The 56,957-nt window shown below is 72.7% G+C and carries 45 protein-coding genes and 2 pseudogenes (2 of these 47 cut by a window edge); 19 read left to right on the forward strand and 28 right to left on the reverse strand.

Going from position 1 to position 56,957, the window contains the following annotated elements:
* Positions 1–707, forward strand: partial view of a hypothetical protein gene (locus tag Aut01nite_RS22255; protein WP_043530595.1) — the 3' portion only. The gene continues 322 nt to the left of window position 1, outside the view; only the last 707 of its 1,029 coding nucleotides appear in the window; the start codon falls outside the window, past its left edge; it ends in the stop codon at positions 705–707.
* On the opposite strand, the gene Aut01nite_RS22260 is transcribed toward Aut01nite_RS22255, so the two are convergent.
* The gene (locus Aut01nite_RS22260) at positions 616–1,458 is read right to left on the reverse strand and encodes a hypothetical protein (RefSeq protein WP_052164361.1); all 843 of its coding nucleotides are present in this window, start codon (positions 1,456–1,458) and stop codon (positions 616–618) included. The genes Aut01nite_RS22255 and Aut01nite_RS22260 overlap by 92 nt on opposite strands.
* Before the next feature lie 245 nt (positions 1,459–1,703).
* Between Aut01nite_RS22260 and Aut01nite_RS22265 the strand changes: the two genes are divergently transcribed.
* Both Aut01nite_RS22265 and Aut01nite_RS22270 read left to right on the forward strand, forming a co-directional pair.
* Positions 1,704–2,063 (forward strand): hypothetical protein, encoded by a 360-nt coding sequence (locus Aut01nite_RS22265; RefSeq protein ID WP_161790729.1) that lies wholly within the window; start codon positions 1,704–1,706, stop codon positions 2,061–2,063.
* Between the two features lie 591 nt (positions 2,064–2,654).
* On the forward strand, positions 2,655–3,023 hold the full coding sequence (locus Aut01nite_RS22270; RefSeq protein WP_161790730.1) for an RNA polymerase sigma factor: 369 nt from the start codon (positions 2,655–2,657) through the stop codon (positions 3,021–3,023).
* Here the strand turns inward: Aut01nite_RS22270 and Aut01nite_RS22275 are convergent.
* Positions 3,020–3,499: pseudogene (locus Aut01nite_RS22275) on the reverse strand (IS256 family transposase); the annotation flags it as partial. The gene Aut01nite_RS22270 and the pseudogene Aut01nite_RS22275 overlap by 4 nt on opposite strands.
* Positions 3,500–3,971: 472 nt before the next feature.
* Positions 3,972–4,778: a DUF4259 domain-containing protein gene (locus Aut01nite_RS22280; protein ID WP_043530602.1), complete on the reverse strand. Its 807-nt coding sequence runs from the start codon at positions 4,776–4,778 to the stop codon at positions 3,972–3,974.
* 1,634 nt (positions 4,779–6,412) lie between these two features.
* Here Aut01nite_RS22280 and Aut01nite_RS22285 point away from each other — a divergent pair.
* A complete protein-coding gene (locus Aut01nite_RS22285; RefSeq protein ID WP_043530607.1) occupies positions 6,413–6,856 on the forward strand; it encodes an immunity protein CdiI family protein in 444 nt (147 codons plus the stop codon).
* Between the two features lie 24 nt (positions 6,857–6,880).
* Here Aut01nite_RS22285 and Aut01nite_RS22290 read toward each other — a convergent pair whose 3' ends face one another.
* Positions 6,881–7,345, reverse strand: coding sequence for a hypothetical protein (locus Aut01nite_RS22290; protein WP_152629007.1), 465 nt, complete (start codon positions 7,343–7,345; stop codon positions 6,881–6,883).
* A gap of 293 nt (positions 7,346–7,638) precedes the next feature.
* Between Aut01nite_RS22290 and ileS the strand changes: the two genes are divergently transcribed.
* Positions 7,639–10,776, forward strand: a complete 3,138-nt coding sequence (gene ileS, locus Aut01nite_RS22295; RefSeq protein WP_204037633.1) for an isoleucine--tRNA ligase — start codon at positions 7,639–7,641, stop codon at positions 10,774–10,776.
* 50 nt (positions 10,777–10,826) lie between these two features.
* Here ileS and Aut01nite_RS22300 read toward each other — a convergent pair whose 3' ends face one another.
* Positions 10,827–11,015 carry a hypothetical protein gene (locus Aut01nite_RS22300; RefSeq protein ID WP_043529072.1) on the reverse strand — a complete coding sequence of 63 codons (189 nt, stop codon included), beginning with the start codon at positions 11,013–11,015 and terminating at the stop codon, positions 10,827–10,829.
* A gap of 251 nt (positions 11,016–11,266) precedes the next feature.
* Here Aut01nite_RS22300 and fxsT (Aut01nite_RS22305) point away from each other — a divergent pair, with 251 nt between their 5' ends.
* The 4 genes from fxsT (Aut01nite_RS22305) (at position 11,267) to Aut01nite_RS22320 (ending at position 17,016) form a co-directional block, all read left to right on the forward strand.
* Positions 11,267–14,104, forward strand: a complete 2,838-nt coding sequence (fxsT, locus tag Aut01nite_RS22305) for an FxSxx-COOH system tetratricopeptide repeat protein (RefSeq protein ID WP_161790703.1) — start codon at positions 11,267–11,269, stop codon at positions 14,102–14,104.
* A gap of 216 nt (positions 14,105–14,320) precedes the next feature.
* Positions 14,321–14,515: an FxSxx-COOH-like cyclophane-containing RiPP peptide gene (locus Aut01nite_RS22310; protein ID WP_043529070.1), complete on the forward strand. Its 195-nt coding sequence runs from the start codon at positions 14,321–14,323 to the stop codon at positions 14,513–14,515.
* A gap of 6 nt (positions 14,516–14,521) precedes the next feature.
* On the forward strand, positions 14,522–15,760 hold the full coding sequence (locus tag Aut01nite_RS22315) for an FxsB family cyclophane-forming radical SAM/SPASM peptide maturase (RefSeq protein ID WP_236642953.1): 1,239 nt from the start codon (positions 14,522–14,524) through the stop codon (positions 15,758–15,760).
* A complete protein-coding gene (locus tag Aut01nite_RS22320) occupies positions 15,757–17,016 on the forward strand; it encodes an aKG-HExxH-type peptide beta-hydroxylase (RefSeq protein ID WP_052164208.1) in 1,260 nt (419 codons plus the stop codon). Before Aut01nite_RS22315 ends, Aut01nite_RS22320 begins: the two co-directional genes overlap by 4 nt.
* 21 nt (positions 17,017–17,037) lie before the next feature.
* Here Aut01nite_RS22320 and fxsT (Aut01nite_RS22325) read toward each other — a convergent pair whose 3' ends face one another.
* The 11 genes from fxsT (Aut01nite_RS22325) to Aut01nite_RS22375 form a co-directional block, all read right to left on the reverse strand.
* A complete protein-coding gene (fxsT, locus tag Aut01nite_RS22325; protein WP_152628933.1) occupies positions 17,038–19,941 on the reverse strand; it encodes an FxSxx-COOH system tetratricopeptide repeat protein in 2,904 nt (967 codons plus the stop codon).
* A 93-nt stretch (positions 19,942–20,034) separates the two neighbouring features.
* Positions 20,035–21,243: an O-antigen ligase family protein gene (locus Aut01nite_RS22330; RefSeq protein ID WP_043529068.1), complete on the reverse strand. Its 1,209-nt coding sequence runs from the start codon at positions 21,241–21,243 to the stop codon at positions 20,035–20,037.
* Positions 21,240–22,511 (reverse strand): lipopolysaccharide biosynthesis protein, encoded by a 1,272-nt coding sequence (locus Aut01nite_RS22335; protein ID WP_043529067.1) that lies wholly within the window; start codon positions 22,509–22,511, stop codon positions 21,240–21,242. Before Aut01nite_RS22335 ends, Aut01nite_RS22330 begins: the two co-directional genes overlap by 4 nt.
* Positions 22,498–23,805 (reverse strand): GNAT family N-acetyltransferase, encoded by a 1,308-nt coding sequence (locus Aut01nite_RS22340; protein WP_063958828.1) that lies wholly within the window; start codon positions 23,803–23,805, stop codon positions 22,498–22,500. The genes Aut01nite_RS22335 and Aut01nite_RS22340 overlap by 14 nt, the downstream gene beginning before the upstream one ends.
* Positions 23,798–24,838 (reverse strand): DegT/DnrJ/EryC1/StrS family aminotransferase, encoded by a 1,041-nt coding sequence (locus Aut01nite_RS22345; RefSeq protein WP_043529066.1) that lies wholly within the window; start codon positions 24,836–24,838, stop codon positions 23,798–23,800. The genes Aut01nite_RS22340 and Aut01nite_RS22345 overlap by 8 nt, the downstream gene beginning before the upstream one ends.
* Complete coding sequence (locus tag Aut01nite_RS22350) at positions 24,835–25,842, reverse strand: glycosyltransferase family 2 protein (RefSeq protein ID WP_043529065.1); 1,008 nt, start codon at positions 25,840–25,842, stop codon at positions 24,835–24,837. Before Aut01nite_RS22350 ends, Aut01nite_RS22345 begins: the two co-directional genes overlap by 4 nt.
* 9 nt (positions 25,843–25,851) lie before the next feature.
* A complete protein-coding gene (locus tag Aut01nite_RS22355) occupies positions 25,852–26,964 on the reverse strand; it encodes a DegT/DnrJ/EryC1/StrS family aminotransferase (protein ID WP_043529101.1) in 1,113 nt (370 codons plus the stop codon).
* Positions 26,939–27,886, reverse strand: a complete 948-nt coding sequence (locus Aut01nite_RS22360) for a transketolase family protein (RefSeq protein WP_204037635.1) — start codon at positions 27,884–27,886, stop codon at positions 26,939–26,941. The genes Aut01nite_RS22355 and Aut01nite_RS22360 overlap by 26 nt, the downstream gene beginning before the upstream one ends.
* Positions 27,883–28,701, reverse strand: coding sequence for a transketolase (locus Aut01nite_RS22365; protein ID WP_043529064.1), 819 nt, complete (start codon positions 28,699–28,701; stop codon positions 27,883–27,885). Before Aut01nite_RS22365 ends, Aut01nite_RS22360 begins: the two co-directional genes overlap by 4 nt.
* A gap of 1 nt (position 28,702) precedes the next feature.
* Positions 28,703–29,443 (reverse strand): TylF/MycF/NovP-related O-methyltransferase, encoded by a 741-nt coding sequence (locus Aut01nite_RS22370; protein ID WP_043529063.1) that lies wholly within the window; start codon positions 29,441–29,443, stop codon positions 28,703–28,705.
* Positions 29,440–30,834, reverse strand: a complete 1,395-nt coding sequence (locus Aut01nite_RS22375; protein WP_043529062.1) for a tyrosine-protein kinase domain-containing protein — start codon at positions 30,832–30,834, stop codon at positions 29,440–29,442. Before Aut01nite_RS22375 ends, Aut01nite_RS22370 begins: the two co-directional genes overlap by 4 nt.
* Before the next feature lie 129 nt (positions 30,835–30,963).
* Here Aut01nite_RS22375 and Aut01nite_RS22380 point away from each other — a divergent pair, with 129 nt between their 5' ends.
* Positions 30,964–32,790 (forward strand): polysaccharide biosynthesis protein, encoded by a 1,827-nt coding sequence (locus Aut01nite_RS22380; protein WP_236642951.1) that lies wholly within the window; start codon positions 30,964–30,966, stop codon positions 32,788–32,790.
* Between the two features lie 128 nt (positions 32,791–32,918).
* On the opposite strand, the gene Aut01nite_RS22385 is transcribed toward Aut01nite_RS22380, so the two are convergent.
* Together Aut01nite_RS22385 and Aut01nite_RS22390 are read right to left on the reverse strand one after the other, a co-directional pair.
* Positions 32,919–37,739 carry a PDDEXK-like endonuclease domain-containing protein gene (locus Aut01nite_RS22385; protein ID WP_052164207.1) on the reverse strand — a complete coding sequence of 1,607 codons (4,821 nt, stop codon included), beginning with the start codon at positions 37,737–37,739 and terminating at the stop codon, positions 32,919–32,921.
* Positions 37,740–37,846: 107 nt separating this feature from the next.
* Complete coding sequence (locus tag Aut01nite_RS22390) at positions 37,847–38,470, reverse strand: LysE family translocator (protein ID WP_043529094.1); 624 nt, start codon at positions 38,468–38,470, stop codon at positions 37,847–37,849.
* A 70-nt stretch (positions 38,471–38,540) separates the two neighbouring features.
* Between Aut01nite_RS22390 and Aut01nite_RS22395 the strand changes: the two genes are divergently transcribed.
* Positions 38,541–39,470: a LysR family transcriptional regulator gene (locus tag Aut01nite_RS22395; RefSeq protein WP_052164206.1), complete on the forward strand. Its 930-nt coding sequence runs from the start codon at positions 38,541–38,543 to the stop codon at positions 39,468–39,470.
* A gap of 112 nt (positions 39,471–39,582) precedes the next feature.
* Here Aut01nite_RS22395 and Aut01nite_RS22400 read toward each other — a convergent pair whose 3' ends face one another.
* The gene (locus tag Aut01nite_RS22400) at positions 39,583–39,984 is read right to left on the reverse strand and encodes an STAS domain-containing protein (RefSeq protein ID WP_043529061.1); all 402 of its coding nucleotides are present in this window, start codon (positions 39,982–39,984) and stop codon (positions 39,583–39,585) included.
* 338 nt (positions 39,985–40,322) lie between these two features.
* Between Aut01nite_RS22400 and mptB the strand changes: the two genes are divergently transcribed.
* Positions 40,323–41,729, forward strand: a complete 1,407-nt coding sequence (gene mptB, locus Aut01nite_RS22405; protein WP_052164205.1) for a polyprenol phosphomannose-dependent alpha 1,6 mannosyltransferase MptB — start codon at positions 40,323–40,325, stop codon at positions 41,727–41,729.
* Positions 41,730–41,748: 19 nt separating this feature from the next.
* Here mptB and Aut01nite_RS22410 read toward each other — a convergent pair whose 3' ends face one another.
* Entirely contained in the window at positions 41,749–42,015 is a 267-nt protein-coding gene (locus tag Aut01nite_RS22410) for a hypothetical protein (protein ID WP_043529059.1), read from the reverse strand.
* A 208-nt stretch (positions 42,016–42,223) separates the two neighbouring features.
* On the opposite strand from Aut01nite_RS22410, the gene Aut01nite_RS22415 reads away from it, so the two are divergent.
* Both Aut01nite_RS22415 and Aut01nite_RS44870 read left to right on the forward strand, forming a co-directional pair.
* The gene (locus tag Aut01nite_RS22415) at positions 42,224–42,982 is read left to right on the forward strand and encodes a class I SAM-dependent methyltransferase (protein ID WP_043529058.1); all 759 of its coding nucleotides are present in this window, start codon (positions 42,224–42,226) and stop codon (positions 42,980–42,982) included.
* A 67-nt stretch (positions 42,983–43,049) separates the two neighbouring features.
* Positions 43,050–43,910: pseudogene (locus tag Aut01nite_RS44870) on the forward strand (NAD(P)-dependent oxidoreductase); the annotation flags it as partial.
* Between the two features lie 412 nt (positions 43,911–44,322).
* Here Aut01nite_RS44870 and Aut01nite_RS22425 read toward each other — a convergent pair.
* Entirely contained in the window at positions 44,323–45,363 is a 1,041-nt protein-coding gene (locus Aut01nite_RS22425) for a DMT family transporter (RefSeq protein WP_236642949.1), read from the reverse strand.
* A 73-nt stretch (positions 45,364–45,436) separates the two neighbouring features.
* On the opposite strand from Aut01nite_RS22425, the gene Aut01nite_RS22430 reads away from it, so the two are divergent.
* A complete protein-coding gene (locus tag Aut01nite_RS22430; RefSeq protein ID WP_043529055.1) occupies positions 45,437–46,336 on the forward strand; it encodes a LysR family transcriptional regulator in 900 nt (299 codons plus the stop codon).
* Here Aut01nite_RS22430 and Aut01nite_RS22435 read toward each other — a convergent pair.
* Positions 46,316–46,786 (reverse strand): tail fiber domain-containing protein, encoded by a 471-nt coding sequence (locus Aut01nite_RS22435; protein WP_043529054.1) that lies wholly within the window; start codon positions 46,784–46,786, stop codon positions 46,316–46,318. The two genes, Aut01nite_RS22430 and Aut01nite_RS22435, sit on opposite strands and share 21 nt — an antisense overlap.
* Before the next feature lie 130 nt (positions 46,787–46,916).
* Between Aut01nite_RS22435 and Aut01nite_RS22440 the strand changes: the two genes are divergently transcribed.
* Positions 46,917–49,763 carry a tetratricopeptide repeat protein gene (locus tag Aut01nite_RS22440; RefSeq protein ID WP_052164204.1) on the forward strand — a complete coding sequence of 949 codons (2,847 nt, stop codon included), beginning with the start codon at positions 46,917–46,919 and terminating at the stop codon, positions 49,761–49,763.
* On the opposite strand, the gene Aut01nite_RS22445 is transcribed toward Aut01nite_RS22440, so the two are convergent.
* Positions 49,760–50,254, reverse strand: coding sequence for a MarR family winged helix-turn-helix transcriptional regulator (locus Aut01nite_RS22445; protein WP_043529053.1), 495 nt, complete (start codon positions 50,252–50,254; stop codon positions 49,760–49,762). The two genes, Aut01nite_RS22440 and Aut01nite_RS22445, sit on opposite strands and share 4 nt — an antisense overlap.
* 113 nt (positions 50,255–50,367) lie before the next feature.
* Between Aut01nite_RS22445 and Aut01nite_RS22450 the strand changes: the two genes are divergently transcribed.
* On the forward strand, positions 50,368–50,991 hold the full coding sequence (locus Aut01nite_RS22450; RefSeq protein WP_043529052.1) for an FMN-dependent NADH-azoreductase: 624 nt from the start codon (positions 50,368–50,370) through the stop codon (positions 50,989–50,991).
* Positions 50,992–51,107: 116 nt separating this feature from the next.
* On the opposite strand, the gene Aut01nite_RS22455 is transcribed toward Aut01nite_RS22450, so the two are convergent.
* Positions 51,108–52,004, reverse strand: a complete 897-nt coding sequence (locus Aut01nite_RS22455; RefSeq protein ID WP_043529051.1) for a LysR family transcriptional regulator — start codon at positions 52,002–52,004, stop codon at positions 51,108–51,110.
* A 70-nt stretch (positions 52,005–52,074) separates the two neighbouring features.
* Between Aut01nite_RS22455 and Aut01nite_RS22460 the strand changes: the two genes are divergently transcribed.
* A complete protein-coding gene (locus tag Aut01nite_RS22460) occupies positions 52,075–52,983 on the forward strand; it encodes a dihydrodipicolinate synthase family protein (RefSeq protein ID WP_083999569.1) in 909 nt (302 codons plus the stop codon).
* Here Aut01nite_RS22460 and Aut01nite_RS22465 read toward each other — a convergent pair.
* Together Aut01nite_RS22465 and Aut01nite_RS22470 are read right to left on the reverse strand one after the other, a co-directional pair.
* Positions 52,953–53,111: a hypothetical protein gene (locus Aut01nite_RS22465; RefSeq protein WP_161790702.1), complete on the reverse strand. Its 159-nt coding sequence runs from the start codon at positions 53,109–53,111 to the stop codon at positions 52,953–52,955. The genes Aut01nite_RS22460 and Aut01nite_RS22465 overlap by 31 nt on opposite strands.
* An 8-nt stretch (positions 53,112–53,119) precedes the next feature.
* Positions 53,120–54,037 carry a hypothetical protein gene (locus Aut01nite_RS22470; protein WP_152628932.1) on the reverse strand — a complete coding sequence of 306 codons (918 nt, stop codon included), beginning with the start codon at positions 54,035–54,037 and terminating at the stop codon, positions 53,120–53,122.
* Between the two features lie 185 nt (positions 54,038–54,222).
* Here Aut01nite_RS22470 and Aut01nite_RS22475 point away from each other — a divergent pair, with 185 nt between their 5' ends.
* Positions 54,223–55,140 (forward strand): hypothetical protein, encoded by a 918-nt coding sequence (locus tag Aut01nite_RS22475; RefSeq protein WP_152628931.1) that lies wholly within the window; start codon positions 54,223–54,225, stop codon positions 55,138–55,140.
* A gap of 235 nt (positions 55,141–55,375) precedes the next feature.
* Here Aut01nite_RS22475 and Aut01nite_RS22480 read toward each other — a convergent pair whose 3' ends face one another.
* Together Aut01nite_RS22480 and Aut01nite_RS22485 are read right to left on the reverse strand one after the other, a co-directional pair.
* A complete protein-coding gene (locus Aut01nite_RS22480; protein ID WP_236642947.1) occupies positions 55,376–56,551 on the reverse strand; it encodes a MinD/ParA family ATP-binding protein in 1,176 nt (391 codons plus the stop codon).
* A gap of 36 nt (positions 56,552–56,587) precedes the next feature.
* Positions 56,588–56,957 carry the 3' portion of a hypothetical protein gene (locus Aut01nite_RS22485; protein ID WP_152628930.1) on the reverse strand. The gene runs 80 nt beyond the window's last position, so 370 of the gene's 450 nt are visible here — the last part of the coding sequence; the start codon falls outside the window, past its right edge; its stop codon occupies positions 56,588–56,590.

Here is a 56,957-nt window from a genome sequence, read left to right on the forward strand (position 1 = left end):
CCCTGCACATGCTCCAGTCGCGGCTGTTCTACGACGGTCTCGCCCAGGACGTGTCGATCTTCAGCTCGCAGGGCTCCGTCGTCCTGCTGCTGGTCGTCGTCCTGATCATGGAGAACCGCAGGCGGGGCCTGGTCGCCGGCCGGCCCGCCCCGATCCCCGCCGTCGTGATCGACTTCGCCCGCCGCTATCACGGCTACCTGTTCTCCTGGGCGATCGTCTACACCTTCTGGTACCACCCGATGGTCACCACCAGCGGCCACCTGATCGGCTTCTTCTACATGTTCCTGCTGCTCCTGCAGAGCTGCCTGATCTTCACCACCGCGCACACCAACCGCTGGTGGACCCTCAGCCTGGAACTGATGGTCGCCGTCCACGGCACCCTGGTCGCGGTGATGAACTCCGGAGCCGACGGCGCCTGGCCGCGCTTCCTGTTCGGCTTCCTCGCCGTCTTCGTGATCACCCAGATGCACGGGCTGGGCCTGTCCGCCCGGACCCGCCGGCTGCTCCTCGCCGCCTGGCTGGCCGGCGCCGCCGCCGTCTACACCCGCCGCGACCTGGCCGACCTCCACGAGATCCTGCGCGTCCCGATGGCCGAGTACCTGGTCCTGGCGGTCCTCACCCTGCTGCTCTGGCCGGTGGCGCTGCTCGCCCGTCGTCTGCAGACCAGGACCACCACCCCCGCGGCCGTACGGGAGGACGCGCGCTGACCGTCACCCCGGCCCGGCCGGCCCCTGGCGGCACGATCCGGAAGCGCTCCAGGGCCTCCGCCGGGAACGCCCGCGCGATCCGCGCCAGCCCGGTCACCACCGCGGTGGACGGCGCGTCGGTCAGCAGCCGGCCGAGCCCCGGCGTGCTGACGTGGATCAGGTCGCCGCCGTGCAGCCGCCAGTGGATGATCCCGGCCCGCACCGACGCCTCGACGACCTCCGCCGTGACGAGCGCCTCGCCGAACCCCGGGACCTCGGTCTCCGCGATCAGCATCTCCCGCGGATCACCATCGCCCTCCGGCGCGTCGAACGCGACGGCCCGGACCACGAGGTCGTAGTTCCACGGCGGCTCCCGCGTCACCGCCGGCATCGGCCCGGACTCCTCCTCGCGCGGCAGCCGGGGCCGCAGCCGCAGATCCGGCAGCGCCACCGGCAGATGCACCAGGCAGACGGTCCGCATCGTGCCCGTCACCTTCCGCAGCCCGGCGGCGCTGTCGGTCATCGCGAACACGGTGAACGGCATGCCGTCGACCAGCCCCGTGGTGACACCCGACGGATTGAGCAGGTCCACCTCGGACCCGTAAGCCGACCAGCGCCGCAACGGGTCGGCCCGGAACACCTTGTCCGGAACCCTGTCCCGGACCGGTGGGCCGGCGCCGTCCGCGGCCGCCGCCCGCTCGGTGACCAGCTCACCGTCCGGTGACCCGACGACCTGCGCGATGGCGGGGCGCGGTACTCCCGGCTCGCCCATCCGAGGTAGGCGGCCAGCGCGATCCCGCCGACGGCGGCGAGCACCCAGACGGCGCTCCGGTGGCCGCCGGACCACAGCTCGATGCCGACGAGCACCAGGGAGATGACCGGGTACCAGAACCAGGCGCGCTGGACCGGCACGTTCTGTTGCGCATGCTCCAGGGTGACCTCACGGCCGCCCTCCGGTGTCCGCCGGGTGTTCAGCACCCGCCGGCCAGGACGTGCACCGGCACCCCGATCACGACGTTGAGCACCGGCCATCAGCGCGCCGGATCGGATGTGCACGCCGACCGACTGGTGCTTGCGCCGCCCGTAGCCGCCGCCGATGGCCGTCGCGCTCATGCTGTTCTGGATCACGACCTGGGGTGCCGGCTGCGGCGGATACTGCGGCGGGTACGGCTGCTGGTACTGCTGTTGCTGGTACTGCTGCGGCGGGTACGGCTGACCCTGCGGCGCCCCGTACTGCGGCGGGTACTGCTGCACCTGGTATCCGGGCGGCGGCGGGTAGGCGGGCTGGCCCGGCGCGGGCGGGTACCCGGGCTGTGCGGGTGGATATTCGCCGTGCGGCGGGTAGCCACCGAAGGACGGCTGTTCGGCAGGGTGTGACACGGTGGCGCTCCAGTGGATCTTGAGTTGAAGCAGCAGGCTAGTTGATCTTTAAGGTGCCTTACGGTCGGCCCGACGGACACTTCGCCTCGGTCGAACAGCCGGGAACCGTGGCCCTACCGGCCGCCTTCCCCGGCGGTGTGCCGGCCGGGGCCCGCGATGTCCGCCGGATCGACGCCGCGCGGGCCGGCCCGTCCGGCCGCCCCACCGCCACGGCGCCGACTCCATCGACGGTCGCCGCTGGGGCTGGCCCGGCCTCGTCGCGCCCCTCCGGCACCTGACGCTGCGGCAACGATCCGGCGACCTCCGCCCGGCTCACCCGAGCCGCAGTGCGTCGTACCGCTCCGGCGACAGCCGTGACGTGTGACTGTCCCGCGCGTACACCACCATCAACGCCGCCACCAGCGCTCCCACCAGGACCGGCGGCACGGTCACGGCGATCGCCAGCCCACGCCGGGCCCGCCCCGCGAGCGCGCCGGAACCCGGTGGCCGCGCCCGGCGAGGCGCCTCCCGGCACGTCCGGATCGAACCCCTCCCGCGGTACGGCGAACGGGCCGTCCCCCGCCTCCACCCCTTCAGGACGCGATGGTCGTGACGTTCAACGCCTGGCAGACCGCCAGCATCCGCCCGCATGCCTATGTGCGGACCGTCGCACGCCGGATGTACTGGCAACACGTCAAGGAGGGCAACCGTCGAAGCGAGGCGCTCCAGCGGGCCGCCGTGAGTGACGCTGGCGAGTTGGACGTCTACGACTCCGATGCCCGGCACCTGATCGAGATGCTGCGCAGGTTGCCACCAGCGCAGAGGGAAGTGATGGCATGGGCCATCGACGGTTTCGCTGCCGATGAAATCGCCGAGCACACCGGTTCCTCTGCCAGCACAGTTCGATCGAATCTGCGGCACGCGGGTCAAGCCCCTGGAAGTGGTGTAACAGCTGATCTTTCGAGTCGTGCTGGTTAGAGGTTGTTTGCGGTCTCTAGTTCGGGCAGGCCGGCCGCCTCGGCGGTGGCTGCGGCAGGTGTCTTGCGGGCGCGTTCGAGGACGTCGAGGGCGAAGTAGCGGCGGCCTTCGGTCCATTCGTCGTGTTGTTCGGCCAGGACGGCGCCGACGAGGCGGATGACGGCGTCGCGGTCGGGGAAGATCCCGACGACGTCGGTGCGGCGGCGGATCTCCTTGTTCAGCCGCTCGTTCGGGTTGTTGGACCAGATCTGCCGCCAGATCTGCTGCGGAAAGCCGGTGAAGGCGAGCAGGTCAGCACGGGCGTCGTCGAGGTATGCGGCCACTTTCGGCAACGATGCGCCGACCGAGTCGAGCAGCTTGTCGAACTGGGCGTGGACCGAGGCCGGGTCGGGCTGGTCGTAGACCGAATGCAGCATGGTCTTGACCGCCGGCCACGCTGATTTCGGGCAAACCCCCATCAAGTTCGCGGCGAAATGAAGCTGTATCGAAATAAGCCGTGGAGATGAAAAAGATCCATCGTTGGTCTTGTATGGCAGTAGATGCAGAGGTGCTGGGACCAGACTGTTGATGACAGTGGACAGCAGGTGACGCATCAGATCCGGTGACGCGTCACCGAGGGCTTGGCCGAGCAGGCCGGCAGGGTCGATGATGTGAGGTGCGGCCATCGTGATGATCCCTTTCGAGAGTTCCGTGAGACGTTCGCTCGAAAGATCACGCGATGGCCGCGCTCTATGCCGGACGGGATGTCCGACGGAGACGATCACGCCAACCGCGTTACACCACTATCAGGGACCCCACTCTCCACACATGTTGGACGGTGTGCAGGTTGGATGCACATTGCCGCCGTAGAATCGATCTTCGCGCCCGGTCGGAGCTGCCTGCTCGCCATCGACGGCATCTGTCGCAGGGCCGGGAGCATCGGCTATCGCTGCGCTGACCGGACCCCGGTCAGTCACGGCCGAAGTCGGCCGGAACCTTCATCGCTTTCGCTTGGAAAGCGCCGTCCAACACATCGCCATCAATCAGGCCATCAAGGTCGTCGCCGGCTGGCCACGAATCGGAGTCCTCGCTCTTCAAACTGCGCCCGAGCGTGTCCTCCAGAAGCTCGGCGGCCGCAGTCAACCCGAAGTAGTGCAGAGCTTCGACTGCGCGCCTGACACGAAAAGGCTCGTTGACCTCCAGGGCGAAGGCCAGGCCTCCACCCATCACGGAACCATGGATGCGCAGCAAGGAAGCAAGGTGCTGGATGCCGAGCGGAGTGCCTTCGGGGACGTCCCCATCCGCCCCATAGTCACAGGCGTCATTCCAGATCGCGTCGAGGTCATCCAGAACGCTGACATTGGCAAGTACCTGTGAGAGCGCGGCGATCGTCTGACCTGCCTCGACGGCGCCAGTGTCTTTCGACCGATCCTGGCGCCACCGGTCGGCGACAGAGCCGAGCGCCTCGAGTGCTGCACCGGCCAGGCCATCCGCCAGCGTCGGCAGCCGAGCATCGAAGGCGGGATCATCCGTGGCCAACGCTTGGAGACGCTCGTCGAACTGGTCGCCACCGAGAGCCGTCGCCGCAACGATGGCGGCCGCAGCGACTACTTGATCCGGAAGGAAGTCGTGCCCGACCAGCTCGGGTTGGTCTTTCACCGACTGGAACAGACGTTCCAACGTTGCGGCACGCCGCTCAGGAATTTTTTCGGCGATTTCCTTCAAGAACCTCAGGGCACCATCACTGGAGAAGGCGCCAGTTCCGAACGCTGCCATGCCGCGCTACCTCCTTCGCAGGACGATCACCGACGTGAACCTACAAGCTCAGACCGATCGGCTGCCGGCCTCCCCGAATCTGTTTCAGGGACCGTGCCCGCCGTCGAATCCGAAAAGTTGATCTAGACGATCGACACCAGAATCGTCCAGACCTACTTTTCGGAGCACTGGTCAGCGGTCTGCCGACCGAACTCCTCAGCTGGACCGGACAGTCGAGTAGGTGTTGGGCGCCAGGTAAATGTCCCGGAAGACGTCAGGCACCTGGTGTCGGTCACCGCGTTCTTCCCGGCAGAGGAGCGGGTTAGCGAGCCGCGTCGGGATCGAGGTCTTCGCCGACTCGGGTCTTCGGGGGATTTCACGGACGTGGAAGCGGCCCGTGTCGGCGTTGCTGATGTGGTAGCCGTAGCCGTGGAGCAGGAGCCAGCGGCGCAGGCCACGTACTACACCGGCGGCCTAGACCGACCCGCTCGCCGGCGAGCCGCTGGTCGGTGAAGTCGGCGAGCCTGCGGCCGACTACTTTCCATCGATATTCGTCTTTCGTTGACTGGCGAACTTTGCCCCCCTTAGGGTCGTGTCACTTGATTCAACCGCAGCCTGCGGCGTTCCCGAGGTCTCTGAAGGAGAGGATCGCGCGAAAATGAAGACGGTCGTTAAATTCTCAAGCGTAGTGGGAGTCGCTCTGGCTTTGGGTGCGGCCATGGCCTCGCCCGCATCCGCCGCGTCGGCGCCCTCGGCGGATCCGATCGTGTGCATCGGCGACAGCTTCATGTCCAACACGGGCTCCGTTGGCGTCGGTGTCATGCACTTCTGGGACGGCCGGTACGGAGCGGACGGCAGGCAGGCGTACGACGGCGTCCTGTATCCCGGCGAGGGCACCTGTAGCAAGTGGCGCTGGACCACGGTGCAGGGCATCTACGTCGGATCCGGTTACTGCGTCCAGGCCTGGCACGACGGAACGCGAACGCCGTCTGACCTCCCACCGGGCAGCCACCCTATCGGCAAAGGTAAATGGGATGTTAAGGCCTATCGGGGGACCTGTTAATCGGCCCCGGTCGCTCTCGTCTCGCTCCGTGCCTGATTCCTGCACCGCCGTGGCGTCTTAGGGGGTTTCCGGTGAGAACGTGTCACTAGCCGCAAACGGCGTTGATCATTGAGGAGGGCTGCCGAGCAGCCCTCCTCAGGTGTTTCAGTCGAGTTCGGCGTGCTCGCCGGTGGCCGCGGCGGCGGGCGCAGGTAGTGCGCGAGCCCGCCGGCAAGCGGCCCGGGCCCGGGCACCGTCGGCCTGCTGCTCTACAGCCTCCACTACCGCGATCAGCCAATCGGCTTCTGATTTTGACCTCGCCGCCGGACATTTACCCGGCGCACCGGTGGTCAGTTTGCTGGCGCTCAACAGGCGGACCGGTAGACGGGCCGTGACCTCGAACCCGCCGTCCGGCAGCGGCCCGGCCGACGGCACCCCGCCGGCCGGCCCGATCCGCCCCCGCAGTCCGGTGAGGCCCCGGCCGCCGCCCACCGTCCGGACCACCGCGCCCCGGCCGGGCGGCTCGGGACCGCACGGATCCCGGTGGAGAGTCCCCGCCCGTTCACCCTCGTCACCGCACCGCCCCCGCCGCTTCCTAGACTGACGGCCGATCATGGACGATCCACTGCTGCACGCGTCCGGCTGCCGCCACGGGCGCCCCGAGGACCGGCGCCGGCTCGACGTCATGCCGGATTACGGGGCGTTTCCGGTCTGGGGCTGGTTCACCCTGCCGGCGCGCGGCGATCAGCCGGCCCGCGAGGTGCACGGCAACCTGCCGGCCAGAGCGCTCGGGCTGAGCACGGATCTCGGCGCCGCGTTGCAGGACTGGGCCGACTGGCACGACCGGCACCAGCGCGGCCCCGACTTCGCCTCCCTGCACGACGACCGTCCCGATCCGACCAGGGACGAGCGGCGGCGGTGGTTCGAGCAGGGCCGGAGCCTGGCGGACCGGCTGGCGGCCGAGACCGGCATGCCGGTCGTCTACCTGTGGCCGTCGCAGGGCCGCGACCCGTCCTGCCCGGTCTGCGGGGAGCGCCGCCGGATCACCCCGCCCTGACCGGCGCGATCCACCGGCGGCCGGTCAGGCGTTGACGCCCAGCACCTTGAGCAGGTCGAGAAGCGTGTCCTCGGCGAACGCGCCGGTGGCGGTGAGCGCCGCCGCCACCGCCGCCGGGTCCACGGTGTGACCGGCTTCCGCCGCCCACGCCACGGCCTGGGCGACGATCTCCTCCGCCGACTGCTCCAGCGGCGGCGCGTTGAACTCCGCCGCGACGTCCGGGTGCAGATAGGTGTGCCAGCGGGCCCCGTGCGGGCCGGCGGCCCGCACGTCCGCGAGGTCGCTGTCGAGGACGTAGGCGCGCAGCGCCGGAGCTCCGGTGGCCGCCACCACCTCGTCCAGGCTTCCCGGCAGTTCGCCGTCGAGCCGGGCGCACCGCCACCCACCGGCGAAGGCCAGTTCGTCGAGCACGCCGACCCCGCCGACCAGGGCCGACCCGGCCAGCGGCCGATCCGTCCGCGCCACCACGATCATGCCCGAATATCCCACCGTGTCTCCCCACGCGTCGTCGATGGAGGCACTGTAGGCGGGCGCCGTCGGCCGGCGGTGGGCATGGGTGTGCGGCAGCTGGTCGCGATGCGGCTCTACCCGGCAACACGGCGGCGGACACCGTGGCGGCGGTTGCCGTGGCCGTGGCCGGCCCGGGAGATGCCGTTCCTCCCCGTCGAGCGGGAGCGGGAGCGGGACCGGGAGCGCGGCCGGATCGGGGCGTGGCCGCTCGCGTACCGCCGGATCGGGGAACCCGCCCGTCCCGACCACGACGGCCCCGGCACAATGGGCCGATGCACGCCACACCGTCCCGGTCGTACCGATCCGTGCCCGCGCAGGTCGACCTGCCCGCCCTCGATCATGAGGTGCTGCGTTTCTGGCAGGACGAGAACGTCTTCGCCCGCAGCCTCGAACGGACCGCCGGCCGGCCCGACTGGATCTTCTACGAGGGTCCGCCGACCGCGAACGGGATGCCCGGCACCCACCATATCGAGGCCCGGGTCTTCAAGGACGTCTTCCCGCGCTACCGCACGATGAAGGGCTACCACGTCCCGCGCAAGGCCGGCTGGGACTGTCACGGCCTGCCGGTGGAGCTGGCCGTGGAGAAGGAGCTCGGCTTCGCCGGCAAGCAGGACATCGAGGCGTACGGGATCGCCGAGTTCAACGAGCGGTGCCGCGCCTCGGTGACCCGCCACACGGACGCGTTCGCGCAGCTCACCGAGCGGATGGGCTACTGGGTCGACATGGCCGGCGCCTACCGCACGATGGACGCCGAGTACGTCGAGTCGGTGTGGTGGTCGCTGAAGCAGATCTTCGACAAGGGGCTGCTGGTCGAGGACTTCCGGGTGGCCCCGTGGTGCCCGCGGGACCAGACGGCGCTGTCGGATCACGAGCTGGCGCAGGGGTACGAGGACGTCGCCGACCCGTCGGTGTACGTGCGGCTGCCGCTGACCTCCGGGCCCCTCGCGGGCCGGGCGTCGCTGCTGGTGTGGACGACCACCCCCTGGACGCTGGTGTCGAACACGGCGGTGGCGGTTCACCCCGACGTCACCTACGTGGTCGCCTCCGACGGCAGCGAGCAGCTCGTCGTGGCCGAGGCGCTGGTGGAGCAGGCGCTCGGGGAGGGCTGGTCACCCACCGGGGTGACGTTCACCGGCAAGGAGCTGGAACGGTGGGCCTACCGGCGGCCGTTCGAGCTGGTCGACGTGCCGGACGCGCACATCGTCATCCTGGCGGCCTATGTGACCACCGACAGCGGCACCGGCCTGGTGCACCAGGCGCCCGCGTTCGGCGCGGACGACCTGACCAGCTGCCGGGCGTACGGGCTGCCGATGGTGAACCCGGTCCGCCCGGACGGCACGTTCGCGCCCGAGGTGGGCCTGGTCGGGGGGACGTTCTTCAAGGACGCCGACGCCACCCTGGTCGAGGACCTGCGCGAGCGGGGTCTGCTGTTCAAGGCCCGGCAGTACGAGCACAGCTACCCGCACTGCTGGCGCTGCCACACCCCGCTGATCTACTACGCGCAGCCGTCCTGGTACGTGCGGACCACCGAGATCCGTGACGACCTGCTGCGCGAGAACGAGAACACCAACTGGCAGCCGGCGACGATCAAACACGGGCGGTACGGCGACTGGCTGACCAACAACGTCGACTGGGCGCTGTCGCGGTCCCGTTACTGGGGCACCCCGCTGCCGATCTGGCGCTGCCCCGACGGCCACCTGACCTGTGTCGGATCCTTGGCGGAGCTGGGTGAGCTGGCCGGGCGGGATCTGTCCGCGCTGGACCCGCACCGCCCGTTCGTCGACGACGTCACCGTCACCTGCGAGTGCGGGGCGACCGCGAACCGCGTGCCGGAGGTCATCGACGCCTGGTACGACTCCGGGGCCATGCCGTTCGCCCAGTTCGGTTACCCGCACCGCAACAAGGAGCTGTTCGAGCGCAGCTATCCCGCCCAGTTCATCTGCGAGGCGATCGACCAGACCCGGGGCTGGTTCTACACCCTGATGACCGTCGGCACGCTGGTGTTCGGGAGGTCGGCGTACGAGAACGTGGTCTGTCTCGGGCACATCCTGGCCGAGGACGGCCGCAAGATGTCCAAGCACCTCGGCAACATCCTGGAGCCGATCCCGCTGCTGGAGCAGCACGGCGCCGACGCGGTCCGCTGGTACATGGCGGCGGCCGGCTCGCCCTGGTCGGCGCGGCGGGTCGGGCACGCCACCCTGCAGGAGGTGGTCCGCAAGACGCTGTTGACGTACTGGAACACCGTGGCGTTCCAGGCGCTGTACGGGCGGACCGCCGGGTGGGCGCCGTCCGCGGCGGACCCGCAGCCGGCGGACCGGCCGATCCTCGACCGCTGGGTGCTGTCCGAGGCGAACATCCTGATCGGCCGGGTCGACGCGGCGATGGCGGCGTTCGACACCCAGGAGGCCGGGAAGCTGCTGGCCGCCTTCGTCGACGATCTCTCCAACTGGTACGTGCGCCGCAGCCGCCGCCGGTTCTGGCGCGGCGACCCGGCCGCCCTCGCCACCCTGCACGAGGCGCTGCGCACGGTGACCCTGCTGCTCGCCCCGATCGTCCCGTTCATCACCGAGAAGGTGTGGCAGGACCTGGTCGTCGCCGTCGACCCGCAGGCCGCCCCGTCGGTGCACCTCACCGACTACCCGGTCCCGGACGAGAGCCTGATCGACGCTCGGCTGGGCACGCAGGTCGAGTCGACCCGCCGCCTGGTCGAACTGGGGCGGACGGCCCGCGCCGAGTCCGGCGTCAAGATCCGTCAGCCGTTGTCGCGGTCGCTGGCGTCGGCGCCCGGCTTCGCGGCCCTGGACCCGGAACTGATCGCCGAGATCGCCGCCGAGCTGAACGTGGCGGCGGTGCTGCCGGTCAGCGCGTCGGAGGAGTCGCTGGTCGACACCACGGCCAAGGCCAACTTCCGTACGCTCGGCAGGCGGTTCGGCAAGCAGGTGCAGGCGGTGGCGAAGGCGATCGCCGCCGCGGACGCCGCCGCCCTGAAACGGGACCTGGCCGCCGGCGCCGCCACGGTGACCGTCGACGGTGAACCGGTCGCCCTCACCGGCGACGAGGTGATCATCACGGAGACGCCGCGGGAGGGCTGGGCGGTGGCCTCCGAGGCGGGCGCCAGCCTGGCGCTGGACCTGCACCTGACGCCGGAGCTGGTCCGGGCCGGCCTGGCCCGGGAGGCGATCCGGCTGATCCAGGAGGCCCGCAAGTCCACCGGCCTGGAGGTCTCCGACCGGATCGAGCTGCGCTACGAGGCGGCCGGTGACCTCGCCGCCGCCCTCGCCGAGCACGGCGACCTGGTCGCCGACGAGGTCCTGGCGACGTCGTTCGGTCCCGGTGAGCCGGCGTGGGAGACACCGGCCCACCGGGACGCGGGTCTGGAGCTGACCTTCTGGCTGCGCCGGGCCGGCTGACGCGACCGGGCGCGGGGCGGGGCGTGCCGGCCCCACCCCGCGCCGGACGGTCAGCTGCCCTGGCCGTCCTGGTCCTGGCCGGGCTGGATCATTCGCATGATCCGCTCGGCGGCCTTCTTGCGTTCCGCCCGGCGCGACCACATGCTGATCGCCGCGGCGCTGACGAAGACGATGGATTTGGTGGCGGGCCAGAGCAGGAACGCGACGGCGAACAGTGCGGGATGGAATTGTTCGATCATCTTTCTCCTCGATCCGGTGTCCCGGTTCGGGACTTCCTCCCAGCGTCACCGGGAAGAACGGTCCGCCGCACTTCACCTGACTGTCCGCCGACCGGCCCTGACGACAGTTTTCAAACGCTCACCGCGGGCTGACAGATTCTGCTGCCGAGGGCGCGTTCAGTTGTTCGGCCCATACCGGCATGCCATCCTTGGTGATCTGCCATCTCCATCGACGTGCGACATGGCTCGGAGCGTGCGAAGTGGCCATCGCGATGCCAGACCCCGACCGGGTGCCGGCGGGCAGTCACCGCGAGCTGCTTCTCCGGCTGCACCAGCTCTACGAGGGGGCGGGTCTTCCCTCGACCAGGACGATCAGTCAGCGGATCCGCAAGAGCCCGCTGCCGGAGACGGTCTCGCACGAGACCGTGAGCGCGCTGCTGCGCGGAGCGCCGCTGCCCGCCTGGTCCAAGATCCGCGCGGTGATCATCGTGCTGTGCGGAATGTCCGATCAGCGCGTCGACGTCGAGGAGGAGCTGTCCATCGGCGTCGAACTGTGCAGCGCCGCGCAGCGCGGCACGGCCGAACCGGTGGTGGAGCCGGCCCTGCCGGTGATCCCGGTGGCCGCGCCCGCGCCGGCGCCGTCGCCGCCCGCCGCCGTCGAGGTGCTCGCCACGGCGGTGCTGCACGGTCCGCTGCCCGATCGAGATCCATTCTTCGTCGGCCGGGAAACACTTCTGGACCGGATCCGGAAACGTCTCGTCCGTGATCCGCACGCCCCTCTGGTGGTCTTCGGGCCGATCGGCGCCGGCAAATCCCAGCTGGTCCGGGAATTCGTCGCCGAGCACGCCGGGGAATACGCGATCATCTGGTGGGTCGACGCCGGGGACGTGGAACGGGCGACCACCTCGCTGCTGACCCTCGCGGAAAAGCTGCAAATCGATTTCTCGCTCGATCGCCGGCAGACGCTCGAGCGGCTGTTCGCCTTTCTCGCCGGATCCCGCAATTACCTACTGATCTTCGACGGGGTCCGTGACGGCGACATCCGCACCCTGATCCGTACGGTCGGCGGCAGCGTGATCGTGACGACCCGCAACGCGGGGTGGGCCCGCGACAGCACCCACACCGACGTGGAGATCCCTGACCTGGACCTCAGCGAGGTGACGCAGCACCTGCGCAAACGCGACCCGCACATGCCGCCGTGGCTGATCCGGCGGCTGGTCGCGGTGGTGGGCCGGATGCCGCTGGCCCTCGCCGAGGCGTACCACGTCTACCGGCATCGGCCGGTCGCCTCCTGGGAGGATCTGCCCGTCCGGCTGGACGATCCGGCGGCGGCGCCGCTGTCCCGCGGCGGACCGCCGTGCCGGGTCGTCGCCGAGGTGCGGGACGCGTTGCGGCTGATCGAGGGCGACCCGGCCGCGGTCCGGCTGCTGACGCTGCTGGCCGGGTTCGGCCCCGGCCCGGTCTGGGTGCCGATGCTCGCCGCGGGCGCCCGCGGCGAGGTCTCGGCCGGGCTGCGGGCGATGCTCAGCGACCAGGTGCTGCTCCGCAGCCGGATCCCGGTGCTGGTCCGGGTGGGGCTGGCCCGCCTCGCGCCGGACGAGAGCGTCGAGCTCCCGGCGCTGCTGCGGCTCGCGGTGCGCGAGCTGATGCCGGAGACGACCGCCGGGCGCAATCGCGACGACGTACGCGAGATCCTGGTCACCGCCGACGACGGTCACCCCGACGATCCGCACACCTGGCCGATGCACCGGGCCATCGCGCCGCACGTGCGCGCGACGGGCCTGCTGCGCTGGCGCCGGCCGGCGGCCTACCGGACGGCGCACCACCAGATCCGCTATCTGTTCCGCAGCGGCGACCCGCACGAGGCCCGGCGGCTGGGCGAGGAGGCGGAGGCGGCCCTCGCCGGGGATCCGGCCGTCGCCCGCAACGACACGCTGGCGCTGCAGATCCGGCGGGACTACGCCAACGCGCTGCGCGCCTGCGGCGAGTACCCGGCGGCGGAGGCGCTGACCGCGGAGGCGATGGCGCGGCTCGGCTCGGACCCGGCGTACGCCGACCATCAGCTCGCTCTCGACCTCGCCCGCAGCCGCGCCCACGACCTGCGTATCGCCGGCGACTACCGGCGGGCCTTCGAGCTCGACGACCAGACGCTCCAGCGTCACCGGCGGGCCTTCCCGGAGGGCGACCTCCGGCTGGCCGCCAGCCGGTACAACCGGTCGGTGAGCCTGCGGATCCTCGGCCGGTTCACGGAGGCCCTGGCCGCCGACGAGGCCGAGCTGATCCGGATGCGCAACGGGGTCGGTGACGGGCGGGCCCCGCACCGGCTGCTCAACGCGATCGCCGAGGACCTGTACGGACTGGGCCGCTACGGCGAGATCATGGAACGGCTGCAGCCGGTGCTGGCCCACGGCGCCGGACGGGACCTGCTGCGGGCCCGCCGGATGGCCGGTGTCGCGGTCCGCCGGATGGGTGGCGCCGGGGCAGCCGCCGAGCATCTGGGCGCCTGTCATCAGGCCTGTGTCGCGCAGGTCGGCGCGGTCCGGGAGCTGACCATCGCGGTGGCGATGAGTTTCGCCAACGCCCTGCGCGAGGGCGGCCAGCTGCCGTCGGCGCTCCGGTTCGCCGAGCAGGCGGTGACGCTCTACCAGCAGGCGCTGGGACCGGCGAACCCGCTGGTCCAGGCCGCCCGGGTGAACCTGGCCGCGACCCTGATCGCGATGGGCCGGGGCGGCCCGGCGGAGGAGACGGCGCAGGACGCGTACGACGCGCTGCTCGACGGTCCGGGCCCGGAGCATCCGTTCACCGTCGCGGCCGCCGCGAACCTGGCGTCCGCGATCGCGGTGACCGATCCGGCCTCCGCGCGGGGTGTCTCCGAGGCCGCCTACCGGACGGCCCGGTCGGTGTACGGCGATCAGCACCCGGAGACGCTGCTGATCGCCGCGAACTTCGCCGCCGACCGGGGGCTGCGGCACGAGCCGGACGGCGATCACCCGTCGCTGGACGCGGCTCTCGGTGGTCTGCGCCGTGTCCTGGGGGCGCGACACCCGGCCGTGCTGAGCGTCGCCGAGGGCACCCGGGCGCTCGCGAGCATCGAGCCACCGAGCGCCTGACCTGACACGTCAGCGGTTGTCAGGGTTCGTCAGACACGGGCCGGGCACCGATGTCAGATGTCGTCAGAGAGCGTCCGAGGGAGCGGCGCGATGAACGCCGCGTACGCGCGCACCGTAGCTTGAGATCGTCGGTTGTTCCCCTGTGCAGCGTCGCGAAACCGCACACATTGGCAAACCTTTTGGCGAATGATGCCAGAAGTCATCAAGGAGGTCGAAATGGAAACCGCATCGGTGGACACGCCCAGCGAGGATCAGTGGATCCCCCTGCCCGATGTGTCCGGCCTCCCGATCCAGGCCCTCGCCGCCGACGACTCCGGTGTGCTCGGCCGGTCCCTGCGGCAGGTGCTCGGCACCCTCGCCGACCGCGACGGGGTGATCAGCGCCTTCGCGTCGTTCGTGTCCACGGACTGAGCGCCGGTGTCCGCGCCGGTCCTGCTCGGCGATCCCACGTCGCGGCACCCCGCGCCGTGGCCGTACGACGAACTCGATCTCGCCGGGCTCCGGGCGGCCGGGCACCGTCCGGTCCCCTTCCGGGAGCTGATCCTCAAGATCCACCAGCGGTGCAACCTGGCCTGCGACTACTGCTACGTCTACGAACTGGCCGACCAGTCGTGGCGGGAACGCCCGCGGACGATGGCCGACGAGGTACGCGACGCCGCGCTGACCGGGTTCGCCGCGCACGCCCGGCGGCACCGGCTCGACCGGGTCCGGATCGTCCTGCACGGCGGGGAGCCGCTGCTGTACGGCAGGGACCGGATCGCCGAGCTGGCCGGCCGGGCACGTGCCGCGTTCCCGGACGGGTGCCGGGTCGACATCGGCATGCAGACCAACGGGGTGCTGCTCGACGAACGTACCGCCGGCATGCTCGTGGAGCACCGCATCCAGGCGGGCGTCAGCGTCGACGGGGTCGCCGCCGACCACGACCGGCACCGGCGGACACCCGGCGGGCGGGGCACCTTCGCCGCCGTCGAACGGGCCGTGCGGCTGCTGCGGCGGCCCGAGTTCCGGCCCGCGTACGCCGGGCTGCTCTGCACCGTCGCCGCCGACACCGACCCCGTCGCGTGCTACGAGCAGTTGCGCGCGTTCGACCCGCCGGCCATCGACCTGCTGCTGCCGCACGCCAACTGGGAGACGCCGCCGCCGCTCGCCGTCGCCGGGACCACCCCGTACGCCGACTGGCTGATCGCCGTCTTCGACCGCTGGTACGCCGAGGCCGCCCCGCCCCCGATCCGGATCTTCGAGGACGCCCTCACCCTGGTCCTCGGCGGGGCGAGCCGCGGCGAACAGCTCGGCCTCAGCCCCTCCGGCGTCGTCGTGGTCGAGTCCGACGGGGCGATCGAGCAGGTCGACGCACTCAAGAGCGCCTACCCGGGCGCGTGCGCCACCGGCCTGGACGTGTTCCGCAACGACTTCGACCAGGCTCTCGACCACCCCGGCATCGTGGCCCGCCAGATCGGCCGGGCCGCCCTGTCCGAGCAGTGCCGGGCCTGCCCCGCCGTGGCGTTCTGCGGCGGCGGGCACTACGCGCACCGCTACCGGCGGGACGTCGGCTTCCGGGCGCCGTCGGTCTACTGCCACGACCTGCGGGTCCTCATCCGTCACATCTACGACAGCGTCGCCGCCGACCTGCGGCGGCGCACCAGGAGGCCGGCATGACCGTCGTCCACGAACTATCGGGCGAGCTGCTCGGCCGGCTCGCCGGCGGTCTCGGCGGCGCCGAGGCGGTCGCCGGGTTGCGCCGCGCCCAGTACAGCAAGCACCTGCTGCTGATCCGGTACCTGCTCGACCACGCCGGCCCGTCCGGCGACCCCGCCCGGGAGCTGCTGGAACGCGCCCGCGACGCCGACCCCGACGGGTTCCGGGCGGTGATCGGCGCACCCCTGGTCGGCGGCTGGACCGCCATCGCCGCCCGGGCCGCCGAACAGGGCGGGGTGGCGCCGGCCGACCTGGCCCACCTGTCGGCCGTCGCGCTGGTCGCCGCGGCCCGGGCCGGCATCGACGGCTCGGCGGACGTCCCGGCGCACCACGGGCTCGCGGTCCTGCCGGGGCTGGGCGCGTTCGACGCCGGCGGGGCCGCGTCGATGCGGGTGACCACCAGCGGCGGGCGGCTCGTCGGGCTCGGCGCGGACGGGGTGGTGGCCGCCGGCGGCGACGGCGGATGGCTGCCGGTGTGGCGGCTCACCGCGGAGGCGGCCGGGCAGCGGATCGAGCTGGACCTCGACGACCTGCACCCGTACCGGCACGGGCACCACGTGCCGCCGGCGAACCGGCTCCCGGCCGCCGAGGCCGGCCGGTGGCGGGAGCCGTTCGCGCAGGCGTGGACGATGCTCGCCGGCCACCTGCCGGAACGCGCCGCCGAACTGCGGGCCGGGCTGGAGACCCTGGTGCCGCTCGTACAGACCGACCCGCGGTCGGCCCGCAGCGCCACCATCCGGCACGCCTTCGGCGTCTTCGGCCTGACCCGCCCCACCGGCGCCGCGGACTTCGCGGTCACCCTGGTGCACGAGTTCCAGCACTCCAAGCTCAGCGCGGTGCTGGACCTGGTCCGCCTCACCGACCCGGACGACGAGCGGCGGTACTTCGCGCCCTGGCGTACCGATCCGCGCCCGCTGCCCGGCCTGCTGCAGGGCGTCTACGCCTTCGCCGGCGTCGCCGACACCTGGCGGGCGCTGCGCGACGAGGTGCCCGCGGCCACCGCCCGGTTCGCCGAGACCCGTCTGCAGGTGGACCGCGGCCTCACCGCGATCGAGGAGTCGGCGGCGCTGACCGCCGCCGGCGCCGCGTTCGTGGCCGCACTGCGCCGCACCGCGGACCGGTTGCTGGCCGAGCCGGTGCCGGCCGCCGAGGCGCGCGCCGCGGAGGACACCCTGGCACGGCTGCACACCGCCTGGCGGGACCGCAACGGCGGCTGACCGGCCGCCGGCCGGGGCGGATCAGGTGGGCGGCGGCTCGATGTCGCCGTCCAGCCGCTGCCCCGCCGTGGCCGCCACCACCTCGGGGTGCTCGGGGCCGAGCATCGACGACAGGCGCTCGACGGCGTCGCGCAGCATCCGGCCGGCCCGTTCCTCGTCGCCGGTGGCGCGCAGGTCGTGCGCCAGGTTGACGGTCCGCATCAGGTGGTACGGATGCTCCCGGCCGTCGCGTTCCGGCAGGCCCGTGACATCGACCGCCCGGCTGCGCTCGTGCATGCGCACCGACAGCGACAGCGCCTCCTGCCGGCGCCCGGCCAGGGCGTGGTCGGTGGCCAGCGAAACCCCGGCGCAGATCGTGTACGGGTGATCCTCGCCGAGTTTCTCCCGCAGCCTGCCGAACGCGTGCTGGTTGAGCACGAAGGCCCGGTCGAACTCGCCGGTGGCGCGCAGCAGGATCGCCCGGTTGACCTCGGCCGCCAGCGTGAGCGGGTGGTCGTCGTTGTCGTTGAAGTTCTCCCGGTAACGGCGCAGGGCGTCGTCGGCGAGATGGGACGCCTCCTCCAGCGCGCCGGCCTGGCGCAGCACGTTCGCCAGGCTGACCGTCGCCGCCACCGAGTACTCGTGGCTGCGGTTGAACTGCTGGTTGAAGCGGGCCTCGGTGCGCTCGTGGTTGACCCGCATCACCTCGAGCGCCTCGGTGACCCGGCCCAGCTTGCGCAGCGTGATGGCGAGCGTGCGTTCGGACAGCAGCACGAAGCCGTGCCGGGCGCCCAGCCGCCGCTCCTGCTCGGGCAGCCAGGTGCGCAGCCGCTCCAGGGCGGCGTGATAGTTGCCGATGCCGTAGTAGTCGCGGGCGACGTTGATCCGGTACCGGATCACGTTGGCGTCGATGGTGCCCTGATCGTCGTAATAGGAGACGATCTCCTGATCCAGCCGCAGGGCCTGGGCGAAGTCACCGATCAGCCGGTAGTCGACGGCGAGATTGTTCTTCACCCGCAGGGTGTAGGTGTCGTCGTCGCCGAAGACCTCCCGGTGCAGCCGGTAGCTCTCCTCGTCGAAGCGCAGCGCCTCCCGGTACAGGCCCTGGATGCGCATGTCGTGCCCACGCTGATTGCCGGTGATCAGCGTGTAGTCGTGCGACGGCCCGAGATGCGGGCTCTCCCGGAACCGCTGGTAGGTGTCCTCCAGCAGGTCCGCGGCGCCCTTGCTGTCCCCGAGCGCCCGCAGCGCGTTGGCGACCTGCGCCCAGGCCAGCAGCGTGGACTGGCCGTTCGGGCCGACCAGTTCCGGGTCGGAGTCGTCCTTCGCCCACTCGGTGGCGGCCCGGTCGGCGAGGATCCGGCTGTTCTCGTAGTCGCCGACCACGTACAGGTAGCGGGCGTGGTCCAGCACCGTCTGCCGTCCGTCGGCGGTCCCCGAGTGCACCATGTCGGCGGGCACCAGGTGCGGGCCCATCTCGCTCTGCAGCTCCAGTTCGCCCTCGTCGTCCGGGTCGCCGGGTTTCGCCACGGCCAGCAGCCGCTGCACGTTGCGCTGGGTCTCGGCGCGCTGGGCCGGCTCCAGGGTGTCGCGCAGCACCCGCTGCACCAGACGGTGCACCTGCAGCCGGGGGGTTCGGTCGCCGGAGCCGGTGCCCGTCGATGACGGCCGCCCGACCGTCTTGGCCAGGCCGTACCGCCGCAGCTCGCGGACGATGCGCCCGGTCCGGATCTGGTCGCCGAGCGCCTCGCGCAGCGGGCTGGTGATGTCCGCGTTGGCGCCGCGGCGCAGCAGCGACTGCCGGATCGGCTCCCCGCCCAGGAACGCGAACAGCGCGAAGAACTGGGCGGTCGCCTCGTCGATGGCGCGCAGTTTCTCCACGGCGACCGCCACGAACGCGGCGACGGTCAGCGGATAGTCGGCGGGCTTGCCCTCGTTGAGCAGCTCGATGCGCTCGTCGAGGAGGTCGATGTACTCCCGGACCGGCATGCCGGTGGCCAGGTACCAGGCGGCGGCCTGCTCCAGCGCCAGCGGCAGGTCGCCGAGCTTGTCGGCCAGCTCGTCGGCCTCGTCGGCGGAGATCGGCGGCACCGTGACCGCGTCGCTGGTGCGGTTGGTGAGCATCTGCACGCTCTCGTCGCGGCGGAACACGTCCACCTCGATCGGCACGCCGATGGTGCTCCAGTCCTCGATCCGGGTGGTGACGATGACGTGCCCGCCGGTCGACGGCAGCAGGGGCCGCAGCGCGGACGGCTCGTCGGCGTTGTCGTAGACCAGCAGCCAGTCCCGGTCGTCGCCGCCGGCGGCCAGCCAGTTCAGCACGGTGCGGGCGGTCTCCTGCTGGTCGTCGGCGATCGGCAGGTCGGCGCGCAGGGCCAGCTGGGTCAGCGCCGCCAGCACGGTGGTGGTCTGCTCGGCCGGGATCCACCAGATCAGGTCGTACCTGTCGAGGTTGCGGTGCACGTACTCGATGACGAGCTGGGTCTTGCCGACACCGCCGAGGCCCTTGAGGGTGGGCGGCAGCACCGACGTGGACGAGGTCTTGGACAGGGTGGCGCCGAGACGCTCCAGCAACTCGATGCGTCCGGTGAAGTTGCGGTTACGGATCGGGATGTCCCCGGCGATGCGCTCCTCCGGCCGGTACGCCCGGGACCGTGGCGTGCGGCTGCCGGCCGCCAGCGCGCCGAACCGGGTGGACGCCTCACCCGGATGCCAGCGGATGACCGCCTCGGCGAAGAGCCGGAGACCGCCGGGGACGGCGCTGACCGCGTCGATGATGGCGGCGAGATCCTCGGCCGCGTCGTCCGAGCGGCGGACGGTGAGCGGGACGGTGAGCGTGTCGCTGACGTCCTCGAGCCGGGCGTCCCGCGCCGGCCGCTCGGTGAGGCCCTGCACCCGCAGCAACGCCTCGACGAGTCTCTCCCGGGAAAAGGCCAAGTCCGACACGGCTACTCATCTCCGAGCGCAGGAGGAACTCCGACCTCGAAGGATATCGGAAACACCCACCCGACGGGTATCAGCGCAAAACCTCACATTCCGTCAGGGCGCCGACGCCGGCCCGGCCCGCGGCGACGCCGTCCGGATCGCGGCCAGGACCAGCAGGATCCACATCAGCCGGGCGTCGAAGTAGTCGCCGGAGAACAGGGACGTCGCGCCGATGAAGATGCCGCAGTAGGCGGCCGTGCGAGCCGACAGGCACGGCCGCCGGCGCTGGGCGCGCAGGTAGGCGTGCCACAGCGTGAACCAGGCCAGCCCGAGGAGGAACATACCGACGAAACCGCCCTCGGCCGCGACCGACAGCGGCAGGTTGTGCACGTACCGCTCGCCCTCGCCCAGGTCGGCGATGGCGTGGAAACCGTTGATGCCGGTGCCGAGCAGGGGATGCTGCCAGAACAGCCGCAGCGCCCAGGCGAACAGCACGTCGCGGTCGGAGGTGTAGCCCTGCCCGACGGTGGCCTCGATGAACCGGGACTGCACGAAACCGGCGATCATCGGCCCGGCGGTCACGATCACCATCAGGGACAGCAGCACCAGCAGCCCGGCGGGTCTGGCGATCCGCTCCCAGCGCGGCCGGGGCCGGATCGCGATCAGGGCGATGACACCGGTGATCGCCAGGGCGGCCATGCCGCCGCGGGAGCCGGAGGCGACCGCGCCGAACAGGAACGCCGGGATGCCGATCAGCCAGCGGAGCTTGTCGCCGCTGCGGACGTACAGGTACAGCGAGGTGATGACGCCGAGGATCATGACGCGGACGAACACGTTGGGGCCGCCGCCGAGCGCCGCCCACCGGCCGCCCGGCGCGTGCCCGCGGCCGGTCGAGGCGGCCAGGAAGTACACCCAGGCGGCGATGTGGCAGCACTCCAGGGTCACCCGGGTGACGTGATCGCTGTCCCAGCGGGCGAGGACGTAGTAGACGAAGACCAGGAACGCGACCGCGACGATGTCGGCGGACATCGGGCCGGTCACCGCGTGCGACGGCGCCCAGACCGCGGACAGCAGCTGGTACCCGAACAGGCCCATGATCGGCAGCAGGCAGTAGCCCCCGGTGGCGGCGCGCGGGCCGATCCGGTGCGACTCGAGCAGGATGCACAGCATCAGGCCGATGTAGAGCGGGACACGGACGTCGTTGAGCAGCGGCACCTCCAGGCCGACCCGGGTCAGCACGAAACGGCCCGCCAGCGCGGCGAAGAACGCCAGGTAGATGACCACGCCCGGGCGGGCCGGCGGGACGAGGGCGGGCGCGGTCATGCCGGGACGGGCGCGAGGGAGCGCTTGACCAGACGGGTGGTGGCGAGGCCCAGCACGGTCGCGGCGACGGTCAGCGCGGTCAGCGCGGCCTGCGCGGCCGGCATGATCCCGGTGGCGGCCCAGCCGAGAACCACCTCCAGACCCAGGCAGCCCAGCAGCAGCCGGTTGATGCGCGGAGGCTGGGGCAGCGCGTCCAGGGTGGGCCGGGCGGCGTAGAACATCGCCAGCGGTACGGCGGCGAAGATCCCCACGCCGAGCACGGCGGCCGCTTCGTGGAACTCCGGGCCCAGATAGAGGCGGACCAGCACCGGGCCGAGCAGGGTGATCAGGCCCGCGGCGAGCGCGGCCACCCCGCCGGCGGCCACCGGCAGCCAGGTGAGCACGCGGCGGCCCGTCACCGGCTCGGCCCGCCAGTGGAACATCCGGCTCAGGCGGGGCAGCAGGACCGGCGACAGGGTGCCGAACAGTGAGCACACCATGATGACCGCCGAGGTGACGAACCCGACGTAGCCGGCCTGCGGGGCGCCGGGCAGCACGGCCGCCACGAGCAGCGTCGGATAGGTGAACAGCAGCGGCAGGGCCAGATCGGTGGGGAGACGGCGCACCCCGTACCGCAGCAGGCCGGTGATCCGTGGCTCGGGCCGGGAGTGCGGGGACGGGGCCGCGGAGCGGCGGCGGCGGACCGTGAGCAGGCCGCCGACCGCGACCAGCGCCGCGCCCGCGCCCTGCAGGACCAGAAAGTCGCCGGTGTCGCCGGAGAGGGCGAAGGCGGCCAGCGGGACCAGGCCGAGGGCGGTCCCGGACACCACGTTGGCGTGCGTGACCTGCTGGGCGCCGCGCAGCGCGGCCACCGCGACCGTGCACAGGCACACCCCGGCCAGCATGATCGAGGTGGCGGTCGCCGCCTCGGCGCCGGGCAGGCCCAGCAGGCGCCCGGTCCACGGGGCGGTGACGATCCCGGCGGTCACCGTGCCCGCCGCCAGCACCACCTGGACGGCGAACGCGCGGCGGGCCAGGCCGACCGTCGTCTCCCAGGTGCGCGGCAGGTAGCGGTGCAGGGCCTGGGCGAGCCCGGCGGTCACCACCGGTTGCAGGGTGCTGACCACGCCGCGGGCGATCTGGTAGTAGGCGAAGGCGGCGGGCCCGCCCCGGGCGGCGACCAGATGGAACAGGTACAGCCCGGAGGCCAGGACGAACCACTGCACCGCGACGGTGGCCAGGTAGTCCCGGACCAGCGACCGGAACAGGCTCCGGTCACCGCCGGACATGCGCCAGATCGAGCGGCACCGACCTCCGCAGCATCTCGCCGGTCCGCCGGTAGCCCACCAGCGTCAGCGCGGTGATCAGCAGGATCCGCAGGTCGGTGCCGAACCCGCGGTGGTCGACGTAGGCCAACCCGAGAGCGATCTTGCCGGGGCGGATCAGCTCGTCGTACGCCCGGTCCACGTCCTCGTGCCCGGCCAGGATCCGCCCCTCGTCGTGGAACACGATCGACGCCCAGTCGGTCACCCCGGGCCGCACGTCCAGCAGCCGCATCTCCGGCCCGGTGTAGCGCCGCACGTCCGAGGCGACCTGCGGGCGCGGCCCGACCAGGCTCATGTCGCCGATCAGCACGTTCACCAGCTGCGGCAGCTCGTCGAGTTTCCACCGGCGCAGGAACGCCCCGGCCCGGGTCAGGCGCGGGTCGTCGTCGGCGGTGGACGGGCCGCCGAGCCGGGCCGCGTCGACGACCATGCTGCGGAACTTGAGCATCGCGAACGGGCGCCCGTACCGGCCGATCCGGGTGCCGCGGTAGAGCACCGGGCCGCCGTCCTCGCGTTTCACCGCCCACGCGGCGGCCGCCGCGACCGGGGCGGTGGCCAGCAGCGCGCCGGCGGCCACGGTGATGTCGAGCGCCCGTTTCGCCGCCTCGTAGCCGGGCCGGCTCACCCGGACCGGGTCGCTGCCCTCGCGGATCCGGTGCACGTACACCCGCGAGGCGGTGCCGCGGTGCACCTCGGTGGTGCCCTGCAGGACGGCCCCGGCCTTCTCGTAGAAGCCGTGGGCGCGGCCCTGGTCCTGCCCGGTCACCATCTTGATCGTCGCCTGGCCCTGCTGCTCGAACCAGGCGGTCAGGTGCTCGAACAGCCGGGTGGCGACGCCGTGGCCGCGCCGGGACGGCACCACCACGAAGTTGACCACCTCGGCGCGCGGCAGCGTGAGGTCCGCCGAGCCGGGATAGGCGATCGTCTCCAGCAGCCGGGCCAGCCGCCGCGGGCGCAGCAGCCGGGCCGCCACCAGCGGCACCGCGATCGGCCAGCGGCGCAGCACGAACTCCTGGAACAGCGCCGAGGTGTCCAGGGTGCCGCAGATGTAGCCGAGCGGTTCGCCGGTGACCACCGACTCGGCGAGGAACAGCGCGGCGTGCGGGCTGGTGGCCAGGTGGCGGTAGAGCAGCCGCAGCACCGGTTCGCCCAGCGACGACAGGAATCCGCCGGGCACCCCGGTCACGTGCAGCCGGGCGACCGCGGCGAGCTGTTCGGGGGTGAACGGGCCGCCGGTGATCCGGAACTGTTCAGGCATGGGAGACCACCGGTTCGAGACGGGCCAGGACGGCGGCGGCGCGGGCCACCGTCTCCGGGCGGGTGGAGGCGCGGACCGGGCAGGTGACCACGTGCGCGGCCGCCCACTCGGCCCGCGGGCAGGAGCCGGCGCGGTAGCCGGCGCCGGCCAGATCGGCGCCGGCGAGCGGGTGGACCGGGGTGGCGAACCAGTCGCCCAGTTCCAGACCGGCCGCGGCGGCGTCGCGCAGGGCCCGCTGCTTGTCGGCCACGGCGACCGGGAACCGGTGCGGGACGCCGGGAAGATCGACACCGAGAGCCTGCCGGTACGCGTTCGCGACCCGCCGCCGTCGCCCCAGTCCGGCCCGCCCGGCCGCGATCCGCGACGGCAGCCGCATCCGGGTGCCGCGGCTCATCCGCCAGCCGTACTCGGGGCCGCCCCACGGGTCGGTCGCGTACGAGCCGGTGACCACACCCATCCCGGCCAGCCGCCGGTACAGCGCCCGCATCCGCCACAGCACCCCGGCGCCGGACACCAGCCGGAACGCCGCGTACTCCGCCTCGGTGATCATCTCCCGCCGCGCCGGGGGAGTGGTGTACCTGCCGTACCCCTCGCTCATCGCCGCGGCCAGCCCCGGATCGTGCACCACCGCGGTCCCGCCCAGCCCGGCCACCACCGGCTTGCCCCACTCGAACGAGTAGAACGCGGCCGCGCTGCCGGAACTGTCGATCGTCCCGGGGACCGTGTGCGCGCAGTCCTCGATCACCGGCACGCCCACCGCGGGCACGGCGGCCCGGATCCCGAAGGTGTGCTGCACGATCACGGCCCGGGTACGCGGCCCGACCGCCGCCCGGACCGCGGCCGGATCCGGCCCGAACGTGGCCGGATCGATGTCGGCGTAGACCGGCCGCAGACCCATCCGCAGCAGCGGCTCCACCACCGCCGCGCAGGTGTACGCCTGGACCACGACCTCGTCACCCGGCCGGGCGTGCAGTCCTTCCAGGATCGCGTGCAGCGCCACCCGGCCCCGGTAGTAGTGCAGGACGGTGCTCATCGGGTGCCTCCGCCCGGTTCCAGGACCGCCCGGACCGACGCGGCCCCGTAGATGACATGGGTGGCGAGGAAGACCGCGGGCAGGGCGGCCGCCAGCGCGGGGTCACGGTGCCGGCGGGCCAGCCGGGCGGCGAACGTGCACGCCGCGGCGGCGTACCCGCCGAGGACGGTGCCGGTCACCCGGCGGGCGGTGCGGCTCACCGGCGACAGCGCGGCGCCCGCCGCCACGGTCAGCACGAACCCCATCGGCACGAGGTTGCGCCACGATCCGATCCACCGGCCCACCAGACGGCTCGCCTTGAACGGCCAGTACCCGGCCTCGTACGTCCAGGAGCAGAACTCCCGCAGATCGCTGCGCGCGTAGTAGGTGCAGGTGATGTCCGGCAGCAGCAGGATCGACCCGCCGGCGGCCCGCAACCGCTGGTTGAACTCGCGGTCCTGGGCCCGGGTGAGTTTCTCGTCGAACAGCCCGATCCGGTCGAACACGTCGCGCCGGTAGCAGCCGCCGAACACGGTGTCGACCCACTGCGGCCGGTCCGCCCCGGTCCGGTATCGCGAGTTCCCGGCGCCGAAGACACTCGTGGTGGACGCGGCGATGGCCCGCCCGAGCACGGTGTCGTCGCGGGCCCGGGAGATCCGGATCCCGCCGACGTTGTCGGCCTCGGGATGGTCGAGGAGCCCGCGCACGCACCGTTCCAGATAGTCCGGCGGATAGTCGGCGTGCACGTCGAGGCGCAGGATCACCTCGCCGCGGGCCCGGCGGACGGCCCGGTTCAGCCCGGCCGGTTTGCTGCGGCCGGGATTGTCGAGCAGCTGCACCCGCGCGTCCCGGGCGGCGTATCTCCGGAGGACCGCCCGGGTGCCGTCGTCGCTCATCCCGTCGGCGACCAGGATCTCCATCCGGTCCGGTGGGTACGTCCCGGCCAGCACCGAGTCCAGGAAGCCGGCGATGAACCGGGCCTCGTTCCAGCACGGCACGACCACGCTGAGGAAGGGCAGCTCCATGTCGGCCTCCTAGCCGGCGCCGAAGAACCGGCGGATGCTGCCGGTCACGTGGTCGATCTGCCAGTCCTCGAGCTCCGGGTGCAGCGGCAGGGACAGCACCCGGCGGCACAGCAGCTCGGTGTGCGGCAGGTTCCAGTGCGCCAGGCCCAGACCCTTCTGCCGGTGCATCGGGATGGGCCAGGAGATCAGCGTCTCGACGCCGTCGGCGCGCAGGTGCTCGGCGAGGCGGTCGCGGGCGTCGGTGGTGACCGGATAGTTCTGGAACACGTCGCGGCGGCGGGCGTCGGCGTCCGGCCCGATCGGGACGCCAAGGTCCGGCAGGTCGCGCAACCGCTCGTCGTAGAGCCGGGCCAGCTGCCGGCGGCGGTCGATCCAGCCCGGCAGCCTCGACAGCCGGTAGTCCAGGACGGCCGCCTGCAGGTTGTCGAGGCGGCAGTTGTAGCCCCAGCCGTCGATCTCCGCCTTCGCCACCCGGCCGTGGTCGCGCAGCCGCAGCAGCCGGCCGGCCAGCTCCTCGTCGTCGGTGAGCACCGCGCCGCCGTCACCGAGCGCGCCGAGCAGCTTCGCCGGATAGAACGAGTATGTGCTGGCCAGCCCGAACGTCCCGGCGGTCCGGCCGTCCAGGGTGGCGCCGAGCGCCTGCGCCGCGTCCTCCAGAACGGTCGCGCCGACCTGCGCGGCGATCTTCATGACCTCGACCATGTCGGCGGTCCGGCCGTTCAGATGCACCGGAATGATCACCTTGGTGCGGTCGGTGACCTTGTCGGCCAGGTCGGCGGTGTCCATCAGATGGTCCGGCCCGATGTCCACGAACACCGGGGTGGCGCCGCGCAGCACGAACGGCGAGACGGTCGCGATGAAGGTGTGCGCCACCGTCACCACCTCGTCGCCGGGACCGACGTCCAGGGCGTGCGCGAGCAGCCGCAGCCCGTCGGTGCAGTTGCTCACCCCGACCGCCCGGCGCGAGGAGTTGAAGGCGGCCAGATGGTCCTCGAAGTCGTGCAACTGCTGCCGCAGCATGAGGTCACCGGCGGCGATGGTGCCCTCGATGATCGGCAGCAGCTCGTCGCGCTGCCGCCGCCACTGCTCCGGGTAGTCAACGAACCTGACTCGCCAGTCCACGGTGCGCCTCCAGATGGTCACGGACCCGCCGCCGGATCGACTCCGGGTCCAGCTCGTACGCGGTACGCAGGTACTCCTGATCGCCGACGACCGACAGGGACCGGGCCGGCAGCGCGATGCGGATCAGCGGCACCGGGCCGGCGGCCTCGGCCAGCACCTCGGCGACCGCACTGCCCAGCCCGCCGACGATGGAGTGCTCCTCGACCGTGACGACGGCCGCGTAGGAGCGGGCCGCCTCCCTGATCGCCGCCGTGTCGAACGGGTCCAGCCACGGGAACGAGGTCACATCCGCGCGGATGCCGTCGCCGTCGAGCAGCTCCGCCGCCCGGCAGACCACCTCGAGGATCGCGCCGGTGCTGCACAACAGCACCTCACCGCCACGGGACAGGGCGATCGAGGCGCCGCGCGGGGCCTCGATCGGGCGGGTGTGGACCGTACCCTCACCGGTCTTGCCCAACCGCAGATAGGCCGGTCCGCCGCCGGCCAGCAGGTCGGTCAGGACCGCCCCCACCTCGGCCTCGTCCCCGGGCGCGGCCACCGCCATGCCCGGCAGCGCCCGCATGATCGCCAGGTCCTCGGTGGCGTGGTGGGACATGCCGAGAGCGCCGTATGCCATCCCGCCCCCCACCGCCACCACCGTCACGTCGGCGTGGTGGTAGCAGATGTCGTTGCGGATCTGCTCCAGGCACCGCAGCGTCGGGAAGTTCGCGATCGAGTAGGTGAACACCCGCCCGCCCGCGAGGGCGATCCCGGCCGCCAGCCCGGCCATGTTCTGCTCGGCCACCCCGGCGTTGATGAACTGGCCGGGCCGGGCCGTCGCGAACTCGTCCACCGCCCCGTACCCGAGGTCGGCGGTGATCAGCACCAGGTCCGGGTCGATCAGCGCGGCCGCGAGAAGCCCGGCGAAGAAGTGGTTCCTCATCCGCCCACCTCGGCCAGGGCCAGCTCCAGCTCCTCCGGCGACGGCGGCCGGTAGTGCCACAGCACCTGGTTCTCCATGAACGACACGCCCTTGCCCTTCACGGTGTGCGCGAGCACGCAGCGCGGCCGGGCCGGCGCCGGATCCCGCGGCACCCGCATCGCGTGCGCCAGGGCGGCATGGTCGTGGCCGTCCACCTCGGTCACCTCCCAGCCGAACGACGCCCACTTGGCCGCGAACGGCTCCAGCCGCAGCGTCTCCTCGGTGGTGCCGAGCGACTGCAGGCCGTTGTAGTCGACGACCGCGACCAGGGTGCCGAGCTCGTGGTGGCCGGCGAACATGGCCGCCTCCCACACGCTGCCCTCGTCGCACTCACCGTCACCGAGCAGCACATAGGTGCGCCACGGCCGGCCGGTCTGCCGGGCCCGCCAGGCCAGCCCGGCGCCGACCGGCAGGCCGTGCCCGAGCGATCCGGTGGAGAACTCGACACCCGGGATGCCGACGTGGCTGACATGCCCGGACAGGTAGGAGCCGTTCTGGTAGTGCCGGTGCAGTACGGCCGGGTCGAAGAAACCGCGTTCGGCGAGCACCGCGTAGAGGGCGGCCCCGGCGTGGCCCTTGCTCATGATGAACCGGTCCCGGTCCGGCCAGTCCGGGTGCGCCGGGTCCACCCGCAGCACGTCGGTGTAGAGCACGGCGAGCAGGTCCGCGCAGGACAGCGCCGACCCGACGTGCGAGCTGCGGCCGATGCTGGTCATCCGCAGCACGTGCGCCCGTACGGCCCGCGCGACCTCCGGCGATCCGGTTCCGGTGGTCATCTCAGAGGACCGCATATCCGATGTACGGGTCGAACTCGAACCGCCGCAGCTCCAGCCCGTTGATGCCGATCTCGTCCAGCACGGCCGCCGTCTCCCCGGGCCACAGCGGATTGTCCAGCTCGTCGAAGGCGAGCACCGCGCCCTTCGGCATCCGGGGCAGCAGGTGCCGCAGCGCCACCGCGGTCGGCTCGTACAGGTCCAGGTCGAGGAAGAGCAGGCTGATCACCAGGTGCGGGTGCTCGGCCACGAACGCCGGGATCGTCTCGGTGACGTCGCCGCGGATCAGCCGGGCCTTCGGCAGGTGACCGAGGAACCGGTCGGTGTCGTAGATCTCCAGCAGCCGGTTCAGCTCGTCGAAACTGTCCGCAGCCAGGTCGCCGGCTCGGGCCCCGGTGCTCTCCGGCCGGTCCGGCCCGGTCACCGCCGGGAAGCCGCCGAACGAGTCGAACCCGTACAGCCGCCGGGTCAGGTTGGTCGGTTCGAGGGCCGCGCTGAGCTGCGCGAACGTCATGAAGCTGGCGCCCCGGAAGACACCGCACTCGACGATCGAGCCCTTCACCGGCAGAACCAGCTTGAACAGTTCGTAGAGGGCCGCGAACCGGGTCACCTGCGCCCGGCGGGCGTACCGCGCCATGTTCGCCAGCCGGGTCGGCAGATCGTCGGCGCTGTTCCGGAACACCTCCGCGATCGCCCCCGGCACCTGCCGTTCGGCCGCATTCTGCAGTCCGCCCGGTCGCGTCATGAGGCCACCTCCAGCGACATCCGTCCCCACCAGCGCCGTCGTTCCTGGCGGGGCGCGGTGTACTCGTCGAAGCTCGGGGCGGCGTCCGGGTCGCGGCGCGGCACCATGTTGAGCACACAGCCGAGCAGTGTGGCGTTGACCGCGTGCAGCGCCCGGACGGCGCCCTCGACCTGCGCGTTCGTGGTCCGCCGGGACCGCACCACCAGCAGCGTGCCGTCGGCGCGGGCCGCCACCACCTCACCGTCGGTGACCGGCAGCAGCGGCGGGCAGTCGAAGAGCACCACGTCGAAGCGGCGGCGTACCTCGTCGACCACCTCGGTCATCCGCGGCGAGCTGAGCAGCTCGCTCGGATTGTGCGGCGGGTGCCCGCCGGCCAGCAGCCACAGCCCGACCCCCCAGGGCTGCACCGCCTGGTCCAAGGTGGCCGTACCGCCGAGCACACCGCTCAGCCCGACCTGGCCGTCCAGGCCGAGGAACCGGGCCAGGCGGGGCCGGCGCAACTCCGCGTCGACGACGAGCACCCGCTGCCCGGTCTCGGCGAACAGCAGGGCCAGGCTGCACACCGTCGCCGACCGGCCCTCCCGCGGCACCGCGCTGGTCACCGCCAGGGTCTTCAGCGAGGTGCCGGCCGCGACGGTCTGCAGCATGGTGCGGACCTGGCGCAGCGCCTCGGTCCGTGCCGACGCGCTCGCCGACACGAACGGCCCGGCCGAGGTGGGCGCGGTGTCGTCCTCCGGCACCCGGGCCAGCACCTGGGTGGCGGTCAGCGTCCGCAGCGACTCGGCGGACCGCACGGTGGTGTCGGAGACCTCACGCAGCACGGCCGAGCCGCCGCCGACGATCAGGCCGGCCATCACGGCGAGCGCGTAGTTGTTCAGTTCGCGCGGAGCGACCAGGTCCTTCTCCAGGCGGGGGCCGTCGACGATCTCCACCCGGACCGCGGAGCCCTTGCCGGGCTCCGCTTCCAGCTTCTCGACGGTGTCCTTGAACAGCACGCCCAGACGCTGCGCGAGCAGCAGCGCCCGCGGCCGGTCGGTGTCCTCCACGGTGACCTCCATCAGTACCGTGTCGGCGATGGTCTCGGCGGTGAGCCGTTCGCCGATCTCCTCGGGCGTCAGGGCGATCCCGGACCCGTTCGCCAACGGCACCGCGATCTCGTCGCTGGCCAGCAGTTCGGCGTACGTGGCGAGCCGTCCCGAGGAGAACATGCTGGCCGGGTAGAGTTCGGCGGCCTCGGCCATCGGCGCGGTGAAGAAGAACGTGACCCGGGCGGCGTACACCGGAGTGGTCCGGATGTTCACCACCAGCGCCACGCCCAGCGCGATCAGGAGCGAGCCCACCAGCAGCCACCAATGTCTCCGGGCGACACGGAGGTAATCGCGTAGGCCCATGCAGACCTCCCCGTTCCGTGGCTACCAGCCAGATTAGGGGCATACAGCACGTCACTGGGCAGTATCGAGCAATACCTCTTTAAGGTGGAAAAGGCTGATAATCTGGCGGCGAACCCTGCGGGAGGACAGTTGCGCTCGCGAGACGACCTGTTCCCAGCGGCCGGCGACGGCGCGGCCTGGGCGATCGGCATGGCGGCAGCGGTGCTCACCCGGCCCGGCGCCGATCCGGGGCGGATGGCCGGCACGGCGGTCACCGTTCTGCTCGCCGTCGCGTTGCAGGGCGCGATCGGGCATGCCGTGCACCTCTATCGCGGGCGGTACCCGTACGCCAGCCTGGAAGAGGTCCGCGCCCTCGCCGTGACCGTCGCGCTGACCGCGACCGCCGTCCTGGCCGCCGCGGCGGCCCTGCCGCGGCACCCGGTGCCGCTCGGCGCCCCGATCGAGGGCGGGGCGTTCGCACTGATGCTGATGCTCGCCGCCCGGTACGCGCACACCCTGCGGCACCGTCGCCGGCAGCGCCCGGACGAGCGGGTCGCCGCCCCGGTCGTGCTGTTCGGCGCCGGCCGGACCACCGATCTCCTGCTCCGGTCGATGCTCAACGATCCGGGCGGGCGTTACCTGCCGGTCGGCCTGATCGACGACGACCCGCGCAAACGGCGGCTGCGCCGGTCCGGGGTGCCGGTGCTCGGCGCCCGCGCCGACATTCCGGCGGTGCTGGCCCGGACCGGCGCGACGATGGTCGTCTTCGCCGTCGCGAACGCCGAGGCGGACCTGCTGCGTGACGTCCGGGACCGGACCGTGGCGGCCGGGGCCACCTTCAAGGTGGTGCCGTCGGTGACCGAGCTGATGGACCATCCGGTCGAGGTCGACGACATCCGCGACGTCTCGGTCGCCGACCTGCTCGGCCGGCACCAGATCGAGACCGACCTGGACGCCATCGCCGGCTACCTGGCGGGCAAGCGGGTGCTGGTCACCGGCGCGGGCGGCTCGATCGGCTCGGAGCTGTGCCGGCAGATCCACCGGTTCCACCCGGCCGAGCTGATGATGCTGGACCGGGACGAGTCGGCGCTGCAGGCCACCCAGCTGTCCATCGACGCCCGGTCCGGCATCGACGATCCGTCGGTGATCCTCGCCGACCTGCGCGACGCCGCCCACCTGCGGCACATCTTCCGGACCCGGCGCCCGGAGGTGGTCTTCCACGCCGCGGCCCTCAAGCATCTGGCGCTTCTCCAGCGGTTTCCCGGGGAGGCGGTCAAGACCAACGTCCTCGGTACGCTCAACGTGCTGGAGGCCGCCGCCGGAGTGGAGCGGTTCGTCAACATCTCCACCGACAAGGCCGCCGACCCGAGCAGCGTCCTCGGCTACAGCAAACGCGTCACCGAACGGCTCACCGCCTGGACCGCCGGGCGCAACCCGGGCACGTTCCTCAGCGTCCGGTTCGGCAACGTGCTGGGCAGCCGCGGGTCGGTGTTCACCACGTTCACCGCGCAGATCGCCGACGGCGGCCCGGTCACCGTCACCCACCCGGACGTGACCCGCTATTTCATGACCGTCCAGGAGGCGGTGCACCTGGTGATCCAGGCCGCCGCGATCGGCCGGGACGGCGAGGCGCTGGTGCTGGAGATGGGCGAGCCGGTCCGGATCGCCGAGGTGGCGCGGCAGATGGTCGCGCTGCGGCCGGCGCCGGTGGAGATCCGCTACACCGGGCTGCGGCCGGGGGAGAAACTGGCCGAGGTCCTGTTCGGCGCCGGGGAGGTGGACCGGCGCCCGTTCCACCCACTGATCTCGCACGTCGCGGTGCCGCCGCTGAGCGCCGCCGACCTGGCCGGCGTCGATCCCGACGCCGGCCCCGACGAAGTGATCGCCGTCCTGGTCCGGCTCTGCGCCCCTGCCGTGGAGTGCGTCGAGGTCGGCCGTCCTGTGCGCCACAGCTCGCCACGCGGAGCCGTGTGGTGAGCTGTGGCGTGGTGCAGCCGCACTTCACCACGCGCCGCACTTCACCACGCGCCGCACTTCACCACGCGCCGCACTTCACCACGCGCCGCACTTCACCACGCGCCGCGGTGCGCCAGGCGCGGCGGAGGTCAGCACGCGGGATCGGCGGCGGGTTCCAGGGCGCGGACCGGGCGGGTGGCCGGCCGGTCGGACAGGGTCAGCCGGGGGGTGCCGACCGCGGCCTCCAGCGCCGAGCGCAGCCGCTGTTCCTCGCGTTCGCGATCCCGGTACCAGGCGACCGCCCAGATCCGGTGCAGCTTCCAGCCCAGGTTCGTCAGGACCTGCTCGCTGAGCCGGTCCCGGTCGCGGGCCGCGGAACAGCCGGCGTAGGCGGTGCCGTCGCAGCGGATGCCGAGCGCGTACCCCGCGTCGGCCCGGCCCGGCACCTGCACGCCGATGTCGACCCGGCCGCCGGACGAGCCCAGCGCCGCGACCGCCGGGTAGCCCCAGGACCGTACGGTGGTCAGCACCGACTCCGGGAAGACGCTGCCGTTGGCGGGGTCCCGTTCGGTGATCTCGAGGGCGGCCGGCCCGCGTTCGGCGTAGTCGAGGTAGTCGGCGAGCAGCCGGACCCCCTCGTTGTCGGTCTCCGGCACGTCCCGGGCGCTGATCGAGGTGACGATCTCCACCCGGTAACGGGCGCGGGTGATCGCCACGTTCAGCCGGCGCCAGCCGTTCGGCCGGTTCAGCGCCCCGAAGTTGGCGCTGATCTTCCCGGCCTCGTCGTAGCCGTACCCGATCGAGAAGATCATCACGTCGCGTTCGTCGCCCTGCACCGTCTCCAGGCTCTTGATGAAGAAGCCGTGCAGCCGGTCGTCGTCGAGGATCCGTTCCAGTCCGGGCTGCCCGGCGGCGAGCGCGCCGACCGCCCGTTCGATCGCCTCGGCCTGCGCCACCGAGAACGTCACCACCCCGAGCGACAGGCCCGGCCGGGTGGTGAAGTGGTGCAGGATCCGCTCGGCCACCCGATCGGCCTCGAGCGGGTTGTCCCGGCCGGTGCTGCGCCGGTAGACACCGCCGGCCGGGATCAGCGCCACCCCGGTGTCCGGGCCGGACGCGGCCGCGCTCGGGAAGACGCTGAGCCGGCTCTGATAGAAGGCGTGGTTGGAGAAGGCGATCAGGGCCTCGTGCCGGCTGCGGTAGTGCCAGTTCAGGCCCAGGCTGGGGAACGCGCCGCAGCCCTTCGCCAGCTCCAGCACCGACTCGAAGTCCAGCACCGGCAGTTCGGCGTCGGACTCCTCGGCCGAGCCCAGCGAGCGTTCGAAGAACGACGTCGGCGGCAGCTGCCGGTCGTCACCGGCGGTGATCAGCGCGGCGCCCCGATAGATGCAGTTGATCGCGTCGGCCGGGGTGACCTGGGACGCCTCGTCGAAGATGACCACGTCGAACCGGATGTCCGCGGGCAGCGAGTGACTCACCGTCAGCGGCGACATCAGGAAGCAGGGGCGCAGCCCGAGGATCAGCTCGCGGGCCTGCCCGATCAGGTCACGGACCGGCAGGTGCCGGCTGGCCTTCATCGCCTCCCGGCGGATCAGGTCGGCGGACGGGCCGTCGGTGGTGGGACGGCGACCGGCCACCGCCTCGGCGATGTCGCGGGCGGCGGTCGTGCCGAGCCGTACGTCCAGGGTCTGGAAGTCGGCCACCAGACGGTCCCGGTCGGCCGCCCGCCACGGCCGCAGCCGCTGGTCGGCCTGGATGACCGCGTCGGCCCAGGACCGGAACACCGCCCGTTCCACGGCGGGGCGCACCTCGTCGGGGGCGGCCCGCAGGTCGGCGCAGTGCTCGACGACACCGTCCAGGCCGTACCCGCTGAGCACCGCCCGCGCGTCCTGCGCCGCGAACCACTCCTCCTGCCCGCCGGCGTCGGCCCGGATCTCCTGCAGGAACCGCTGCGCCCCGTCGTGGCCGGCGAGCCGGGCGGTCAGATCCGGGTGCCGGGCCGGGGCGAACGCCTCCAGCATCTCCTGGCGGGCCTCGGCCCACTGTTCGGCGAGCCGGGCCAGACCGGCGACCGGACGCAGGTTGCGCAGCGCGTCGGCCTGGACGGCCGACATCGGCCGGTCCTCGCCGGTCAGCAGGGTACGGGCGGTCGCCGTCCACTCGATCGCCGTGGACAGGGCCGTGTCGTCGGTGTCCGCGCCCCGGTAGCCGTCGCCGAGCACGGCCCGGTAGTCGCCGGCCCGTTCGGCGAGCGCGGCCTCGGCGGCGGCCACCTCCTGCCGCAGCCGCCCGAGGTGCGACACCTCGGCGAAGTTCAGGGTGCGGCCGGTCGCCACGTCGTAGGCGTGCACCACCGCGGCGGCGGCGGCCAGGGCCACCCCGTGCGCCCGCAGCCAGCCGAGCGCCGCGTCGATCGGGCCGGCCACCAGTTCCGGCCGGTCGGCGCTGAACGGCCCGGGCTTCTGGCCGAGGATCGCCTCCCGGGCGGCGGTCGCCTGCCGGATCAGCTCCGGGTCCGGCTTGGCGTTGCAGATGTACGCGGCGACGGTGGCCATCGCGGTGGCCGGCGCCGACCGTACCGCCGCCTCGACCACGTCCAGGGCCTCGTCGACCGCGGCGAAGTCGGTGCCCGCGCCCTGCCAGTAACGGCCGAGCACCGGCCCGTACGCCTGCTCGGCCGCGGCCAGGTCATGCCGGGCCCGCTGCCAGGCCAGCGCGGTGTCCAGCCGGGGCAGCGCGTCCCGCACCGCGACCCCGGGCAGCACGAACGCCGCCACGATCTGCCGGTCCTTGCGGTACGCGCCGAACATCCGCCGCCAGCCCCGATGCACCCGGGCGAACCGGTCGGCAAGCTCGTCGAGGGGCTGGGTGAGGATCCCCTCGGCGAAGAACGGCCGGGCCCGCACCTCGGCGGCGACCAGGTTCTCCATGGCCCGGCGCAGCACCTGGGCGCCGCTCTTGACGGTCGCCGCGGTGCCCTGGCCGAACCAGAACGGCTCCGGCCGGTGTGCCCGCGCCCCGAGTTCGGCGATGTCGGCGACCCGGCCGATGTCGGCGACCCGGACCGCGTTCGGCAGCCCGAGCTTCGCGGTGATCCGGTCGACGGCGGCGCGGTGCCGTTCCAGGGTGTCGGCGGCCTCGGTGCACGCCTGCGCCTGCCGGTCCGCCTCGGCGGCGGTCAGCGGATCCAGGTCGACCGGCTCGGGGGTGAGCCCGGCCAGGCCCGGCACCGGGGGCAGCTCGGACGGCAGCGGCAGCGCCGACCAGGTCGTCCCGGCGCGCTGGGTGGCGGCGTCCCGGGCGGCCCGGACCGTGGTGAGATCGCGGCTCAGCGCCTCGGCGGCGGCCCGGATCGGCGCGAGGTCGGGGGTGCTCACCCACGCGTCGGGCACGTGCGGCGGCCGTTTGCCGGCGTGGGTGGCGAGCCGGGCCAGCACACCGGCGTCGTCCGGGCCGTCCAGGCCGAACGGGGACGTGTCGCCCTGCCGGGAACGGGCCAGCCCGGCCAGCGCCCGTTCGGCCCGGGACAGCAGCGGGTCGAGGGGTTCGCGGCGCAGCACGTCACGCCACGGCAGGGTGTCCCGGTCGACGACGGTGCGCCAGGCGCCGGCCAGCCGCTCGGCGGCGTCCCGGATCCGGCGCAGCGAATCCGAGGTGACCGTCTCCACGGCGATCACCGGCACCGGTGCGGCCGGGGCGTCGACCAGACCGGCGCAGATCCCCAGCACGTCGTGCAGGCTGCGGCCCAGCGGCTTGCGGACCTCGTTCATGGCGTACGCGTACGCGCTCAGTTGTTCCCGCAACTCCCGCGGCGTGCGCCGGTCCAGCGTGGCGGGCCGTCCGGCCGGGGCCGGCTCCTCGTCGAGGGCGGCGGCCAGCGCGGTGGCCACCTCCCTGCGCCCGGCCTTGGTGCCGTGCAGTTCCAGGACGTGCCGGTTCAGCCCGGACTCGACCAGCCGGTGATGCACCACGTCGAGGGCGGCCGCCTTCTCCGAGACGAACAGCACCCGTTTCCCGGCGTGCAGCAGGCAGCCGATCATGTTGGCGATGGTCTGCGACTTGCCGGTGCCGGGCGGGCCGTCCATCACGAAGCTGTGCCCGGCCACCGCGGCGGCGACGCAGGCCCGCTGCGAGGCGTCGGCGTCCAGGACGAGCGGGATGTGCTCGGGCGGGGCGAGCCGGTCGATGTCGCCGGCCTGGATCGGCGCGAACCGGAACTCCGACCGCTGCCCGTCGGTGCCGGCGAGCGCCCGCACGACCGGGTGCGCGACGATCCGGTCCTCGTTGACCAGCAGGTCCCGGTAGATGGCCTCCTTGTGGAAGGTCAGGTTGCACAGCAGCATGGTGCGTTCGACGTACCAGCCGCGACGGCGCGCCACCAGGCTCTGCAACCCCGACCAGACGGCGCCGACGTCCAGGCCGGACTCCGGGTGCACGGCGGGCGGCTCGATGCCGAGGCGGCGCAGCCGGATCGCGAGCGCCGGATTGAACACCGGGTCGTCGTCGCGCAGCCGCAGCAGTGGCGGGTCACCGGGGCCGGGCGTCACCAGCTCGACCGGCAGCAGCAGCACCGGCGCGGTGAACGGCTCGTCGTCCTCGTCGCGCCAGTGCAGCATGCCGAGCACCAGGTGCAGCACCGAGACGCCGCGGTCCAGGTACTCCTGGCGGGCCTTCTTCGCCAGCCGCCGCAGCACGGCGTCGAGCGCGGTGTCCGGCATCTCGCTGCGGAACACCTCACCGCAGGCCGAGCCGGTGCCGGCCAGCCGTTCCGGGTCGGCGCCGCTGCCGGCCAGGCCGCAGTCGTCGTCGCGGTGCAGGGCGGCCACCACCGCCTCCGGCTCCGGCCCGACGATCTCCACGAGGTCGGGATGGTCGACCGGAAAGTTGATCAGCCGGTTGGTGTCACCCAGGTCGACGAGGCTGTCTCGCCAGGCGTGCAGCGCCGCCCGTACTTCCGCACGGTCTCTCATGCCCCAATTGCAACAAAAATTCAGATTCTCCGTACGCGTTCCGCTCATTTCCGGGCACGGCGCACGAACAGTTCGATGCGTGTGGAGCGGGGACGATCGAAGTCGGGTCAGCGGTCGAGGGCCAGCCGGAACCCGAGAGTGATCAGGATCCCGCCGGTCACGGTGTCGAGACGGCGGCTCAGGGTGCGGCGAGGCCGCAGCCAGGCGCCGATACGGCCGGCGAAGACCCCGACGGCGCCGTCGATCAGGAACTCCAGCACGATCAGGATCAGGCCGAGCACCGCGAACTGCGCCCACACCGGCCCGAGCGCCGGATCGACGAACTGCGGCAGGAACGCCACCGAGAAGGCGATCATCTTCGGGTTGGACAGGTTGGTCAGGAAACCGGTCAGGTACGCGCGCCGGCCGGACATCACCGCCCCGGACGGCTCCAGCGACGAGCCGCGCCGCCGGATCATCTGCACGCCGAGGTACGCCAGGTACACCGCGCCGGCTACCCGCAGCGCCGTGAAAGCCTGCGGGACCGCCGTGAACAGCGCGGTCAGACCGGCCGCCGCGATCAGCACGTGCACCGCCTCACTGGTGGCCAGCCCGGCGGTCGCCAGCAGCCCGGCACGGGGGCCGCTGCGCATCCCGCAGCCGAGCACGAACAGCATGTCCGGCCCGGGCGCGAGCATCGCGACGACGGTGGCGGCGGTGAAGGCGGCGAGCAATTGCGGATCCCACGACATGCGGTCAGCCTGCCGCCGCGCGAGCATGAGATCCATCCGGTACGGCCACCGCTGAGCATAAGATCCGCTGATGCTCGATCCCCGCCGGCTGGCCCTGTTGCGTGACGTGGCGGAGACCGGCACCATCGCGGCCGCCGCGACCCGGGCCGGATGCACCGCCGCGGCCGCCTCCCAGCAGCTGTCCGCCCTGGAACGCGACATCGGCGCCGCCCTGCTGGAACGGTCGGCCCGCAGTGTGCGGCTCACCGAGGCCGGCCGGGTCCTCGCCGAGCACGCCGGACGGCTCCTCGCCGCGCTCGACGAGGCGGAACGTGCTGCCCGCGACGTGGCCGGGCTGCGCGGCGGCACGATCCGGGTGGCGGCGTTCGCCACCGCCGGGACCAGTTTCGTGATCCCGGCGCTGACCGAGTTCCGGCGGCGGCATCCGGAGATCGAACTGCGGTTCAGCGAACTGGAGTCGGACCAGGCGCTGCCCGGGGTGCGGTCCGGAACGATCGATCTGGCGGTCACCCACGAGTACGCTCCGCTGTCCCGGCCCGATCTGCGCGGGCTCGGCCAGCGGCCGCTGTACCGGGAGCCGATGCTGCTGGCCGTGCCGGAGACCGCCGAGCGGGAGCCGGCGCACCTCGCCGACTTCGCCGCGACCCCCTGGGTCGCCGCCCTGACCAGCACCGGTTTCCAGGCCGCCACCGAGATGGCGTGCCGAGCCGCCGGTTTCGTGCCGCGCGTCGACATCCGGGTGCACAGCTATCCGATGGTGCTCGCCATGGTCGCCGCCGGGTTCGGGGTGTCGCTGGTGCCGCAGCTCGCGGCCGTCGCCCGGCGGGGCGTCACCTATCTGCCGATCGCCCGGCCCGCCGGCCTGGCCCGGCAGATCTACGCCACCACCCGGGCCACCGACCGGTCACCGGCCGTCCTGGCGCTCTCCGGTTACCTGCACGACGCGCTCACCGCACGCACCCACCTCGAGCACCGGCGCGGCCGGCGGCCACCGGCGTGATCCCGCCGCACCGCCGGGCCGGCACACCGGATGCCGGGCGCCGGCCGGACCTCGTGGGGATCCGCCGGCCGGACCTCGTGGGGATCCGCCGGCCGGATCTCGCGGGGATCGGTCAGGCCGGCACCTCCGCGTGCACCGGCTCGAGGCGGATCCGGTAGGCCGGTCCGTCGTGGCGCGCGCGGACCGCCGGCTCGGGCGGCAGGGACAGGAACTCGGCCACCCCGGCGGCCCGCAGCATGTCCCCGACCAGCCCGTGGGCGTTGGTGACGCGATAGTGGCAGCCCCGCCGCAGTGCCTCCTGCCGGCCGACCATCAGGCTCCGGATGCCGCTCGCCGCGACGGTGGGAACCCGGCCGAGGTCCACCACGAGCGTCCGGACCCCGGGCTGTTCGACGGCGTTGATCAGGATGTGGCTCAGTGCTTCGCTGACGTCGTGGTCGATGTCGCCGACCACCAGGAGGCGGACGGCGTCATCGCCGTCATGGTGCTTGCTCACCGCGAACGGGCCGGTCATCAGGTTCCTTCCCCTCGGCGGCCGGGCGTCCTCGATTCTGCGCCATCGGACGGTGATGGCGGGCCCGGATCACCCGTCAGCCGGCCGGGTTCCCCGCCCCGGGCACCACCGTTCGGCCGAGCCGACCTGGGCTCATTGGCCTTTCGGGGCCAGCGGCGGGCGCGGTGTGGTAGGCGTGTCACCTATCGTGTGGTGCGCTGACGGCCAGCCGTGCGGTTCGTCACAAACAGCCACTATCGGCCGCCTGCGCCGGTCGTCCCGGGTTGCCGCCTTGGGTTATCGTTCGCCGGTCAGAAGTTGGTGGAGACCGGATGGACCAAATATTGTTGCCCGTGTCAATGACGTTCATCCGATGGTTCGGCTTGTCCGGCTCGGTCATGCTCGCCGTGGCCGGCTGGCTCGGCGGCGCGCATCCCGACGCCGACCTCAGGTCCACCCCGGTCAGCATCGCGCAGGGCCCCTACGGCCCGGCCATCCTCGGCCTCTGGCTGCTCGGCACGGCCATCCAGGCATATGCGTGGTGGTCCGGCCGGGACCGGGTCCCCTCGGTCCGGTGGGGTCTGGTCACGGCCCTGCTCTGGTCGCTGCCGTTCCTGCTGACCCCGCCGGTCGGCAGCCGCGACTTCTACTCGTACTGGTGCCAGGGTGAGATGTTCCTGCACGACATCGACCCGTACAGGTTCGGCGTCGACGCCCTGCCCTGCACCTACCTGGAGACCGTCTCGCCGATCTGGCGCGAGAGCGTCACCCCGTACGGCCCGATGTTCATCCTGGTCGCCGCGTTCGCGGTCTGGCTGGGCAGCAACCTGACCACCGCGCTCGTCCTGTTCCGCCTGGTCACCCTGGCCGGCATGGCCGCGATCGCGGCCGGTCTGCCGGCGCTGGCGCGCCGCTGCGGCGTGGACCCGCAGCGCGCCGTCTGGGTCGCGCTCGCCGGGCCCCTGATCGGGGCGCATCTGCTGGGCGCGCCGCACAACGACGCGGTCATGCTCGGGTTCGCGGTGCTCGGCTTCTTCGTGATCGTCCGAGCCAGTTCCCATCCGGTCGCCCTGGTCGCCGGCGGCGCGCTGCTCGGGCTGGCGTTCTCGGTCAAGGCCACCACCGTGGTGCTGATCCCGTTCGCCGTGCTGATCGCCGCCCGGTCGTTCCTGGCCGCCACGGCGCTCGTCGGCGGGGGCGCGCTGGCCTCGTTCGGTGTCGTCACGGTCACCAGCGGCCTCGGTTTCGGCTGGGTGCCGGCCATGCAGGGCAGCGTCTCGCTGATCCAGTTCTCGTCGCCGCCGACCGCGGTCGGCATGACCATCACCTACCTGGGCCGGCCGTTCAGCGCCGATTTCAACGCCGTCCCGTTCGTCCGCAACGTGGCGCTGGCCCTGCTCGCCGTCACCCTGGTGTGGTTGTGGGTCCGGGCCCTGCGCACCCCCGCGCAGTACCGGACCCGGGCCGCCCTGCGGGGCGCCGCGCTGGCGCTCACCGCGTTCGTGGTGCTGTCCCCGGTCTTCCACCCGTGGTACGCGTTGTGGCCGCTCACCTTCCTGGCCGCCACGACCGTCCGCAACAAGGCCATGATGGTGATCACCATCATCTCGGCCTTCATCGTCCTGCCGGACGGCAGCGGCCTGACGCGCTTCGTGAAGTTCCCCGGCGCCCCGATCGTGACCATCGTCCTGATCGTCCTGGCGGTCCGCTACTTCCGGCAGCGCCAGGCCGCCGCCCGGACCCCGCACCCGGTGACCACGGCCTGACCCCGCGGGCCCGGCGAGCTCAGTCCAGAATCCAGGACCGGACCGACTCGCCGGGCGGCGAGAACGCCAGCACCACGATCACCGCGGCCAGCAGCGTGCCGGCCGGCAGCCACCGCCAGGCCCGCCGGTCGGCTCGCGCCGCCGGATCCGCCAGCCGTGCGACGCCCGCCACGACCAGGCACACCCCGACGAAGTGCCCGAACATCGCCGTGTACATCACCACCAACGCGACCGGCCACAGCGCGCCGGGCCAGATCACGATCGAGGCGGTGTACTCGTCGCCCATCGAGGGGATGTACGCCTCACCCCGCAGGTAGGCCGCCCGTCCCAGGGCCGCCGCCGCGGCCGCCGCGAGCCACGCCGGCCACAGGAGAAGCCCCCCGGGCGAGCCGCCGCGAGATCGGCATCGGTCCGGTCCGCTGCAAGGTCTCCGGCATGGCGGCATGATATCGACGGACGCCTTATCCGGTTGACCGCATCGCCAGGATGGTGGTGTGCGTACCTTCGAGGATCTCGTCGACGAGGCGGCCCACGTCGACGTGTCCGGGTGGAGTTTCCACTGGCTGCGCGGGCGAGCCACCGAGGACCGGCCACCGTGGGGATACTCGCGTCTCCTCGCCGCGCGCCTCGCCCGGGTCGCCTCGGCCCTGGACATCGACACCGGAGGCGGCGAGATCATCGCCGAGGCGCCCCGGCTGCCGGCCAGGATGGTCGTCACCGAGGGATGGCGCCCGAACGCGGAACGCGCTCACCGTCTGCTGTCGCCCCGCGGGGTGGACGTGGTCGCCGTCGAGCAGGGAGAGCCCCTGCCGTTTCCGGACGCCGCCTTCGAGCTGGTGAGCAGCCGCCACCCGGTGGATCCCGACTGGCGCGAGATCGCTCGCGTGCTCACCCCGCAGGGCGCCTACCTCGCCCAGCATGTCGGACCGGCGTCCGCGTTCGAGCTGATCGAGTGGTTCCGTGGCCCGCTGGCAGGGGAGCGGCTCAGCCGCGATCCCGAGCGTGAGGCCGCGGCGGCGCGGGCCGCCGGCCTGCGGATCGCCGACTTGCGGACGGCGCGCTGCCGGATGGAGTTCTTCGACATCGGCGCGGTCGTCTACATCCTCCGCACATGCGTCTGGTGGGTGCCCGGCTTCACCGTCGACCGCTATCGGCCGGAGCTGGAGCGCCTCGACGCGCACATCCGCGAGCACGGGGTCTTCGTGAGCCACTCCACCCGCACCCTGATCGAAGCCACGAGGGAAAACGGCTGAGGAGACATCCGAGACGGGCCGGCAGTGGCGAATTGGCCACTGAGCGGAGGCGGGTAGCGGCCGTAACGTCGCGGGGATGACAGTCGGATTCATCGGGCTCGGCGTCATGGGGCAGCCGATGGCCCTCAACCTGGCCCGGGCCGGGACCGAGCTGATCGTGTGGAATCGCACGCCGGAGCGGGCCGGGCCGTTGCGGGCGGCCGGGGCGATGGTCGCCGCCGGACCGGCCCAGGTGTTCGCCGAGGCGCAGACCGTGATCCTGATGCTCGCCGACGACCGGGTGATCGACGAGGTGCTCGGGCGGGGGACCGGACGGTTCGCCGCGATGGTCGGCGGGCGCACGGTCGTGCACATGGGAACGACCGCGCCCGCGTACTCGGCCGGGCTCGCCGCCGATGTCACGGCCGCCGGTGGCGCGTACACCGAAGCTCCTGTCTCGGGGTCGCGCGGGCCCGCGGAGACCGGCGACCTGGTGGTGATGATCGCCGGAGGCGATCCGGGGATCGAGGCGGTGCTGCGGCCGATGTGTCGGGAGATCGTGCGGTGCGGGGCGGTGCCGGGCGCGCTGCTGATGAAACTGGCCGTCAACACCTTCCTGATCAGCATGGTGACCGGGCTGGCCGAGGCGTTCCACTTCGCCGAACGGCACGGGCTCGATCAGCGGACCCTGCTCGCGGCCCTGGACGCCGGCCCGATGGCCAGCGCGGTCTCCCGGGTGAAGGGCCGCAAGCTGACCGACCGGGATTTCACCGTGCAGGCCGCGCTCCGCGACGTCCTCTACAACAGCGAGCTGATCGTGGGCGCGGCCCGGCAGGCCGGCATCGTCTCACCTCTGCTGGACGTGTGCCGCGACCTGTACGCGCGGGCCGACGCGGACGGGCACGGTGGAGCCGACATGGCGGCCGTGATCAGGGCCTTCGCCCATTGATGTTGATGGCTACCATGTGGCGATGTCCCCACGTGCCAGGAGCGTCACCGCTCGGATCCTTCTGGTGTTCGCCGCGTTCGTGCTGGCGCTGTTCTGGTTCGGCACGATTCCGCAGACCGGCTATCTCGTGCTCGCCTTCACCGAGGGCGAGGTCTTCCCGATCGTGGCGCCGATCCTCGCCGGGGTGGCGCTCGTCGCGGCCGTCTGGCTCGGGACCCGGGCGGTCGCCGTCCGGGTGGTGCTGATCGTTCTGGTCCTGGTGGTGGCCGGGGCCACCGGCGTCACGGGTTTATTCTTCTCCGGCTTCACGCGGAAGGTGCTGGCAACCGAGGTGGTCGCGGTGTCGGGGGACGGCGGGCACGACATCGTCCGGATCACCGCCGAGGACTGGAAGCATGTGGAGCGCACCGAGTTACGGGTGCGGACCCGGGCCGGGCTGCTCAGCCGGCAGTCCGGATGGGCGCTGGCGGAAGCCTACTGCGCTGAGCGGCACGTCGTCGCGGGCGACATCCGGGCGGAGTTCACCGGCGCCCGGGAGGTGCGCATCGGCGGCGTCGACGGGACCGTCCGGTTCGACGACACCGGGCACCCGGATCGGTACGTGCGGTTCTGCCCGTGACCGGTGGGCGCGTTCGATCCGCTGGCCCCACCAGGTGCCGGCCAGGACCAGGCCGATGCCGGCGGTGGCCAGCGCGGTCAGGTGCTCGCCGCCGAGGCTCACGCCGATCAGGACCGCCCACACCGGCTCGGTGCCGAGCAGCAGGCTGGCCCGGGTGGCGGAGGTGCGGCGGACCGCCCACAACTGCACCACGAACGCGAAGACGCTGCAGCACAGCGCCAGGTACAGCACGCCCAGCCACTCGCCGGCCCCGAACCCGGCGACCGCCGGCAGCAGCGCCGGCCCGGCCGCGACGGTGAACACCACCGCCCCGACCACGGTCTGCAACGTGGTGAGGGTGACCGTGTCGTACGCGGGCCGGCTGAGCCGGCCGGACAGGGTGACGTGCGCGGCGCGGACCACGGCGGCCGCCAGCATCAGCGCGTCACCGGCCGACGGCGTACGCAGCCCGGGTCCGGCCACCAGGAGCACCACCCCACCGGTGGCGGCGCCGGCGGCCAGGAAGAACCGCGGCGGCAGGCCGCCCTGCATCAGTGGGGTGAGCAGGATCGTCAGGCTGATCAGCACGCCGGCGTTGGTGGCGCTGGTCAGCGACACCCCGTACGTCTCCAGCACCAGCACCGCCGCCTGCGTGCACCCGAGCAGCAGCCCCACCCGCAGCTCACCCGGCCCCGGCCGCCTCCTGATCATCAGCGGCAGCATGGCCGCCATCGACACCAGGTAGCGCAGCGCCAGCACCACCAGCACGCCCGCGACCACCACCAGGGTCTTCGCCGCCAGATAGCTGCTGCCCCAGATCACGGCCACGGCCAGCAGCAGAAGGTCTCCCGTCACAGTGGGAAGCCTGCGGCCCGCCGATACGGTAGACAAGACGGCAACCCGTGAAACGACGATGTAGTGGACGCTAATGGATCCGCATCACCTGAGACTGCTGCGTGAGCTGGGCGAGCGGGGCAGTGTCGCCGCCGTCGCGCGTGCCCTGCACATCACCCCGTCCGCGGTGTCGCAGCAGCTCGGCGCCCTGCAGCGGTCGGCGCGGGTGCCGCTGACCGAGCGCAGCGGGCGGCGACTGGTGCTGACCGAGGCGGGTCGGGCCCTGGCGACGGCCGCGGTCGAGGTGATGACGGCGCTGGACCGGGCGTCCCGGGCGGTCGGCGACTACCTGGACGAGCCCGGCACGCCGGTGAGCGTGGCCGCGTTCCACAGTGCCGGGGTGACCTGGTTCGCGCCGCTGATCCGGCGTCTCGCCGAGACCGGCGGGCCCCCGGTGCGCTGCGCGGACCGGGATGTGGCGCACGCCGAGTTCCCCAGCCTGGTCGGTGACTACGACCTGGTGGTGGCGCACCGGCTGGCGTACAGCCCGCCCTGGCCCGCCGACCGGCTCGCCGTGCTCCCGCTGATCCGCGAGCCGCTGAACGTGGCGATGTCGGCGGACCATCCGCTCGCCGCCCGGGACCGGCTGACCGCGGCGGACGTGAGCGGTTGGCCGTGGATCAGCGTGCACGAGGGCTTTCCGCTGACCGGGGTGCTGACGGCGATCGCGGCGGCGTCCGGGCGGCCGCTGGAGATCCGGCACCGGATCAACGAGTTCACCGTCGCGGCGTCGGTGGTGGCGGCCGGTGAGGTGCTCGCCCTGCTGCCCGGCCTGACCACCGTGCCGGATCCGCGGCTGGCGCTGCGGCCGCTCGCCGACCTGCCGGCGGTCCGGCACATCGACGTGCTGGCCCGGCCCGAGACGCTGCATCGCGCCTCGGTCCGGACCGTGCTGGAGACGTTGCGCTCGATCTCAGGAGCGCTGATCGCGTAGCTCGGCGACCTGCGCGGCGAGCTCCTTGACCGCTCCGATCAGGACCGGCACCAGGCCCAGGTAGTCCAGGTACTTGCCCTCCACGGAGTCGACGACGAGCTGCGGAAGCACCTCCTCGACGTCCTGGGCGATGAGACCCATCTGCTTGGCCGGCTGCTCCGACACGTCCTGGCTGGTGTAGTAGTACTCGACCGGCTTCAGCGCGACGACCTTGTCCAGCAGCCCGGAGACGCTCTCGATGTCCCGCTTCATGCGCCGGTCGCTGGCCTTGGTCCAGTTGCCGCCGCTGTCCAGCCGGGCCTCGGTCCCGCCGTTGATCCGGTTGGTGATCTGGAAGAACCCGTCGTCGGTGATCCGCATCCCGGTCTGGTGGGTCTGGTTGAAGTTGTTCCGCAGATGGATGTGCCGGAAGTTTCCGTTCTGCGTCTCGAGGAAGATCGGCGCTGCCAATGTCTTTCCCTTTCGGTGCTACCCCGGCACGGTGCCGGCGTGATGACATCAGGCTGCCGGGCGGGTGCGGGGTGCATCGCGGGGTGCCGCGGGGGGCGGTGCGGGGTGGGGCAGGTAGTCGACACTCGCCTTGACCGGACGGGCCGCCCGGTTCGACGCTGGGATCGTGCTCGCCGTCCCGCTTGTCGGCCGCGACGCCGACATCGCCGAGCTGCTCGGCGCGATCGGCCGTTCCCGCCTGATCACCCTGGTCGGACCCGGCGGAAGCGGAAAGACCAGGCTGGCGTACGCCGTACGCGATCGGCTCTCCGCCGCCGGGCGGCCGACCTGGTGGGTGTCGCTCGCCCAGCTGGACCGTCCGTCCCTGCTGGACGCCGCGGTGGCCGGTGCGCTGGGCGCCGCCGAGACGCCCGGCCGGGCGCCGCGGGAGGTCCTGGCCGAGCTCCTGCGCGACACCGAGGGCCTGCTGGTGCTGGACAACTGCGAGCACCTGGTGGCCGGATGCGCCGCCCTGGTCGGCTACCTGCTGCGGGAGTGCCCCGGCCTGCGGGTGCTGACCACCAGCCGGGAGCCGCTCGCCGTCGCGCTGGAGACGGCCTGGTGGGTGGGCGGCCTGTCGGTGCCCGCCGACGCGCCCGCGCCCACCGCCGCCGATCTGGCCGGCAGCCAGGCCGTCCGGATGTTCACCGACCGGGCCCGGCTGGTGGTCGCCGACTTCGCGGTGACCGACGCCAACGCCGCCGACGTCGCCCGGCTCTGCCGCCGTCTCGACGGCCTGCCGCTCGCCCTGGAGCTGGCCGCGGCCCGCCTGCGGATGCTGCCGCTGCCCCGGATCGTGGACTATCTCGACGACGCCGTGTCGCTGCTGGCGACCACCGACCGGGACGTCCCGGCCCGGCAGGCCACCCTGCGCGCCACCCTGGACTGGAGCCACGACCTGCTGTCCGGGCCGGAACGGGCGATGTTCGCTCGGCTGTCGGTGTTCCGGGGTGGGTTCACCCTGGCGGCCGCCTCCGCGGTGGCCGCCGGCGGCGACGCCGACCTGGACACTTTGCGGCTGCTGGCCCGGCTGGTCGACAAGTCCCTGGTGCAGGCCCGCACCGACGGCGCCGAGGAGCGGTACCGGCTGCTGGAGGTGGTCCGCCAGTACGCCGCGCAACGCCTCGGCGACCAGGCCCACCACATCTCGGCGCGGCATGCGGCGTTCATGCTGACCGTCACCGAACGCGCCGAGGAGGGGCTCGACGGCGGCGACCAGTCCCGCTGGCTCGGTCGGCTCGACCACGACCGACACAACCTGCGTGCCGCGCTGAGCTGGGCGGACAGCCACGAACCGGTGCTGTTCATCCGGCTCGCCGGGGCGCTCGGCCGGTACTGGCGGCTCACCGGCCAGTACGCCGAGGGCCGTCAGTGGCTGGGCCGTGCCGTCCTGGCCGCACACCACGGCATCTCCTCGACGGCCCGCGCCAAGGCCCTGACCGCGCTGGGCACGATGGAGTTCCTGCAATGCGACTACCCGTCGGCGGCCGCCCGGCTGAACCGGGCCCGGGACCTGTACGCGGTCACCGGCGACGACCGGGGACGGGCCGTCACGCTCCAGTTCCTCGGCTGCATCGACCGGGAACAGGGCCGGTACGCCGAGGCCCGCCGCCACCACGAGGAGGTGCTGGAGATCCGGCGCCGCGGCGGCGAACCGGCCGGGATCGCCCGGGCGCTGCGGTCGATGGGCCTCACCGCGTGGCTGGAGAACGATCACGCCCGGGCCGAGCGACTGTCCGGTGAGGCGTTACGCCGGTTCCGGGAGCTCGGCGACGACGAGGGCGTCGCGACCACGCTCGTCCACCTGGCCTGCGCCCGGCACGGCGGGGGCGATCCGGACGGGGCCCGGCCGCTGCTCCAGGCCGCCCTCGACCTGGGGCGCCGGCTCGGGTTGCGGGAGGTCACGGCATGGGCCGAGGAGCGGCTCGGGCTGATCGCGGCGGACGCCGGTGACCGGGACGAGGCCGTGGCCCTGCTGCGCCGCAGCCTGACCGTCCATCACGAACTCGGCGACCGGTGGCGTACCGCCGCGGTCCTCGACGCCCTCGGCGGCCTGTGCGCCGACGCCCGGCTGCTGGCGGCCGCCGCCCGGCTGCGCGAGACCCTCGGCACGCCGGTGCCGCCGGCCGACCGCGCCGCCCATGACCGGCGGGTGCACGCGACGGCGGAGGTGGCCGGTGAGGTCCTTCCCCTGGACCACGCGGTACGAGCCGCGCTCGCCCCGCCGGCCGAGGTGGTCGTCCGTGCGCTCGGCCGCAGCGCCGTGGTGCTGTCCGGGCGGGCGCTCGGCCCGGAGGACTGGACCTACGCCAAACCGCGGGAGCTGCTCTATCACCTGCTGACCCGGCCCGGCGCGACCAAGGCGGAGATCGGGCTGGCGCTGTGGCCGGACGCCTCCCGTACCGAGCTGCGCAACAGCTTCCACACCTGCCTGAAGTTCCTGCGCCGGGCCGTCGGCGACGCGATGACCGTGCGCTACTCCGGCGGCGCCTACCACGTGGAGTCCGCGCTCCCGCTGCGTTACGACGTCGCCGGTTTCCGCGGGGCCGCCGCGACCGCCCGGGACGTCGGCGCTCTCCAGGAGGCGGCCGGCTACTACCACGGTGACTTCCTGGCCGACCTGCCGGCGGGGGAGTGGGCCGAGGAGCAACGCGAGGACCTTCGCCGGGAGTACGAACGGGTGCTGCGTACCCTCGGCGGCCTGCTCGCCCGGGACGGCCGCTTCGCCGAGGCCGCCGGTGTCTTCACCCGCCTGATCGCCCACGACCCGCTGATCGAGGCCGGCCACCGCGGTCTGATGCGCTGTCACGCCGCCCTCGGCGAACGCGGCCGCGCCCTGCACCAGTACCAGCAGCTGACCCGCCTCCTCGACGACCGCCTCGGCACCGCCCCCGCCCCGGAGACCGCCCGGCTGCACGCCCGGCTGCGTGCCGGTTAGGGCTCGCCGAGGCAGGAGGTCAGGTGCGGGGCGGCGGCGGTCAGCAGCAGGCGGCCGATCTGCGCGAGCTGGGCGACCTGCTCCGGGGTGAGGGCGTCGAAGACCAGGCGGCGGGCCTCCCGGACGTGATCGGGAGCGGCGGCCACCACCACCGCCAGGCCGGCCTCGGTGAGGACCGCCGTGACACAGCGGGACTCGGCGGAGTCCGTCTGGCGGCGGGTCACCCAGCCGTGCTTCTCCAGACGGGACACGGCATGCGACAGGCGGGACGGTGATCCGGCGGCGAGGTGGGCGAGATTCCCCATCCGTACGGCGTGACCGGGCGCCTGGGACAGCGAGGACAGGATCGTGTACTCGAAGAAGTTCAGCCCGGCGTCCCGTTTGAGCTGGGCGTCGATGGCCGGGGGCAGGGCGGTCAGCACGGCGGTGAGGGCCATCCAGGCGCGTGTCTCGTCGTCGGAGAGCCAGGGGACGGCTGTGGGATCGCTCACGACTGAGAAGAATACGCGACCGCCTACTTGAATGTTCAATACTTGCGATGTCATGCTTCTCCTTGAACATTCAAGTCCCCCCTAAAGTGATATTTCCTGATTGGGAGAAGCTCATGGCTATCCTGCGCATCGACGCCAGCATCCTCGGCCCCAACTCCGCGAGCAGCGAGCTCGCCGACCTGGTCGAGAAGGAGCTGTCCGGCGCCCCGATCACCCGCCGCCACCTCGGCCAGAACCCGCTGCCCGCCGACGCCTGGGCCGCCGCCGTCTCCGCCGGTTACGTGCCCGCCGACCAGCGCAGCGACGCCCAGAACAGCGCGGTCGCCCTGGCCGGCGAGCTGGCCGGCGAGCTGCGCGCCGCCGACGCGGTCATCCTCGCGCTGCCGTTCTACAACTACGGCGTCTCCCAGCACGTCAAGACCTGGTTCGACCTGGCCATCGCCGGTGGCGAGCAGGGCGAGAAGCTGCTCGACGGCAAGCCCGCCGTCGTCCTCACCACCCGCGGCGGCGCGTACGGCGCCGGCACCCCGCGTGAGGGCTGGGACTACAACACCGCCTACATCACCCGCGTCGTCGGCGACATCTGGGGCGCCGAGCTGACCCTGATCGAGCGCGAGTTCACCCTGGTCGGCGTCAACCCCGCGCTGGACGCCTTCAAGGACACCGCCGAGGCGATGCGCCAGGCCGCCTTCGTCGCCGCCGCCGAGGCCGGCCGCACCCTGGCCGCCCACATCTGATCACGACCTCGCCGCCCTCTCACCCGTCCGGCCCCACCCGCCGGGTACGAGGGCGGCGAGCACCACCCCGATGCCGCCGGGGCCGTGACCGGCGCCGAGCGGGATCGGAACGCCGTTCACGCCGGGAGATCCGGTGGGCGTACCGCCGCATCGGTGTCTCCGGGAAGCGCGGCGAGGAAGGCGGCGACGGCCGGATGGGCCGCGGCGCCCCGCCGGAAGGCGACCCGGGTGCGGCGGCGGGTCGGCACCGGGAGCAGCCGGACCCCGGCGGGCAGCCGGCCGGTGGCCAGTTGCGGGACCACGGCGACGCCCTGGCCGGCGGAGACCAGGGCGAGCACGGTGCCGAAGTCGTCGATGCGATGCCGGGCCCGCGGAGTGAAACCCGCGGCCCGGCAGATCCGCAGCGTTGCGGTGTGACAGAGCGTGCCCGGAGTGGCGAGGATCCAGTCGGCGCCGGCGAAGTCCGTCAGGGCGTCGCCGGGCGCGGCTACCGCCAGATGCACGGTCTCGTCGAGCAGCGGGACACTGTCCAGGCCCGGTTCGACCTGGTGGGGAACCACGTCGTAATCCTGGATCAGGCCCACGTCCAGCCGCCGGTCCAGCAGGGCGGCCGGGACCTCGGCCGGGTCGAGTTCGGCGAGCAGCAGATCCAGGGCGGCATGCTGTTCACCGAGGGTGACCAGGGCCGGGGTGAGCATGGTGCGGATCGCGGTGGGGAAGGCGCCGATCCGCAGTTCGCCGGTCAGGCCGGTGGAGGCGGCGGCGAGGGCCGATTCGGCGCGTTCGAGCGCGGCCAGGACGGTCCCGGCGTGCTGGACCAGGATCCGCCCGGCGGGGGTGAGGGTGACCCGGCGACCGGTGCGTTCCAGCAGGGGAGTGCCGGCTTCGCGTTCCAGAGCGGACAGTTGCTGCGAGACGGCGGACGGGGTGTAGGCGCGGACGTCGGCGACGGCGGCGATCGTGCCGAGGCGGGCCAGGTCGCAGAGCAGGCCGAGACGGCGCACGTCGAGCATCAGATCAGCTTACGTATCACCGCAGGAATGTGAACTGGACCTGATGCTGGGGCCGGCCGAGGCTGTCGGTATGACACTGACCGGGATCTTCGTACCCCTCATCACGCCGTTCGACGTCTCCGGGGCGGTGGCCCTGGACGCTCTGGAACGGCTCGCGCACGACGCCCTCGACGCCGGGGCGGCGGGGCTGGTGGCGCTCGGGACGACCGGCGAGCCGGCGTCGCTGACCGCCGCCGAGCAGGAGGCCGTCGTGGACGTGATCTCCCGGGTGGCCGTGTCCCGGGACGCGGGGCTGCTGGTCGGCAGCCGGATGGACCTCGCCGCCCGGCCGGGCGTGACGGCGGCGCTGGGGCTGGTGCCGCCGTTCGTGCGACCGGGGGAGGCCGGGGTGATCGCCCACTTCGAGGCGCTGGCCGCGACGGTGCCGGTGGTCGTCTACCACGTGCCGTACCGGACCGGCCAGGATCTCTCCGCCGCGGCGATCCCGCGGCTGGCGGCGATCCCCGGCGTGATCGGCATGAAGTACGCGACCGGGGTCCTCGACGCCACCACGGTCGAGGTCGCCGCCCGGCTCCCGGACGGATTCGCGTTGCTCGGCGGCGACGATGCGCTGATCTCGCCGCTGCTCGCGATCGGCGCCCACGGCGGCATCCTGACCTCGGCGAACGTGGACACCCGGTCGTTCGTGGATCTCGTCACGGCCTGGCACAGCGGTGACCGGGCGACGGCGCGACGGCTCGGTGACCGGCTCGCCGGGCTGTCGCGGGCGCTGTTCGCCGAGCCCAACCCGGCGGTGGTCAAGGGGGTCCTGCACGCGCAGGGGCGCATTCCTTCGGCGACGGTACGGCTACCGCTGCTCGCCGCCACGCCGGTCAGCGTAGACCGTGCGCAGCTTGCCGCCGGGCGTGCCCCGGGGCGGCCACGGGTCGCGTTCGACACGGACGCCGGTCAGGCCGTGCCCGTCGAGCAGGTGGCGTAACTCCCGGTGCACGCGCGGCCAGGCGTCGCCGCCTTGGTGGTCACCGACAGTGGCGGACGGTCGCGGTAGAACGGCGAGTGGGCTCGCGCGTGCGCCACCAGGGCGGCGAGCCGGGCCTGCCGGCGCATGTCGCTCCTCATCGGCGTGTGGCGGTCAGGTATCCGGCGGTCGTCACGCCCACGGCCAGGCCCCAGACCATGAAGACCGCCAGGGTGGCGGTCGTCGCCCAGTTCTGCCGGGCGTACGTCCAGCCCTCCTGGTCGAGGAACACGCCGACACTGAGCACACCGTAGGCGAACATGGTCAGCGCCACCGTCCCCGCCGGAACGACCGCCAGCATCCGCGGAACCGGGCGGCCGCCCAGCACCGGAAGCCAGCGCGGGAACTCCTGCCCCCACCGCTGCACCAGGCCGAGGACCAGCAGACCGGCCAGCGGCGGGACCACCGTGATCGCGACACCGCCGGCCGCGGCGAGATCGTCGCCCGCCCGGGCCAGGAAGTCGCCGGAGACACCGAACGGGACGCCGAGCACCCACAGCGCATGCGGCAGCGCCCAGCCGGCGACCGAGACAGCGACCGCGGCGTACGCCCACCGCCGCGCCCACCGCGGCACCGGTCGATAGCCGGGGGCCGCCGGGCCGCGCCGGGGGCCGCGGGCGTTGGCGAGACCGGCGAAGGCGAGGCCGCCGGCGGTGAGCGCCAGCCGGGCGCCGATGTCCCGCCAGTCCGTGGGGCGGCCGGCGAAGGCCGCCGGGATCTGGAAGAGCAGATGCAGCGGGAACGCGGCGACCATCAGGAACGCGGCGGCGATCCAGGCGGCAAGGGCGCTGCCGCGGGCGATCACGAGGCTCAGCCCGGCGGCGACGATCAGGGCGCCCCAGCCGGCCCAGAACGGCAGGGAGACGACCTGCTCGGCGCCGCAGCCGGTCACCGGGTCGGTGGGATCGGCCCGGTCGCAGGCGGTGTAGCCCCACCTGCCGCCCGCGATCCAGTACAGGCGAAGGATCACCTCGCCGACGACGAACACCCCACACGCCCAGGCCCATCGAGTCATGCCCGGGATTCTGTTCATCGTCGGCTGTGGATGTTCTGAGAAAGGCTCAGCCGCTTCTCAGCTCACCCCTGCTTCTTCGGTCCTTCCACTCGGGCACCGGGACAGCGGGCTGCCTGAGGTGCCGCCCGCGCCCACGCCGACTGCCGGTCTCCGGCGTGCTCCGGTCGCTCCCTATCATCGCCGCCATGATCGAGGAAGTAGCGGGGATACTGGCCGGTCAGGACTTCGGTACGTGGTCACGTGCCGACATCGAGCGGATAGCCGGTGCCGCCGGCTGGTCCGTCCAGGATGGTGACTACCGTCTCACCATCGAGACCGGCGGACCGGCCCGCGTCTGGTCCACGAAGCTCAGCTACGGCCAGGACGGCTTCGGCTACGGCGAACAGACCGATCTGGAGATCACCGAAACCTGCCCGGCCGACCAGCTGCCGGCACTGCACACGGCCACGCTCGCCGCGGTGACCGCCGTGCTCGGCCCGCCGGCGCTGGTCGGTGGCCCGCACGCGTTCTCGTTCTGGCGCAAGCCGCGGGTGTGGCTGGAGCGCGACCTGCGGTATCGCTCGGTGACACTACTGGTGCAACCGGCCGATCCGGCCGAGAACGAGGAGTACAGCAACGCCGAGTACGCCGAGGGTTGGCGGCCCAGGCACCTGTGGAATGCCGAGCCCGACGTGCAGAGCGACGCCGCCGGGTCGCTGGGCGGCATGATGCTCTACGACGGTCCGGAGGCGACCACCTTCGACGAGTTCGCAACGGGCCTGCGCCGGCTGTTCATGTCGTTCGCCACCGACCTCACCACGCTGGCCGACTACGTGCCCGGCGTGGGCTGGGAGATCAGGCCGGTGGACAAGAGCGTGAACGAGGAGATCAGCGGCTGGTTCGACGAGGCCAGCATCAATCTTCAGAAGATCAGGTTCGGGACGACCGACGCCGAGCACATCAAGCTGCCGCTGGGAGCCGAGAACGGCGCGCGTGCCGCCGAGACCATCCTCGGCTGGGTACGCGGCTGGGCAGTCACCGAACCGGCGGCGCAGTTGCGCCACCACTGCTACGTTCGGCCACCGGTCCGGCTGTGGGCCCGCGCCGGCTTCCGCATCCCGTAGGACGGGCGGGCCGCCACACTCGTCAGCCGGCGTCCTGCACCACCATGGCCGGCAGCTTGCGCTCGAAGAGCCGCGCGAACGTCGGGTTCGGCAGCACCCTGCCCACGTCACGGGTTAGTCATACGCACCCGCTGGCCGGGCGCCACCGCGTCACCGCAGACCCGGGTGACCTCGACGACAGCGGCCCGGGACCGCCGAGGTGGCGGGCCGCTGTCGTGCCGTCTGCTCTGCCGGGTCAGAGGCCTTCGGCGATGGCGGCGGTGACCTGAAGCCAGGCGTTGCGAGTGGACGGGGTCAGCGCCTCGTAGACGATCGGGCCGCCGGCGACCAGCGCCGGGTCGTACGGCACGTCGAGCACCGCCCGCGTGACGGCGCCGAAGTGCCGGTGCAACCGCTGCCGCAGCGCCTTGTCGGTGGTGGTGGCGGCCGGGTCGGTGAGGACCGTGACGGCGTTCTCGACCAGGTCGCCGTAGCCGTTGGCACGGAGCCCGTCGGCGAGCCACGCCGCGCTCTGCGAGGTGTCCTCCCGGACGGTGGAGACGATGACCAGTTGGTCGGCCCGGTCCACGGCCGCCCGCCAGTTCCTCGCCCTCATGTTGTTGCCCGTGTCGACGATCAGCAGCCGGTAGAAGCGCGACAGCGTCCGGTGCAGGGCGTCGAAGGCCTCGGCGTCGATGCTGGCCGCCCCGGCGCTGTCCTCGTCGCTGGCGAGAACGTCGAACTGCGCGGAGCCCTGCGAACGGACGTAGTTGTCGAGATCGCCCACGCGGGCGGACCGGACATCGGCGAACCGGTCCAGATCTTGAAGCAGGTCGACGGCGGTGTTGGTGTGCCGGGCCGCGAGCGCCCGCCAACCCATCGTGCCTCGTGTCTCGTTGTTGTCCCAGGCCAGCACGTATCCGCCGCGGTGTATCCCGAACGTCGCCGCGATCTGCAGGGCGGCGGTGGTCTTGTGGGCGCCGCCCTTGGGGTTGACGATCACGACGGTCTTGGGGCCGCGCAGGCTGCGCTGCACGGATGCCACGGCGGTTCGGTGGCGCATCTCCTCCGGGCCCGGGCGGGGAGCGACCAGGCCGCCGGACAGCCGGCGGACCCCGGCCCGCCAGCCGACGGTGGCCGGCCCGGTGGGCGGTGCCGGGCGGTCGGCGAGCAGGTCGTCCAGCGTCGGCACCCGCTCGGTTGCCGGGGCGGCACCAGGATCGGCTGCCTCGGCGGCCGGGGTGGGACGCGATTCGGCCGGCTGTCTCGGGACGGCCGGGACCGGCTCGGTGATCGGCTTGGAGCCCGCGGCTGCTGCCGGGCCCGGCGACGACCAGGGCCCGGCTGCGGGGCCGGGCGTGCGCGCGGTGCCGTTGGTCCCGGCGACGTCCATCTCACTGGTCCAGAATGCTTCGGCGTCATTGCTCGACATGGAGATCTCCCTGTTGCTGTGGAGTGGGCGGTCCGGTCAGCCGGCGGCCTGCCGAAATGCGAGATCGGCAGCCCCGGTGCCGGCGGCTACGACGCCACCGACGTTGCCGACCACGGTGGGCGCCGCGCCGGGCTCGGCGATTCTGCCGGTGCGGGCGTCCAGGATCACCGGGGCGCTCCCGGTCGTTGTGTGGACCATTCCGTGCCAGGCGGTGGCCACCTCAGGGGCTCGGCGGCCGGGGGCGGGCACGTCCTCGACGGCCGGGAACGCGCCGTGCCGGCCGATGCGCCACACCGCGGGCACCCATCCGGGCATCAGGCGGACCCGGTCGGTGACGGCTTTCGGTGGCCGGTGAGACGAAGCGGCGACGACCAGGCCCAGCGCCCGCACGGCCGGGATCTTGCGT

This window comes from Actinoplanes utahensis, from assembly GCF_016862455.1.
GTDB lineage: Bacteria > Actinomycetota > Actinomycetes > Mycobacteriales > Micromonosporaceae > Actinoplanes > Actinoplanes utahensis.

What these genes read in the sequence shown, in the direction of transcription:
- Aut01nite_RS22375 (WP_043529062.1), bottom strand. Translation starts at nt 30,834, where the DNA reads ATGGGCCTACGCGATTACCTCCGTGTCGCCCGGAGACATTGGTGGCTG.
- mptB (WP_052164205.1), top strand. Translation starts at nt 40,323, where the DNA reads ATGACGTTCATCCGATGGTTCGGCTTGTCCGGCTCGGTCATGCTCGCC.
- Aut01nite_RS22340 (WP_063958828.1), bottom strand. Translation starts at nt 23,805, where the DNA reads ATGCCTGAACAGTTCCGGATCACCGGCGGCCCGTTCACCCCCGAACAG.
- Aut01nite_RS22465 (WP_161790702.1), bottom strand. Translation starts at nt 53,111, where the DNA reads ATGCGCCGGCAGGCCCGGCTCGCCGCCCTGGTGGCGCACGCGCGAGCC.
- Aut01nite_RS22475 (WP_152628931.1), top strand. Translation starts at nt 54,223, where the DNA reads ATGATCGAGGAAGTAGCGGGGATACTGGCCGGTCAGGACTTCGGTACG.
- Aut01nite_RS22430 (WP_043529055.1), top strand. Translation starts at nt 45,437, where the DNA reads ATGGATCCGCATCACCTGAGACTGCTGCGTGAGCTGGGCGAGCGGGGC.
- Aut01nite_RS22480 (WP_236642947.1), bottom strand. Translation starts at nt 56,551, where the DNA reads ATGTCGAGCAATGACGCCGAAGCATTCTGGACCAGTGAGATGGACGTC.
- Aut01nite_RS22345 (WP_043529066.1), bottom strand. Translation starts at nt 24,838, where the DNA reads ATGAGCACCGTCCTGCACTACTACCGGGGCCGGGTGGCGCTGCACGCG.
- Aut01nite_RS22300 (WP_043529072.1), bottom strand. Translation starts at nt 11,015, where the DNA reads ATGATCGAACAATTCCATCCCGCACTGTTCGCCGTCGCGTTCCTGCTC.
- Aut01nite_RS22285 (WP_043530607.1), top strand. Translation starts at nt 6,413, where the DNA reads ATGGACGATCCACTGCTGCACGCGTCCGGCTGCCGCCACGGGCGCCCC.
- Aut01nite_RS22320 (WP_052164208.1), top strand. Translation starts at nt 15,757, where the DNA reads ATGACCGTCGTCCACGAACTATCGGGCGAGCTGCTCGGCCGGCTCGCC.
- Aut01nite_RS22385 (WP_052164207.1), bottom strand. Translation starts at nt 37,739, where the DNA reads ATGAGAGACCGTGCGGAAGTACGGGCGGCGCTGCACGCCTGGCGAGAC.
- fxsT (WP_161790703.1), top strand. Translation starts at nt 11,267, where the DNA reads ATGCCAGACCCCGACCGGGTGCCGGCGGGCAGTCACCGCGAGCTGCTT.
- Aut01nite_RS22310 (WP_043529070.1), top strand. Translation starts at nt 14,321, where the DNA reads ATGGAAACCGCATCGGTGGACACGCCCAGCGAGGATCAGTGGATCCCC.
- ileS (WP_204037633.1), top strand. Translation starts at nt 7,639, where the DNA reads ATGCACGCCACACCGTCCCGGTCGTACCGATCCGTGCCCGCGCAGGTC.
- Aut01nite_RS22360 (WP_204037635.1), bottom strand. Translation starts at nt 27,886, where the DNA reads ATGAGGAACCACTTCTTCGCCGGGCTTCTCGCGGCCGCGCTGATCGAC.
- Aut01nite_RS22410 (WP_043529059.1), bottom strand. Translation starts at nt 42,015, where the DNA reads ATGGGCGACGAGTACACCGCCTCGATCGTGATCTGGCCCGGCGCGCTG.
- Aut01nite_RS22335 (WP_043529067.1), bottom strand. Translation starts at nt 22,511, where the DNA reads ATGTCCGGCGGTGACCGGAGCCTGTTCCGGTCGCTGGTCCGGGACTAC.
- Aut01nite_RS22470 (WP_152628932.1), bottom strand. Translation starts at nt 54,037, where the DNA reads ATGACTCGATGGGCCTGGGCGTGTGGGGTGTTCGTCGTCGGCGAGGTG.
- Aut01nite_RS22450 (WP_043529052.1), top strand. Translation starts at nt 50,368, where the DNA reads ATGGCTATCCTGCGCATCGACGCCAGCATCCTCGGCCCCAACTCCGCG.
- Aut01nite_RS22260 (WP_052164361.1), bottom strand. Translation starts at nt 1,458, where the DNA reads ATGGGCGAGCCGGGAGTACCGCGCCCCGCCATCGCGCAGGTCGTCGGG.
- Aut01nite_RS22400 (WP_043529061.1), bottom strand. Translation starts at nt 39,984, where the DNA reads ATGACCGGCCCGTTCGCGGTGAGCAAGCACCATGACGGCGATGACGCC.
- Aut01nite_RS22330 (WP_043529068.1), bottom strand. Translation starts at nt 21,243, where the DNA reads ATGACCGCGCCCGCCCTCGTCCCGCCGGCCCGCCCGGGCGTGGTCATC.
- Aut01nite_RS22460 (WP_083999569.1), top strand. Translation starts at nt 52,075, where the DNA reads ATGACACTGACCGGGATCTTCGTACCCCTCATCACGCCGTTCGACGTC.
- Aut01nite_RS22370 (WP_043529063.1), bottom strand. Translation starts at nt 29,443, where the DNA reads ATGACGCGACCGGGCGGACTGCAGAATGCGGCCGAACGGCAGGTGCCG.
- Aut01nite_RS22365 (WP_043529064.1), bottom strand. Translation starts at nt 28,701, where the DNA reads ATGACCACCGGAACCGGATCGCCGGAGGTCGCGCGGGCCGTACGGGCG.
- Aut01nite_RS22395 (WP_052164206.1), top strand. Translation starts at nt 38,541, where the DNA reads ATGCTCGATCCCCGCCGGCTGGCCCTGTTGCGTGACGTGGCGGAGACC.
- Aut01nite_RS22455 (WP_043529051.1), bottom strand. Translation starts at nt 52,004, where the DNA reads ATGCTCGACGTGCGCCGTCTCGGCCTGCTCTGCGACCTGGCCCGCCTC.
- Aut01nite_RS22350 (WP_043529065.1), bottom strand. Translation starts at nt 25,842, where the DNA reads ATGGAGCTGCCCTTCCTCAGCGTGGTCGTGCCGTGCTGGAACGAGGCC.
- Aut01nite_RS22390 (WP_043529094.1), bottom strand. Translation starts at nt 38,470, where the DNA reads ATGTCGTGGGATCCGCAATTGCTCGCCGCCTTCACCGCCGCCACCGTC.
- Aut01nite_RS22280 (WP_043530602.1), bottom strand. Translation starts at nt 4,778, where the DNA reads ATGGCAGCGTTCGGAACTGGCGCCTTCTCCAGTGATGGTGCCCTGAGG.